At 69.8% G+C, this 57,671-nt stretch carries 47 protein-coding genes, 1 tRNA gene and 1 pseudogene (2 of these 49 only partly in view); 21 read left to right on the top strand and 28 right to left on the bottom strand.

Annotated elements, in window-relative coordinates; translation table 11 throughout:
• The 7 genes from nbrcactino_RS05370 to nbrcactino_RS05340 form a co-directional block, all read right to left on the bottom strand.
• Positions 1-317: the 5' portion of an ABC-F family ATP-binding cassette domain-containing protein gene (locus nbrcactino_RS05370; protein WP_161926423.1), read on the bottom strand. 1,534 nt of this gene lie to the left of the window's left edge; only the first 317 of its 1,851 coding nucleotides appear in the window; it begins with the start codon at positions 315-317; its stop codon lies beyond the left edge, outside the window.
• Positions 314-1,477: a lipase family protein gene (locus tag nbrcactino_RS05365; RefSeq protein WP_161926422.1), complete on the bottom strand. Its 1,164-nt coding sequence runs from the start codon at positions 1,475-1,477 to the stop codon at positions 314-316. The genes nbrcactino_RS05370 and nbrcactino_RS05365 overlap by 4 nt, the downstream gene beginning before the upstream one ends.
• A 48-nt stretch (positions 1,478-1,525) precedes the next feature.
• On the bottom strand, positions 1,526-2,443 hold the full coding sequence (locus tag nbrcactino_RS05360; RefSeq protein WP_161926421.1) for a 4-(cytidine 5'-diphospho)-2-C-methyl-D-erythritol kinase: 918 nt from the start codon (positions 2,441-2,443) through the stop codon (positions 1,526-1,528).
• A 6-nt stretch (positions 2,444-2,449) separates the two neighbouring features.
• Positions 2,450-3,349 (bottom strand): 16S rRNA (adenine(1518)-N(6)/adenine(1519)-N(6))-dimethyltransferase RsmA, encoded by a 900-nt coding sequence (rsmA, locus tag nbrcactino_RS05355; RefSeq protein ID WP_161926420.1) that lies wholly within the window; start codon positions 3,347-3,349, stop codon positions 2,450-2,452.
• The gene (locus nbrcactino_RS05350; protein WP_161926419.1) at positions 3,313-4,467 is read right to left on the bottom strand and encodes a resuscitation-promoting factor; all 1,155 of its coding nucleotides are present in this window, start codon (positions 4,465-4,467) and stop codon (positions 3,313-3,315) included. The genes rsmA and nbrcactino_RS05350 overlap by 37 nt, the downstream gene beginning before the upstream one ends.
• 182 nt (positions 4,468-4,649) lie before the next feature.
• On the bottom strand, positions 4,650-5,489 hold the full coding sequence (locus tag nbrcactino_RS05345; RefSeq protein ID WP_161926418.1) for a TatD family hydrolase: 840 nt from the start codon (positions 5,487-5,489) through the stop codon (positions 4,650-4,652).
• Between the two features lie 26 nt (positions 5,490-5,515).
• Positions 5,516-6,352: a PhzF family phenazine biosynthesis protein gene (locus tag nbrcactino_RS05340; RefSeq protein WP_161926417.1), complete on the bottom strand. Its 837-nt coding sequence runs from the start codon at positions 6,350-6,352 to the stop codon at positions 5,516-5,518.
• Between the two features lie 119 nt (positions 6,353-6,471).
• On the opposite strand from nbrcactino_RS05340, the gene nbrcactino_RS05335 reads away from it, so the two are divergent.
• Genes nbrcactino_RS05335 through nbrcactino_RS05320 form a run of 4 tightly spaced genes read left to right on the top strand, consistent with a single transcriptional unit; the run spans position 6,472 to position 12,340 of the window.
• Positions 6,472-7,227, top strand: coding sequence for an HAD family hydrolase (locus nbrcactino_RS05335; protein ID WP_186343307.1), 756 nt, complete (start codon positions 6,472-6,474; stop codon positions 7,225-7,227).
• Entirely contained in the window at positions 7,224-9,596 is a 2,373-nt protein-coding gene (locus nbrcactino_RS05330) for a glycoside hydrolase family 65 protein (RefSeq protein WP_161926415.1), read from the top strand. Before nbrcactino_RS05335 ends, nbrcactino_RS05330 begins: the two co-directional genes overlap by 4 nt.
• Positions 9,597-9,609: 13 nt before the next feature.
• On the top strand, positions 9,610-11,175 hold the full coding sequence (metG, locus tag nbrcactino_RS05325) for a methionine--tRNA ligase (RefSeq protein WP_161926414.1): 1,566 nt from the start codon (positions 9,610-9,612) through the stop codon (positions 11,173-11,175).
• A 4-nt stretch (positions 11,176-11,179) separates the two neighbouring features.
• Positions 11,180-12,340, top strand: coding sequence for an aminodeoxychorismate synthase component I (locus nbrcactino_RS05320; RefSeq protein WP_161926413.1), 1,161 nt, complete (start codon positions 11,180-11,182; stop codon positions 12,338-12,340).
• A 7-nt stretch (positions 12,341-12,347) separates the two neighbouring features.
• Here the strand turns inward: nbrcactino_RS05320 and rsmI are convergent, their stop codons facing one another.
• Positions 12,348-13,214 (bottom strand): 16S rRNA (cytidine(1402)-2'-O)-methyltransferase, encoded by an 867-nt coding sequence (gene rsmI / locus nbrcactino_RS05315; RefSeq protein WP_161926412.1) that lies wholly within the window; start codon positions 13,212-13,214, stop codon positions 12,348-12,350.
• A gap of 146 nt (positions 13,215-13,360) precedes the next feature.
• Between rsmI and nbrcactino_RS05310 the strand changes: the two genes are divergently transcribed.
• Positions 13,361-14,926: a dolichyl-phosphate-mannose--protein mannosyltransferase gene (locus tag nbrcactino_RS05310; RefSeq protein WP_228460818.1), complete on the top strand. Its 1,566-nt coding sequence runs from the start codon at positions 13,361-13,363 to the stop codon at positions 14,924-14,926.
• Here the strand turns inward: nbrcactino_RS05310 and nbrcactino_RS05305 are convergent.
• Together nbrcactino_RS05305 and nbrcactino_RS05300 are read right to left on the bottom strand one after the other, a co-directional pair.
• Entirely contained in the window at positions 14,877-16,502 is a 1,626-nt protein-coding gene (locus tag nbrcactino_RS05305) for a BCCT family transporter (RefSeq protein WP_228460690.1), read from the bottom strand. The two genes, nbrcactino_RS05310 and nbrcactino_RS05305, sit on opposite strands and share 50 nt — an antisense overlap.
• A gap of 36 nt (positions 16,503-16,538) precedes the next feature.
• Positions 16,539-17,402, bottom strand: a complete 864-nt coding sequence (locus tag nbrcactino_RS05300) for a universal stress protein (RefSeq protein WP_161926410.1) — start codon at positions 17,400-17,402, stop codon at positions 16,539-16,541.
• Between the two features lie 232 nt (positions 17,403-17,634).
• Here nbrcactino_RS05300 and nbrcactino_RS05295 point away from each other — a divergent pair, with 232 nt between their 5' ends.
• Positions 17,635-17,934, top strand: a complete 300-nt coding sequence (locus nbrcactino_RS05295; protein ID WP_161926409.1) for a hypothetical protein — start codon at positions 17,635-17,637, stop codon at positions 17,932-17,934.
• Positions 17,935-17,937: 3 nt separating this feature from the next.
• On the opposite strand, the pseudogene nbrcactino_RS05290 reads toward nbrcactino_RS05295, so the two are convergent.
• Positions 17,938-19,582: pseudogene (locus nbrcactino_RS05290) on the bottom strand (cation:proton antiporter).
• Positions 19,583-19,689: 107 nt separating this feature from the next.
• On the opposite strand from nbrcactino_RS05290, the gene ygiD reads away from it, so the two are divergent.
• The 4 genes from ygiD (at position 19,690) to nbrcactino_RS05270 (ending at position 24,559) form a co-directional block, all read left to right on the top strand.
• On the top strand, positions 19,690-20,529 hold the full coding sequence (gene ygiD / locus nbrcactino_RS05285) for a 4,5-DOPA-extradiol-dioxygenase (RefSeq protein ID WP_503826577.1): 840 nt from the start codon (positions 19,690-19,692) through the stop codon (positions 20,527-20,529).
• A gap of 104 nt (positions 20,530-20,633) precedes the next feature.
• A complete protein-coding gene (locus tag nbrcactino_RS05280; RefSeq protein WP_161926407.1) occupies positions 20,634-21,653 on the top strand; it encodes an AurF N-oxygenase family protein in 1,020 nt (339 codons plus the stop codon).
• 66 nt (positions 21,654-21,719) lie between these two features.
• Complete coding sequence (locus tag nbrcactino_RS05275) at positions 21,720-23,225, top strand: 4Fe-4S binding protein (protein ID WP_161926406.1); 1,506 nt, start codon at positions 21,720-21,722, stop codon at positions 23,223-23,225.
• A gap of 191 nt (positions 23,226-23,416) precedes the next feature.
• The gene (locus nbrcactino_RS05270; RefSeq protein ID WP_228460689.1) at positions 23,417-24,559 is read left to right on the top strand and encodes an IS30 family transposase; all 1,143 of its coding nucleotides are present in this window, start codon (positions 23,417-23,419) and stop codon (positions 24,557-24,559) included.
• Between the two features lie 52 nt (positions 24,560-24,611).
• On the opposite strand, the gene nbrcactino_RS05265 is transcribed toward nbrcactino_RS05270, so the two are convergent.
• Positions 24,612-26,033, bottom strand: a complete 1,422-nt coding sequence (locus nbrcactino_RS05265; RefSeq protein WP_161926405.1) for a carboxylesterase/lipase family protein — start codon at positions 26,031-26,033, stop codon at positions 24,612-24,614.
• A gap of 126 nt (positions 26,034-26,159) precedes the next feature.
• Here nbrcactino_RS05265 and nbrcactino_RS05260 point away from each other — a divergent pair, with 126 nt between their 5' ends.
• From nbrcactino_RS05260 to nbrcactino_RS05235, 6 genes are all read left to right on the top strand, one after another.
• On the top strand, positions 26,160-28,715 hold the full coding sequence (locus nbrcactino_RS05260) for an ABC transporter ATP-binding protein/permease (protein WP_161926404.1): 2,556 nt from the start codon (positions 26,160-26,162) through the stop codon (positions 28,713-28,715).
• Positions 28,715-30,454 carry an ABC transporter ATP-binding protein gene (locus tag nbrcactino_RS05255; protein ID WP_161926403.1) on the top strand — a complete coding sequence of 580 codons (1,740 nt, stop codon included), beginning with the start codon at positions 28,715-28,717 and terminating at the stop codon, positions 30,452-30,454. Before nbrcactino_RS05260 ends, nbrcactino_RS05255 begins: the two co-directional genes overlap by 1 nt.
• A gap of 101 nt (positions 30,455-30,555) precedes the next feature.
• Positions 30,556-31,260, top strand: a complete 705-nt coding sequence (locus tag nbrcactino_RS05250; protein WP_161927603.1) for a response regulator transcription factor — start codon at positions 30,556-30,558, stop codon at positions 31,258-31,260.
• 4 nt (positions 31,261-31,264) lie between these two features.
• Positions 31,265-32,746 carry a sensor histidine kinase gene (locus tag nbrcactino_RS05245; RefSeq protein WP_161926402.1) on the top strand — a complete coding sequence of 494 codons (1,482 nt, stop codon included), beginning with the start codon at positions 31,265-31,267 and terminating at the stop codon, positions 32,744-32,746.
• Positions 32,747-32,790: 44 nt separating this feature from the next.
• Complete coding sequence (locus nbrcactino_RS05240; protein ID WP_161926401.1) at positions 32,791-34,047, top strand: bifunctional glycosyltransferase family 2/GtrA family protein; 1,257 nt, start codon at positions 32,791-32,793, stop codon at positions 34,045-34,047.
• Positions 34,044-36,077, top strand: coding sequence for an ArnT family glycosyltransferase (locus nbrcactino_RS05235; protein WP_161926400.1), 2,034 nt, complete (start codon positions 34,044-34,046; stop codon positions 36,075-36,077). The genes nbrcactino_RS05240 and nbrcactino_RS05235 overlap by 4 nt, the downstream gene beginning before the upstream one ends.
• A 739-nt stretch (positions 36,078-36,816) precedes the next feature.
• Here nbrcactino_RS05235 and nbrcactino_RS05230 read toward each other — a convergent pair.
• Both nbrcactino_RS05230 and nbrcactino_RS05225 read right to left on the bottom strand, forming a co-directional pair.
• The gene (locus nbrcactino_RS05230) at positions 36,817-38,205 is read right to left on the bottom strand and encodes a DEAD/DEAH box helicase (RefSeq protein ID WP_161926399.1); all 1,389 of its coding nucleotides are present in this window, start codon (positions 38,203-38,205) and stop codon (positions 36,817-36,819) included.
• A gap of 500 nt (positions 38,206-38,705) precedes the next feature.
• Entirely contained in the window at positions 38,706-39,995 is a 1,290-nt protein-coding gene (locus nbrcactino_RS05225; protein ID WP_161926398.1) for an acetyl-CoA C-acetyltransferase, read from the bottom strand.
• A gap of 63 nt (positions 39,996-40,058) precedes the next feature.
• On the opposite strand from nbrcactino_RS05225, the gene nbrcactino_RS05220 reads away from it, so the two are divergent.
• Positions 40,059-40,532, top strand: coding sequence for an SRPBCC family protein (locus nbrcactino_RS05220; protein ID WP_228460688.1), 474 nt, complete (start codon positions 40,059-40,061; stop codon positions 40,530-40,532).
• Positions 40,533-40,684: 152 nt separating this feature from the next.
• Here the strand turns inward: nbrcactino_RS05220 and nbrcactino_RS05215 are convergent.
• Positions 40,685-40,760: transfer RNA gene (locus nbrcactino_RS05215), tRNA-Ala, on the bottom strand.
• 85 nt (positions 40,761-40,845) lie between these two features.
• On the opposite strand from nbrcactino_RS05215, the gene nbrcactino_RS05210 reads away from it, so the two are divergent.
• Positions 40,846-41,685 carry a hypothetical protein gene (locus nbrcactino_RS05210; RefSeq protein WP_228460687.1) on the top strand — a complete coding sequence of 280 codons (840 nt, stop codon included), beginning with the start codon at positions 40,846-40,848 and terminating at the stop codon, positions 41,683-41,685.
• Here the strand turns inward: nbrcactino_RS05210 and sepX are convergent.
• From sepX to nbrcactino_RS05190, 5 genes are all read right to left on the bottom strand, one after another.
• A complete protein-coding gene (gene sepX, locus nbrcactino_RS18005) occupies positions 41,682-43,214 on the bottom strand; it encodes a divisome protein SepX/GlpR (protein WP_186343306.1) in 1,533 nt (510 codons plus the stop codon). The genes nbrcactino_RS05210 and sepX overlap by 4 nt on opposite strands.
• A gap of 189 nt (positions 43,215-43,403) precedes the next feature.
• The gene (locus nbrcactino_RS05205) at positions 43,404-44,066 is read right to left on the bottom strand and encodes an SIMPL domain-containing protein (protein ID WP_161926397.1); all 663 of its coding nucleotides are present in this window, start codon (positions 44,064-44,066) and stop codon (positions 43,404-43,406) included.
• The gene (locus nbrcactino_RS05200; RefSeq protein WP_186343305.1) at positions 44,063-44,719 is read right to left on the bottom strand and encodes a GNAT family N-acetyltransferase; all 657 of its coding nucleotides are present in this window, start codon (positions 44,717-44,719) and stop codon (positions 44,063-44,065) included. Before nbrcactino_RS05200 ends, nbrcactino_RS05205 begins: the two co-directional genes overlap by 4 nt.
• A 41-nt stretch (positions 44,720-44,760) precedes the next feature.
• Positions 44,761-46,065 (bottom strand): molybdotransferase-like divisome protein Glp, encoded by a 1,305-nt coding sequence (glp, locus tag nbrcactino_RS05195; RefSeq protein ID WP_161926396.1) that lies wholly within the window; start codon positions 46,063-46,065, stop codon positions 44,761-44,763.
• 119 nt (positions 46,066-46,184) lie between these two features.
• The gene (locus nbrcactino_RS05190) at positions 46,185-47,108 is read right to left on the bottom strand and encodes a UTP--glucose-1-phosphate uridylyltransferase (RefSeq protein ID WP_161926395.1); all 924 of its coding nucleotides are present in this window, start codon (positions 47,106-47,108) and stop codon (positions 46,185-46,187) included.
• A 54-nt stretch (positions 47,109-47,162) separates the two neighbouring features.
• On the opposite strand from nbrcactino_RS05190, the gene nbrcactino_RS05185 reads away from it, so the two are divergent.
• Positions 47,163-47,756, top strand: coding sequence for a 5-formyltetrahydrofolate cyclo-ligase (locus nbrcactino_RS05185; RefSeq protein ID WP_161926394.1), 594 nt, complete (start codon positions 47,163-47,165; stop codon positions 47,754-47,756).
• On the opposite strand, the gene nbrcactino_RS05180 is transcribed toward nbrcactino_RS05185, so the two are convergent.
• Positions 47,753-48,058 (bottom strand): FmdB family zinc ribbon protein, encoded by a 306-nt coding sequence (locus nbrcactino_RS05180; protein WP_161926393.1) that lies wholly within the window; start codon positions 48,056-48,058, stop codon positions 47,753-47,755. The genes nbrcactino_RS05185 and nbrcactino_RS05180 overlap by 4 nt on opposite strands.
• 176 nt (positions 48,059-48,234) lie before the next feature.
• Between nbrcactino_RS05180 and nbrcactino_RS05175 the strand changes: the two genes are divergently transcribed.
• Both nbrcactino_RS05175 and mscL read left to right on the top strand, forming a co-directional pair.
• A complete protein-coding gene (locus nbrcactino_RS05175; protein ID WP_161926392.1) occupies positions 48,235-48,891 on the top strand; it encodes an SAF domain-containing protein in 657 nt (218 codons plus the stop codon).
• Between the two features lie 159 nt (positions 48,892-49,050).
• Positions 49,051-49,863, top strand: coding sequence for a large conductance mechanosensitive channel protein MscL (gene mscL / locus nbrcactino_RS05170; RefSeq protein ID WP_161926391.1), 813 nt, complete (start codon positions 49,051-49,053; stop codon positions 49,861-49,863).
• 58 nt (positions 49,864-49,921) lie between these two features.
• Here the strand turns inward: mscL and nbrcactino_RS05165 are convergent, their stop codons facing one another.
• From nbrcactino_RS05165 to nbrcactino_RS05135, 7 genes are all read right to left on the bottom strand, one after another.
• Positions 49,922-50,413 (bottom strand): hypothetical protein, encoded by a 492-nt coding sequence (locus nbrcactino_RS05165; RefSeq protein ID WP_161926390.1) that lies wholly within the window; start codon positions 50,411-50,413, stop codon positions 49,922-49,924.
• Positions 50,410-52,323, bottom strand: coding sequence for an ABC transporter ATP-binding protein (locus nbrcactino_RS05160; protein WP_161926389.1), 1,914 nt, complete (start codon positions 52,321-52,323; stop codon positions 50,410-50,412). The genes nbrcactino_RS05165 and nbrcactino_RS05160 overlap by 4 nt, the downstream gene beginning before the upstream one ends.
• A 480-nt stretch (positions 52,324-52,803) precedes the next feature.
• Positions 52,804-53,490, bottom strand: coding sequence for an MspA family porin (locus nbrcactino_RS05155; RefSeq protein WP_161926388.1), 687 nt, complete (start codon positions 53,488-53,490; stop codon positions 52,804-52,806).
• Positions 53,491-53,511: 21 nt separating this feature from the next.
• The gene (locus nbrcactino_RS05150; protein WP_161926387.1) at positions 53,512-54,174 is read right to left on the bottom strand and encodes an MspA family porin; all 663 of its coding nucleotides are present in this window, start codon (positions 54,172-54,174) and stop codon (positions 53,512-53,514) included.
• Positions 54,175-54,459: 285 nt separating this feature from the next.
• A complete protein-coding gene (locus nbrcactino_RS05145) occupies positions 54,460-55,023 on the bottom strand; it encodes a MogA/MoaB family molybdenum cofactor biosynthesis protein (protein WP_161926386.1) in 564 nt (187 codons plus the stop codon).
• 24 nt (positions 55,024-55,047) lie between these two features.
• Positions 55,048-56,445: a S1C family serine protease gene (locus nbrcactino_RS05140; RefSeq protein ID WP_228460686.1), complete on the bottom strand. Its 1,398-nt coding sequence runs from the start codon at positions 56,443-56,445 to the stop codon at positions 55,048-55,050.
• 73 nt (positions 56,446-56,518) lie between these two features.
• Positions 56,519-57,671 carry the 3' portion of a HAMP domain-containing sensor histidine kinase gene (locus tag nbrcactino_RS05135; protein ID WP_161927599.1) on the bottom strand. It continues 266 nt past the right edge of the window, so 1,153 of the gene's 1,419 nt are visible here — the last part of the coding sequence; its start codon lies off the right edge, out of view; the stop codon is at positions 56,519-56,521.

The raw sequence follows: 57,671 nt of genomic DNA, 5'->3' as shown, positions 1-57,671 counted from the left end.
CCGGCCCACTCGTGCTCGGCAACCCCCAGCGACCCGACGACGACCTCCGCGACCGTCGCCTCGGGCGGCAGCTCGCCGCGCTGGGTCACCGTCGCCGCGCGCGCCGACTTCGCCCGCGACACCCGCCCGTCGTCGGGCTCGGTGATACCGGCAAGGATCTCCAGCAGCGTCGTCTTCCCGCCGCCGTTGAGCCCGACGACACCGATGCGCTGCCCGGCGTGGACTCCGACGCTCACCTCGGCGAGCAAGGGTTTGATGCCGAAACTCTTGCTGATCTTCTCGGCGTTGATCAGGACCGGGTTGGCCGGGGCCGTCACCGGAAGTACCGCGCGACGGTAGCCATGGTGTCCGCGAGCGACTGCCGCGTCACCCCCATGTGGTCACCCGGATACACACCCATCGAGACCGCGGCACCGCCGCGTCGTAACTGGCCCTCCAGCACAGCCGTGGCGGCCGGCGTGACCACGTAGTCGGTCAGCCCTTGCTGCAGCCGAACCGGCCGGGTGAAGCCGGTCGCCGGAATATCGCCGTATCGGGCCAGTGCCGACATATACGACGGCGAACTGGTCGCCGCCCTGGCGTACAACGATCCGGGGGTGACCGACCGCATCCGGGCCCCGAGTCCATCGAGACACGTGGTGCGGGCCTGGGCCAACCAGTATCGGCCGGCCGGGGTGAGCAACCGCTGCGCGTGCACCTCCGGACGGGCGTGGTCGAGTCCGCTGAGCACGTAGAGCCCGAACACCGAGAGCTGGTTGAAAGCACCGAAATCGGGGACGTGGGGATCCTGCATGGCCGGCACGATCGTCGTGATCTGGCTGACCGGCGCCAACGCGACGGTCCCGAGTACCGGCAGTTCCGGTGCGTAGCGCGGCGCGACCCGGGCGGCCCACAACGCGGCGTGGCCGCCCTGGGAATGCCCGAGCGACACCCACCGACGGCCGATCGCCGGATCGATCCCGCGAGCGGCGCGCACCATGTCGATCACGTTGTAAGCGACCGAGCGGCCACCGAGATACTCGGCTGTGCCGCCGCCGCCGAGACCGATGTAGTCGCTGGCAGTCACCACGTATCCGCGGCGCAGCGCACCGGCAATCGTCGGCTGGTTCGCGTCGTGGAATTTCCCGGGCCGTCCGCTGGGCGCGCACGGGGCGGAGATGCCGCTCGTCCCGTGCGCCCAGGACACGACCTTCCAGCCGCCCGCGGGGGCGGTCCCGCGCGGGTAGTAGACGACGCCGGTGCTGCGCGCCGGCCGACCGTTCTCGTCGCGCGTCGCGTACAGCACTTTGACGCCCCGAACCGCTCCCGACGGCAGATCGGCGGCGGGTACCGCCGACTGCTCGAGGACTGTACCGGTGGCCGGAGCGGCCGCGGCAGTCGGCAACACCGTCGTCGGCAACACCGTCGTCGGCAACACCGTCGTCGGCAACGCCGTGGTCGCGAGGGCCGCGCCGAGGAGGACTGTGGCAATACGCATGGAGTCCAGCCTATCGACCGGGGCCACCGGCACTTGCGATGAGCCGGTTCAGATCACCCGGGCACCGGGAACCGGGCCGCGCGCGGTCCGCACGGCCTTGGCCACGCCACCGCCGGCCAGCTCGGCAGCCACCCGCACCGCCGACTCCTCGTCGCCACAGAGGAAGGCGCAAGTGGGGCCCGACCCCGAGACGACACCGGCCAACGCACCGGCGTCGGCCCCGGCGCGCAAGGTGCGGCGCAGCGTCGGCTGCAGCGACAGGGCCGCGGGCTGCAGGTCGTTGTGCAGGAGCGATGCGACCCGCTCGACATCGCCCGACGCCAGGGCGCGCAACAGTTCGTCCGGTGGCGGTGACGACTCGTCGTCGACGCCGTCCTTGGCGCGCAGCCGGTCGAGCTCGGCGAACACCGTCGGCGTCGACAGCCCGGTTTTCGCGATCGCCAAGACCCAGTGGTACTCGCCGCGCGACAGCACCGGGCTGAGGCGCTCGCCGCGCCCGGTCCCCAGCGCGGTACCGCCGTGGAGCGCGAACGGCACGTCCGACCCGAGATCGGCGGCCGCGGCCACCAACTCCTCACCGCCCCACCCGACGTCGAAAAGCCGGGAACAGGCGAGCAGTGCGGCCGCCGCATCCGCGCTGCCGCCGGCCATCCCGCCGGCGACGGGGATCGCCTTGTCGATCTCGATGGCGACGGGTGAATCGGGTGCGACGCGGACCGCGGCACGCGCCGCGAGGTTCTGTGCGGGATCGTCGGGTACCTGGTCGGCGCCCTCCCCGCGCGTCACCACCGACACGGCACCGGCGGGTCGCACGGTGACCTCGTCAAACAGGGACACGGCTTGAAAAACGGTGGTCAGCTCGTGGTAGCCGTCGGGCCGCGCCGCCCCCACACCCAGGTGGAGGTTGATCTTCGCCGCGGCGCGCACGGTCACCGAATCGGAGAGATCGCGGGGTTTGAAAGCCACGAGAGGTCAGGGTAGTGCAGTTTGCGCCAACGCGACGAAGTCGGCGATCCCGAGGCGCTCACCCCGCGCCGACGGGTCGATCCCGGCCGCGCGCAACCGTTCCTCGGCAGCGGCGGGCGAACCGGCCCAGCCGGCCAGCGCGGCGCGCAGCGTCTTGCGCCGTTGCGCGAACGCGGCGTCGATCACCCCGAAGACGCGGCGCCGAGCCTCGCGGTCGCGCGGGTAGTCGTCGGTGCGGTCGATCCGCACCAACCCGGACTCGACCTTGGGTTCGGGCCAGAACACGTTGCGGCCCACCGCCCCCGCGCGCGAGACCCGGCCGAAATAGCGGGCCTTGACGCTGGGCACGCCGTACACGCGCCCACCCGGTTCGGCGGCCAGCCGGTCGGCCACCTCGGCCTGCACCATCACGAGCGCGGTGCGCAGCGAGTCGACCTCCGACATCAGGTGCAGCAGCACCGGGACCGCGACGTTGTAGGGCAGGTTGGCCACCAGCGCGGTCGGTTCCCCTGACAGGTCCCCGGCGCTGATACGCAGCGCGTCGGCGGTGAGGACGGTGAAATCGCCCTGCTGAGCGGGCGCGTAGTCGGCGATGGTCTGCGGCAACCGGGCGGCCAGCACCGGGTCGATCTCGACGGCCTCGACCGAACCGGCGGCACCGAGCAGCGCCAGGGTCAGCGAACCCAGCCCGGGGCCGACCTCCAGCACGCGGTCGTCGGCGTCGACACCGGCGGTGGCCACGATTCGGCGCACCGTGTTGGCGTCATGGACGAAGTTCTGCCCGAGGGTTTTGGTGGGGCGGACCCCCAACTCGGCGGCGAGTTCGCGGATCTGGGCCGGGCCCAGCAGTCGCGGCAGAGGGTCGGTAGTCAGCGCAGGCCCAGCCGTGACGAGCAGGCCGGCCACGCACCCCAGCCCTGTGCGGCCAGGGTCTTCTTGGCGATCTCGATCTGCTCCTCGCGGGTGGCCAGGTCGGCACGCGGGGCGTACTTGCCGCCACCGTGGCGCAGCCAGGTGCCGTAGTCGAACTGGACACCGCCGTAGAACCCGTTGCCGGTGTTGATGGCCCAGTTGCCGGTCGCCTCACACTGCGCGAGGGCATCCCAGACCGACCCCGGCGGCACAAACGGCGCACCCGGCTTGGTGCCGACGCGCACGGTCGATGCGACGGGCTGGACGAGGGTTTGCGAATCCCGCTTGATGCGCTTGACTTCCTTGCCGTTGACCACGGTCACCGTGTAGGTGACCCGGGCCTGGCCCGGCTTGCCGGGCTTCTCGACGACCTTGCGGTCGCGGACCAGGTTGGCGTCCTTCTTGGCGATCTCCGGCGGCGCCACCGCCTCCACCCGCGTCGACTCGACGGTGCGGATGCGGGTGACCTTGACCTTCATGTCCTTGGTCACCGGGGTGTCGGCGGCCGGAACGACCTTGTCGGTCGAGACCAGCGGCTTGCCGGTCTTGGCCAGCAGTTCGCCGACGGTGCGCGCGCCGATCTCCGGGCGCCAGGTCACGGTTCCGTCGGTGAGGGTGACCGGTACCGGCTTGTCCACCTTGATGACGGCACCCTGCAGCGGCAGCGAGGTCAAATCGGTGGCCGCCGACCAGTTGGCCAGCTTCTGCTCGGCCAGCAGCTCGTCGACGGTGGTCGCGGTCGTCGTCACGGCGCGCTTCTGGCCGTCGACGTCGAGGGTGACCTGCTTGTGCCGCTTGAAGGTGACGGTCTGCCCGTCGCGCAGCTTGGTATCACCGGCCGGGATGACGACGTCGGCGTTGACCGGCGAGTAGCCCTGGCCGCGCAGCACCGAGTCCACCGACATCGCCATCGTCGAGACGGTCCGCGACTGGCCGTCGACGTCGAGGGTCACCGTCTTGTGCGAGGCGAGACCCACGACGCCACCGGCGGCAAGGGTGGCCAGCACCGCTCCGATGGCGATTCGCGGGGTCAACGAGGTCGACTTGTTGAGGGTGGTGAGGGCGGGCGGGGTCGCCGGCGCCGTCTGGTGACGGGTCACGTTATGCGTCATCGATGGGGTCCTGCTCAGTCGTTCGGTAAGGCTGTCGGGCGGTACTTCTGATGTCCTTCTGATGCCTGGGCGCCGCCTGTCGGGGCACCCCGGGGCAGCGGGCACATCACGAAATGGTATCGAACCGGCGACTTTACGGCCACCCGCTCATGAAGGTTTCGCAGGTGGGAGGGCAAATCCGGCTATCCGATGCGGTACACGCGACGGGCGTTTGCGCCCAGAACCGCGGCCATCTGGGCCTCGGGAGTCCCCCGCAGATCGGCCAGGAAACGCGCGGTATAGGGCAGGCAGTACGACTCGTTCCGCGCACCCCGGTACGGGTGCGGCGTGAGGAACGGCGCGTCGGTCTCGACGAGGAGCTGCTCGTCGGGGACGACGAGGGCGGCCCGCTGCAACTCGGCCGCATTGGTGAAGGTGACCGTGCCGGAAAAGCTCAACAGGTACCCGCGGTCGACGCATTCGCGCGCCACCGCCTCGTCGCCGGAGAAGCAGTGCATGATCACCGTCTCCGGCGAGCCCTCGGCGGCGAGGATGTCGAGCAGGGCGCGGTCGGCCTCCCGGTTGTGGATCATGAGCGGTTTGCCGACCCGCTTGGCCAGATCGATGTGCCAGGCGAAGGCACTCGCCTGCACCTGCGGCGCCGCGCAGTCCGCCGACCGCGACGGCCAGTAATAGTCCAGGCCGGTCTCGCCGACCGCGACGACCCGGTCGTGGCGCGCCATCTGCTCCAACTCGGCCTTGGCCTCGTCGTCCAGGTCACCCGCGTGCATCGGGTGCAGCGCGACCGCGGCATAGCACCGCTCATCCCACGTCGCGGCATCAACCGCCCAGCGCGCATCGACCATGTCGTCGGCAACAGTCACCACCCGGCCCACCCCGACCGCTTCGGCATGGTCGAGGATCGCCGCCACCGCCTCGGCGGACCGGCCGCCGCAGGCGGCGAGGTGGGTGTGCGCATCGACCAGCCCGGGCAGCGGGGCCGGGTCCGGCGGCGGTTCACGGCGCTGGTTCTTCTTGCTCACCGGTCCACCGTCTCACAGCGCTCGCGCTACAGGTCGACCGTGCCCTCGATGACGGTGACGGTGCCGCCCCCGATCCAGATGTCGGTGCCGTCGTCGACGACCCGCACCCGCCCGGCGCGGCCGATCGCCGTGCCCTGCGCGGCGGTGTACTCGGCCGGCAGTCGCCCCGACGCCCGCAGCCACCGGGCCAACCCGGCGTTGAGGCTGCCGGTCACCGGGTCCTCGGGCACCCCGACACCCGGGGCGAAGGCCCGGACCTCGATCGCCACCCCATCGCGATCCGCCTCGGCATAGGGCCCGACGAGGCCGACCATGTGCGATCCCAAGGCCGCGAAATCTGGTTCGACGTCGAGCACCCGTCGGCCCGAGTCGAGGAGCAACCCGATCCACGGCGGTCCGTTGTCCACCCACGCCGCCTCGACGATCTCGTCCGGCGCCAGCCCGAGCGCGGTGCCGATCTCGACGAGGGTCGGGAAGTCGACCGCGCCGGTGCGGCGCAACTCGGGCGCGGCGAAGGCGAGCCCCCGCGAATCCCGGCGAACGGTGACCGGGCCGATTCCGCATTCCACGACGACGGCCGCCCCGGCGGGGACCCCGCCGCCCTCGAGCCAGGCGTGCACCGACCCCAGCGTCGGGTGCCCGGCGAACGGCAATTCGCCGCCGGGGGTGAAGATCCGCAACCGGAAATCGGCCCCCGGGACGGACGGCGTCTGGAGAAAGGTGGTCTCCGACAGGTTGGTCCACCGCGCGAAGGCGGCCATCGACGCGTCGTCGAGACCGTCCCCGTCGCGCACGACGGCGACCGGATTGCCGGCGACGGGCCGGTCGGCGAACACGTCCACTTGGGCGAAAGCACGGCGCATGGGCCCATCGTGGCACGGAATGGGTCGGTCATGCGGGCGCGGGGTGGCGGTGCTAACACTGCGCCGAATCCCTGCGTCACGGCGCGCGCGGCACCTGGGTTTCGCGTAGCGTGACTCCAATGCTGGGGCTGCCCGAATCCATCACCGTCGCACTCTTCGACCTCGACGGCGTGCTGACCGACACGGCATCGGTACACCTGACCGCGTGGACCGAGGCCTTCAACGATTTCCTGGCCCACACCGTCGACGACGACGGCAATCAGCCCGCCCCGTTCACCACCGACGACTACCTCGCCCACGTCGACGGCCGACCCCGCGAGGACGGCATCAACGCCTTCCTCGCCGCCCGGCACGTCACCGTGGACCGCGACGCCGTCGCCGCTCTCGGCGAGGACAAGAACAACCGGTTCCTGGCCATCCTCGACCGCGACGGGGTGACCGCCTACCCCGATGCGGTCGCCTATCTGCACGCGGCCCGCGACGCGGGCCTGGGCATCGCCGTGGTGACGTCGTCGCGCAACGGCGCCCCCGTGCTCGACGCCGCCGGCCTGACCGAGTTCGTCCAGGTCCGCGTCGACGGCAACGTCATCGCCGACCGGGGACTCGCCGGCAAGCCCGCGCCGGACTCCTTCCTCCTCGGGGCCGAACTGATGGGCGTGGGACCCGGGGCCGCGGTGGTCTTCGAAGACGCGGTCTCCGGTGTCGCCGCCGGATCCGCCGGCGATTTCGCCGCCGTCGTCGGGATCGACCGGACCACCAGCGCCACCCAACCCAGTGCCCACGCCAAGGCGCTGGCCGGGGCCGGGGCGACCGCCGTCGTCACGAGCTTCGACCAACTGCGCGACGAGGATTCCTCGGAAGGAGACCCGCAATGACCCACCCGCACCCCGATCCCCACGGCCCGGTCCGCGAGATGGGCTTCGAGGTCCACCCGTGGCAGCTCACCTGGAACGGCTTGCGGGTCGACATGCTCTCGCGCACCGAGTCGCTGTTCGCCTTGTCCAACGGGCACATCGGGTTGCGCGGCACCTTCGAGGAGGGCGAGCCGACCGAACTGCCCGGCTCCTACCTCAACGGGTTTTACGAACTGCGCGAGCTGCCCTACGCCGAATCTGGGTACGGCTACCCCGAGTCCGGGCAGACCGTCGTGAACGTCACCGACGGCAAGGTGATCCGGCTCCTCGTCGAGGACGAGCCGATGGACCTGCGCTACGGCACCACCGAATCCCATTCGCGCACCTTGGATTTCCGTACCGGGACGCTGCGGCGGGAGACGGTGTGGACCTCGCCGACGGGGCGCACCGTGCGCATCCGTTCGCAGCGGCTGGTGAGCTTCACCAAGCGGGCCATCGCCGCCATCCACTACGAGGTGGAACCGCTGTCGGAGGACATGACCCTCGTCCTGCAGTCCGACCTGCTGGCCAACGAGCCGATTCCGCTGCCGGGCAACGACCCCCGGCTGGCGGCCGCCCTCGAGTCCCCGTTGGTGGCGGACCTGGCCGACTGCCGCGACTACTCGGCGGTGCTGGCCCACCACACCCGCAACTCGCAGCTGCACATGGCGGCCGGCATGGACCACGTCGTGGACTTGCCCTCGGATGCGCAGACCTCGATCCGCGCGGACGGCGACCTGGCGCGCCTGACGATCTCGGCCACCGTGCCGCGCGGGCAGAAACTCACGCTGACCAAGTACATCGGCTACGGCTGGTCGGCCCGGCGCTCGGTGCCGGCGCTGCGCGCCCAGGTCGAGGCGGCATTGGCGCTGGCCGTCGACACCGGGTGGGATGAACTGGTCGCCGACCAGACGGCCTACCTCGACGATTTCTGGCACGACGCCGATATCGAGCTCGACGGCGACCCCGAACTCCAACAGGCGGTCCGCTTCGCCCTGTTCCACGTGCTGCAGGCCGGCGCCCGCGGCGAATCCCGGGCGATCCCGGCGAAGGGGCTGACCGGCCCCGGCTACGACGGGCACGCCTTCTGGGACACCGAGAGCTTCGTCCTGCCGATGCTGACCTACACCCTGCCCGCCGCGGCCGGCGAGGAACTGCGGTGGCGCCACGCCACCATGGACAAGGCCAAGGCGCGGGCCGCCGAACTCGGGCAACAGGGCGCGATGTTCCCGTGGCGCTCGATCAACGGCGACGAGTGTTCGGGTTACTGGCCGGCCGGCACCGCCGGGGTGCACGTGAGCGCCGACATCGCCAACGCGGTGTCCCGCTACCTGCACGCCACCAACGACGAACAGTTCGACGTCGAATGCGGCGTGGAACTGCTCGTGGAGACCGCGCGGCTGTTCTCCGGTCTGGGCCACTTCGACATGAACGGGTTGTTCCGCATCGACGGGGTCACCGGTCCCGACGAGTACACCGCCGTGGTCAACAACAACGTGTTCACCAACCTGGCCGTGCAGCAGAACCTGCGCGACGCCGTCGAGGCCACCCGGCGCCAGCCGGATGTGGCCCGCTCCCTCGGGGTCACCGACGAGGAGACGGCCCGCTGGGAGGCCTGCGCCGAGGCGATGACGATCCCCTACGACCACCAGCTCAACATCCACCAGCAGTGCGAATCGTTCACGTTGCTGGGCCAGTGGGACTTCGAGGGGTCCAAGGACCGCTACCCGCTGCTGCTGAACTACCCGTACTACGACCTGTACCGCAAGCAGGTCGTCAAGCAGGCCGACCTGGTGTTCGCGATGTACACCCGCGGCGACGCCTTCGACGACGAGGTCAAGAAGCGCAACTTCGACTACTACTACCCGCTGACGGTGCGGGATTCCTCGTTGTCGGCGTGCTGCGAGGCCGTCGTGGCCGCTGAGGTCGGCTACCTGGACCTGGCCTACGACCTCATGTGCGAGTCGGTCTTCACCGACCTGCACGACCTGCACGCCAACGTCGGATCCGGCCTGCACATCGCCGCGTTGGCCGGGGCGTGGATGGATTGCGTGGCCGGCTTCGGCGGCATGCGCGACTTCGGCGGCAAGGTCACCTTCGCACCGCGCCTGCCGGAGCGGTTGAACTACCTCTCGTTCCGCATGATCGTCCGCGACTCGTCGATCGTCGTGGCCATCGACCGCGACAGTGCGACGTACCGACTGCTGACCGGGCCGCCGATCACGCTCGCCCATCACGGCGAGGAGTTCGTGCTGGAGAAGGCGCCGGTCACCATGGCGATCCCCGAGCACCCGGCACTGGCACCGCCGAAGGCACCGCCGGGCTGCGCACCGTACAAGCGTCCCGAGTAATCTGACGGGCATTATGGCCAGCCACCCCTCGCATGGCGACAACCGTCCGTTCTACCTGACGACGGCGATCGCCTATCCCAACGGCGCCCCCCACATCGGGCATGCCTACGAATACATCTCCGCCGACGCCCTGGCACGGTTCAAGCGCCTCGACGGCTTCGACGTCCGGTTCCTCACCGGCACCGACGTGCACGGGCAAAAGATGCAGCAGACCGCCCAGGCCCAGGGCATCCCGACCGCCGAATTGGCGACCCGCAACTCCGACGAGTTCGAAGCACTGCAGCGCCGTCTCGGCTCGAGCTTCGACCGGTTCATCCGCACCTCCGACGACGACCACAAGCGGGCGTCCACGGAGATCTGGAACCGTATGGCGGCCAACGGCGACATCTACCTCGACAAGTACTCCGGCTGGTACGACGTCCGCGACGAGACCTTCGTCGGCGAGGACGACACCCACGTCGACGAGAACGGTGAGCGGGTCGCGGTCGAGAACGGCCACCTCCTCACCTGGACCGAGGAGCAGACCTACTTCTTCCGCCTCTCGGCCTACACCGACCGCCTGCTGGCGCTCTACGACGAGCATCCGGAGTTCCTCGGCCCGGACACCCGGCGCAACGAGATTCTCAGCTTCTTGCGCGGCGGGTTGACCGACCTGTCCATTTCGCGGACCACCTTCGACTGGGGCGTCCAGGTCCCCGACGACCCCGGCCACGTCATGTACGTGTGGGTCGACGCCCTCACCAACTACCTCACCGGCGCCGGGTTCCCCGATGACGACGCGCTTTTCGACCGCTACTGGCCGGCCGATCTGCACGTCATCGGCAAGGACATCATCCGGTTCCACTGCGTCTACTGGCCGGCCTTCCTGATGAGCGCCGGAATCGAACTGCCCAAGCGGGTCTTCGCCCACGGCTTCCTGTTCAACAACGGCGAGAAGATGAGCAAGTCGGTCGGCAACGTCGTCGACCCGGGTGATCTGATCGACGCGTTCGGCCTCGACCCGGTGCGCTACTTCTTCTTGCGCGAGGTCTCCTACGGCCAGGACGGCTCCTACTCGGCGGAGTCGATGGTCGCACGCATCAACGCCGATCTGGCCAACGAGTTCGGCAACCTGGCGCAGCGCACCGCGTCGATGATCGGCAAGTACTTCGACGGCGTGCTGCCCGGCCCGGCCGGTTACACCGACGACGACGCGGAACTGTTGTCCACCGCGGCGAAGCTGCTCGGAACGGTCCGCACCCATTTCGACTCCCAGGCGATCCACCTGGGATTGGAAGCACTGTGGCAGGCCTTGGCCGCGGCCAACCGCTACATCTCGGCCGAGGAGCCGTGGAAGCTGGCGAAAACAGATCTGGAGCGGACCGGTACCGTCCTCTACGTCTGCGCCGAGGTCGTGCGGATCGTCGCCCTGCTGGCCCAGCCGGTGATGCCGCAGTCGTGCGGCACCATCCTCGACCAGTTCGCCGTCCCCGCCACCGACCGCGATTTCACCGCGGTCGAGAAGCGACTGGTCCCCGGGACGGCGTTGCCCGCGCCCACCCCCGTCTTCCCGCGCCTCGAGGCGCCCGCGCGGGACTGACCCGGTGAGCCCCAGCGCGCTCGACGTGCTGGCGACGCTGCACCGTCGCACGCGCGAGGCCGGGCTGGCACCGCCGGCGGCGCTCATCGGCTCCTGGCTCGACGCCGACGCCGTGATCGCCCCGTCGCTCGAACTCGTCGCCGGGCTCGCCCCGCCGGATCACCCCGACCGGTTCTGGATCGGATACCTCGGCTTCCCCGTGAACGCCGCGTCGGCCGCCCTGCCCGCCGCGGTCGGCGGGCTGACCGACGCGGTCCTCCTGCTGCGCGACGGGCAGTGGCACTACACCGACGTGACCGGCGCGCGCTGCCCGGACTGGGTGTCCGACGCGCTCACCGCCACCGCCCCGCACCGCGAGCCGGCCCGCGCCCACTGGGTCGAGCCGTCGGACCGGCGGCGGGCCGACCACGGGCGCGCCGTCGCCGACGCCCTGGCCGCCATCGGGGCCGGCGAGATCTACCAGGTCTGCGTCTGCACCCGGATCGACGGACACCTCGACGGTGCGCCGCTGACCTTCTTCAGCGACGTCGCCGCCGCCACCGCGCCCCGCAAATCCGCCTTCCTGCAAGGGGATTGGGGAACGGTGGCCAGCTTCTCCCCCGAATCCTTCCTGCGCCGCCGCGGCGGGGCGGTCACCTCGTCGCCGATCAAGGGCACCGCTCCGGCGACGGCCGACCCCGGGGGCTTGGCGACCTCGGTCAAAGACGTGGCCGAGAACGTGATGATCGTCGACCTGGTGCGCAACGACCTCGGCCGCGTCGCGACGGTCGGCTCGGTGACGGTGCCGGAACTGCTCACCGTGATCGGCGCGCCGGGGGTCTGGCACCTCGTCTCCACCGTGCGCGCCGAACTCGACGCCGCCGTCGGCAACGACGCCCTCCTCGACGCCTGCTTTCCACCCGCATCGGTGACCGGCACCCCGAAGATCGCGGCGGCCGGGTTGATCGGCGAGTGGGAGCAGTTGCCGCGCGGGGTCTACTGCGGCGCGGTGGGCATCGCCGGTCCCGACGACGAGCTGGACCTGTCGGTGGCCATCCGCACCGTCGAGATCGATCCCGACGGCGCCATGCGCCTGGGCGTCGGCGGTGGCATCACCACCGACTCCGACCCCGCCCGCGAATGGCAGGAGTGCCTGGACAAGGCCGCGGCCATCGTCGGCCGCTGACGGCCGGCTAGTCCGACGCCACCGCCGCGTCGTACAGCGCCTTCTTCGAAGTCCCGGTCTCCTCGGCGACCCGGGCACACGCCTCCTTGAGGCGCAGCCCGCCCTCGACCAGGTCGCGCACCCGGTCCACCAGGTCCTGCGCGTCGGGCGGCGCCTGCTCGCCGGGGGCCAGGACGACGGTGATCTCGCCGCGCACCCCGCCGGCGGCCCACTGCGCCACCTCCGCCAGGCCGCCGCGGCGAACCTCCTCGTAGGTCTTGGTCAGCTCGCGACACACCGCGACGCGGCGATCGGCCCCCAGCACCTCGGCGGCCTCGGCCAGGGTGTCGGCGAGCCGGTGCGGGGAGTCGAAGAACACCACGGTGCGCGGCTCGGTGGCCAACTGCGCCAACCACTTCCGCCGGGCGCCGGACTTGCGCGGCGCGAAACCGTCGAAGCAGAACCGCTCGCACGGCAGGCCCGATACCGCCAGGGCGGTCGTCACCGCCGACGGTCCGGGCAGGCAGGTGATCGGCAGGCCGGCATCGACACACGCGGCCACCAGGCGGAACCCCGGGTCGCTGACCGACGGCATGCCCGCGTCGGTGACCACCAGCACCGTCTGCCCGTTCGCCACCGCCTCGACCAGTCCGGGGGTGCGGGCGGCCTCGACCTGGTCGTAGTAGCTCACCACCGTGCCGGTGATGGCGACGCCGAGTCCGGCGGCCAGCGACCGCGTGCGGCGGGTGTCTTCGGCGGCGACGATGTCGGCGGAGGCCAGCGCCGCGCGCAACCGCGGCGACGCGTCGTCGTACTGCCCCATCGGCGTGGCCGCCAACACCAGCGTCCCGACGGACCCGTCCCCCTCGCCCCGCTGTGCTCGACCGGTACCCATGGTTGACCAGCCTAGGCGCACCCGGGGCGGCGCCCACTACCATCGACCGGGTGACGACCGCCGACGACAACGCCACGGGCAGCTGGCTCGTCGTGCCGTCGCCCCCGACCGGGTCGGCGGGCGGGTGGTCGCACACCGGCGCGGAGCTGGCCGAGGACCTGGGCCGCAGCCCCGGGCGAACCCTCCCGGAGCCGGTGTTCGGCGCCGACGACCGCCGCCGCGGCCTCGTCGTGGGACTCGTCATCACCGCACTCGCCGCGATCACCCGCTTGTGGGACCTGACCCATCCGACCGACAAGGGCACCCCCGTCTTCGACGAGAAGCACTACGTCCCGCAGGCGTGGCAGGTCCTCACCGGCGGCAACTGGATCGAGGACAACCCGGCCTACGGCCTGGTCGTGCACCCGCCGGTCGGCAAGTGGCTGCTCGCCCTGGGCCAGGCCGTCTTCGGATACGGGCCGATGGGGTGGCGGATCCTGCCGGCCCTGTGCGGCATTGGCATCGTCGTGATGGTCTACTGCATCGCACGCCGGATCGCCCGCTCGACGCTGGTCGGCGCGATGGCCGGGCTGCTGGCGATCTGCGACGGGGTCCTGTTCGTCCAGTCCCGGATGGGGATGCTCGACATCTTCGCGGCGTTCTTCATCGTCGCCGCGTTCGCCGCGCTGCTCGCCGACCGCGACCAGATGCGCCGCCGCCTCGACGACGCCCATCGGGCCGCGAAGGGCAACGGGGGCCGCTTCGCCGCCGATTGCTTCGACTCCGACTTCGGCCCCCGCTTCGGGTTCCGCTGGTACCGGTTCACCGCCGGGGTGATGCTCGGATTGGCCTGCGGCACGAAATGGTCGGGGATCTACTTCGTTTTGGCCTTCACCCTGATGTCGCTGGCCTTCGACGTCGCCGCCCGGCGCGCCTACGGCGTCCGCCGCCCGTGGCTGGGGGTCCTGCGCCGCGACCTGGTGCCGTCGGCGGCCAGCCTGTCGGTGATGCCCATCCTGATCTACCTCGCCTCCTTCGCCCCCTGGTTCGCCTCGGAGACCTCGGTCTACCGCTACCACGAGACCGGATCGGGCACCGGGGCGTTCGGCTGGGTCCCGGCCGCGTGGCGGTCGCTCTGGTACTACCAATCGGGGATCCTGCGGTTCCACGAGGGTCTGACCAGCTCGGCGGGCAACCACCATCCCTGGGAGTCCAAACCGTGGACGTGGCCGATGGGGCTGCGGCCGATGCTCTATGCGGTGGAGACCGGACCGGACCGGTGCGGCGACGGCGACTGCGCGCGCGTCCAGATGCTGATCGGCACCCCGGCCATCTGGTGGTTGGCCCTACCGGTCCTGGCCTGGTCGCTGTGGGCCTTCCTCGGCCGCCGCGACTGGCGCTACGGCGTCGCCCTCCTCGGCTACGGCGCGGCCTTCGCCCCCTGGTTCCTGACCATCGACCGCCAGATGTACTTCTTCTACGCGACGCTGATGACGCCGTTCCTGGTCGTCCTGATCGCCCTGTGTCTCGGCGATGCGCTGCGGTGGGCCGCCGCCCTGCCCCGGCGCGCCGACGGCGGGGCACCGGACCGCCAGATCCTCGTGCTGGCGGCGGTGGCGGTCTACCTGGCGCTGGTGGTCCTCAACTTCGCCTGGCTGTGGCCGGTACTGGCCGGGGTGCCGATCACGAAACTCCACTGGCATCAGGAGATCTGGCTGCCGAGCTGGTCGTGATCATCGGGTCGCGCCGGATGTCGCGGACGAACGACACGCACAGCCCGATCATGACGACGACGAAGGGCAAGGCCGCCAGAATCGCCATCTGTTTGACACCGGTGAGACCGTCGGTGCCGTCTTCGCCGCCGCCGACCACGAGCAGCAAGACCGCAACCCCACCGGTCAGCACACCCCAGAAGACCGTGACCCACCGACTCGGTTCGTGGGCGCCGCGCTGCGACAGGGTGCCCATGACCAGGGAGGCGGAGTCGGCCCCGGAGACGAAGAAGATCGCGACCAGCGCCATCACCAGCAGCGAGGCGATCGGAGTCCACGGCAGGTGCCGCAGGACCTCGAACAGCAGGTCCTCCTCGTCGCCGGAGGTCCCGACGCGGTAGCCGGCCCCCTCGTTCTGCTGGCGGATCGCCGTCCCGCCGAAAATGGCGAACCAGACCAGCGAGACCGAGGTCGGCACGACCATGACGCCGACGACGAATTCGCGGATCGTGCGGCCCCGGCTGATCTTGGCCAGAAACAGCCCGACGAACGGCGTCCACGACACCCACCACGCCCAGTAGAAGATGGTCTGGTCGGCGAGCCATTTCTCGCCGGCCGCGTCCACCGTCGCCGAGGAGCGCGCCGCCATCGCCATGATCTGGTCGAGATAGGCCCCCAGCGCGGTGGGCATGACGTTGAGCACGAACACCGTCGGGCCGACGACGAAGACGAAGACCGCGAGCACCAGGGCGAGGACCATGTTGGTGTTGGAGAGCCACTGGATCCCCTTGGCGACCCCCGACACGGCCGAGGCGACAAAGGCCGCGGTCAGCACCGCGATGATGGCGACCAGCAGCATCTTCGACGGACTCGACACCCACCTCACCGATTCCAGCCCGGAACCGATCTGCAATGCCCCCAGGCCCAGCGAGGCGACCGTGCCGAACAGCGTCGCGAAGATGGCCAGCCCGTCGATGACCTTGCCGACCGGGCCGTGCGCCCGCCGCGTGCCCAGCAGTGGTGCGAAAGCGGCCGACAACAGCTGTCCACGGCCCTTGCGGTAGGTCGAATAGCCCAGCACCATGCCGACCACGGCATACATCGCCCACGGGTGGAACCCCCAGTGGAACATGGTCGTGGCCATCGCCGTCGGGAGGTGGTTGGCCTGGGTGCCCGGCGGGGCCTTGAGCGCGGCCCCGGGCGGCTCCTGCAGATAGTGCAGGAGCGGCTCGTAGGCGCCGAAGAACATCAGGCCGATGCCCATCCCGGCGGCGAACATCATCGCGATCCAACTGATCGTCCGATACTCCGGCGCCTCGCCGTCGCGTCCCAGCGGGATGCGCCCGTACCGGGTGAACGCGATCACCAGGGCGAAGACGACGAATCCGCTCGCCGAGACCAGATAGAGCCAGCCCAGGTTGGCGGTGACCCACCGCATCGCGGTGCTCGTCGTCTCCCGCATCGAATGCGGTGCGGCGATCCCCCAGACGACAAAGGCGAGCACGATGGCCGCGGTGCCGCCGAAGACGGCGATGTCGAGTCGGGGTCGATCAGCTCGGGGTCGGTTGACTTCGTTCCGTATCGGGTCGGTTTCCACCGATCCACCATAGGCAGAGCCCCCGGCCCCGCGGGGTCACTCGCGGACGATCATCACCGGGGTCGCCGCGTGCTGCAGCACCTTCTGGCTGGTCGAACCCAGCAGCAGTCCCTTGAACCCGCCCCGGCCGCGGCTGCCTACGACGATGAGCGAGGCCTTGCGCGCATCGGCCGCGGCGATGATCGCCTTGCCCGGGTCGTCGGGCACGACGACGCGCTCGACGGTCACGTCCGGGTAGTCCTGGGCGTATCCGGCCAACCGCTCCGCGACCGCTTCGGTCGCCTCGGCACTCATCCGCTCCACCGCATCGGGCTCGATCCCGAATCCGTGCAGGGCGTCGGCGTCGAGTTGCGCCCACGTGTGGACCGCGACGAGCGGCACCTTCAGCGAATCGGCCTGCCGGTAGGCCTCCTGCACCGCCGGGTCGCTGATGGGGGTGTCACCGACGCCGACGACCACCGGACCGTTGGTGATCTCGTCGCCGACGACGACCACGCGGCCGTGGTAGTGGGCGGCGATCGTGATGCCCACCGAACCGAGCAGCAGGCCGCGGACGCTGCCGAGGCGCCGGGTGCCGATGACGATGGCGGTCGCGTCCTTGCCGACCTCGAGCAGGGTCCGGGCGGCGTCGCCCTCGCCGACGCTGGTGCGCACGCGGACGTCCGGCTCGGCCTCCAGGACCGCGGCCGCCGCGCTCTTGACCGCATCCTTGGCCTCGCTGGCGATCGCCTCCACGACCTCCTGGGGGATCACCAGGCCCGGCGCATAGTTGCTCGTGCTGGCGTCGTAGGCGCCGACGATGTGCAACTCCGACTCCTCGCGCGCCGCGAGCGACGCGGCCCAACGGGCGGCGTGCAAAGACGTTTCGGTGCTGTCGACTCCGACGACGATGGTTGGCATGTGGGCCTCTCCTCGAATGGGTGCGTTGCGGCGCCGCGTGAGCGGGTCGTCACTCCATCGTTGTCCCGGCCACACCGGCCGTCAAACGAAGTACCGTGACGTAGGGTGAATCGGGACGAATTGCCCGGTCCCCGACGGCTTGCGGAGGCCCGCTGTTCACCTCGCGGCCACCTGATCCGCGGCGCGTCGACCCATCCCAGCCCGCCCCACACAGCCTGAGGAGCCGTTCACCGTGACCACCGACCCGACGGTCCGCCGCGCATTCATCCACGGCTGCGTCACCGTCGCACTCGCCTCGGTCGCTATGGTCGCCGGGGTCGCGGTGACCGGGACGCCGCGGACCCTGCTTCTCGCCGCCTGCCCGCTGATCACGTTGATCGGCGCGGTGGCGGCGGGGGTGCGGACCTACCGGGCGTGGCAGGCCGACGACCGCTGGCCGGTGTGGCAGGGGCTGCTGTGGTTCCTCCTGATGACCACGCTGCTGCTGTTCATGAGCGTCGGCCCGACCGTCCTCGGACTGACCCAGGACTGATCCTCACCGGTAGAGGTCGACGCTGATCTGTTCGGCGTCGAGACGGGCGAGCGCCTCGGTGAGGACCTGGGAGCTGAACTGCCCTTCTTCGCGCAGGGACAGCAGTTCGCTGCGCTGCGCATCGATCATCACCTGGCGCAACATGGCGAACTCGGTGCGGCCGATCCGGCGGACCGTCCCGTCCTCGGAGTCTTCGGAGCGCACGACGGCGTCGCGCACCCGGCGGAAGTGTTCGGGGTCGGCGGCGAACCGATCGGCGAAGTCGTCTTCGATCACCCCGCGCAACCGGACCTGCAGCGCGTTCCGCTCGGCCTCGATCTCCTGGTCGTCGGGGGTCACGCCGAGCCATCGGACGAGCGGCCCGAGGGTCAGCCCCTGCACCAGCAATGAACCCAGGGCGACGAAGAACGCCACCAGGACCAGCAACGAGCGCGACGTCGTGCCGATCGGCAGGGTCTGCGCCGCCGCGACGGTGACCGCGCCGCGCATCCCGGCCCACACCACAACCGTCGACTCGCGCCACCCCAGCGGCGAGGAGACGAAGTAGTCGAGGTCGGCGAGCTTGCGGTTGATCCGCCGCTCCACCCGTGGCGAGACGTCGCCGGAGAGTTTGTCGCCGTATTCGCGCAGCCGGATGGCGAGCTGGTCGGCGCGCGAGGCGCGCCGGTGCAGCAGCCCCGCCATCGGCCCGACGAAACACGCCCGGACCACCAGGACCACCGCCAGCAGCAATGCGGCCAGGATCACCGCGTTGCGGAATTGCCCGCCGTCGCTGCGGACGTCGTCGATCAACGACGACATCTCCAGGCCCATCAGGAGGAACACGCCGCCCTCCAGGAGCAGCTCGATGGTCCGCCAGTTCTGCATCTCCGCCATCCGGTGGGCCGCGGTGAGATAGCGGGCCGAACCGATCCCGGTCACGATTCCCGCCGTCACCGACGCGACCAGGCCCGAGGCCTTGAAATGCTCGGCCGGCAGGTAGGCCAGGTAGGGAACGGTGAAGGAGACCGCCGTGGTCACCGTGGCATTGCTGATCTTCGACGCGATGAACAGGTTGGCCTTGCCGACGACGAAGCCGACGACCACCGCCGCGGCAATCGCCCAGGCGAAGTTGCCGATCGCGCCGCCGATCGACACGCTCATCGCGGTGGCGGCCAATGCGGTGCGCAGCAGGACGAACGCTCGCGTCGTTGAGCAGGCTCTCCCCCTCGAGGATCGCGACCACCCGGCTCGGCGCGCCGAGCTTCTTCACCATCTGGGTGGCCACCGCATCGGTCGGCGACACGATGGCGCCGATGGCGATCCCGGTCCACAACGACACCTCCGGGAGCAGTGCGTGCACCACCAGGCCGACCACCACGGCGCTGAGCACCACCAGGCTCACGGAGAGCCCGGCGATCGAGGTGAGGTTGCGCCGGAACTCCATCGTCGGCATCGACACCGCCGCCGAATACAGCAGCGGCGGAAGCACTCCGACGAGGATCCACTCCGGCTCGACCATCACGTCCACCTGGGGCAGCAGCGCGACGAGCAGTCCGCCGGTGACCAAGATCAGCGACGGTGCGATCGCCACCCGGGGTCCCAGCGCGTTCGCCGCGGCGATCGTCAGGACGGCGATCGTGGCAATGAGAATGGCTTCGGTTGGCATAGGCGTCATTCTGCCCTGGGCGGCCGCTGCTCGCGTACCGTCGCAAGGACGTCTCCCAGCCCTCGGAGGTTCCCATGACAACGCCGTCACCCACGGCCCCCACGCTCATGCCGGCCGCCTTCCTCGGCCACGGCAACCCGATGAACGCGTTGGAGCGCAACCGCTACACCGAGTCGTGGCGCGCCTTCGGGCGCTCGGTGCCCACCCCGAGGGCGATCGTCGTCGTCTCGGCGCACTGGTACACCAACGCCACCGCGGTCACCGCAATGCCGCTGCCGCGCACCATCCATGACTTCTACGGGTTCCCCCGCGAACTGTTCGAGGTCGAGTACCCGGCACCGGGCGCCCCGGATGTGGCCGAGATGGTCGCCGACATCGTCAAACCCATCTGGGTGGGCCTCGACGAGGACAGCTGGGGGTTGGACCACGGCACCTGGTCGGTATTGCGGCACGCCTTCCCCGACGCGTCGATCCCGGTCATCCAACTGTCGCTCAACGCGTTCAAGGACCTCGACCACCACCTGGACATCGGCCGACGGCTGGCCCCGTTGCGCGAACAGGGCGTCCTCATCGTCGGGAGCGGCAACATCGTGCACAACCTGCGCATGGTCGACTTCGCCCAGCCCGACGCCGGCTTCGATTGGGCGCACCGCTTCGACGACGCCGCCCAGGCGATGCTCACCGACACGCCGACGGAGGTCTTGACCCTCGACGCCCACCCGGATTTCCGCCGGGCGGTACCCACCCCGGACCACTTCCTGCCGATGCTCTACATCGCCGGATTGGCCGGCGACGAGGCGCTGTCCCCACTGGTCAAGGGTTATGCCGCGGGGTCGCTGTCGATGACGGCCTACACCCTGGGCCTGGAGGTCGACGTGACCGGCGACGACGCGGCCGGCGCGGCCGAGATCCCCAGCGGTTTCCCCGCCCTGGACTCGAATCTGTAACCGGTTCCCATTGACATCATCAACCGTTACAATGGATATTGAGACATAGCTGCTCTGGCCACCCGGCGGGAGCGAGACCGATTCCACGCCCTCGGAGGTCGACGATGACCAGCACCCTCAACCCGCAGGACCGCATCAAGGAGTACTCGCCGGTCGCCAAAGAGAAGCTCGACGAGGACTACAACCAGGTCCTCGACGACCTGTCCGACGCGTCGGTGCACCGCAACTTCGACCCGTACATCGACATCGACTGGGACGCGCCGCACATGGCCGTCGTCCCCGGCGACAAGCGGTGGATCATGTCGCCGCACGACCCGGTCGGGCGCCACCCGTGGTTCCGCGAGCAGCCGGTCGACAAGCAGATCGCCATGGGCATGTGGCGCCAGGCCAACGTCGCCAAGGTCGGCCTGCAGTTCGAGTCGATCCTGATCCGCGGCCTCATGCAGTACTCCGACCGGCTGCCCAACGGCGCCAAGGAGTTCCGCTACACGACGCACGAGGCCAAGGAGGAGTGCAACCACACCCTGATGTTCCAGGAGTTCGTGAACCGCACCGGCGTCGACGTCCCGGGCGGCCCCCGCTGGTTCCGGCGGATCTCCCCGATCATCCCGCTCTTCTCGACGATGGTCCCGACCATCTTCTACTTCGGGGTGCTGGCCGGCGAGGAGCCGATCGACCACATCCAGAAGGAGTTCCTGCGCAAGGACACCGAACTCCACCCGACGATGCAGGCGATCATGCAGCTGCACGTGGCCGAGGAGGCCCGACACATCTCCTTCGCCCACCACCTGCTGCGCGAGACGATCCCGGCCAAGGGCCCGCTGTCCCGGTTCGTGCTGTCGATCGCCATGCCGATCGTGATGCGCACGCTGTGCGACGTGATCGCCAAGCCGCCGCGCCAGTTCCGCCGCGAGTTCGACATCCCGCGCTCGGTCTGGAAGGACCTGTTCTGGCGGTCGCCGGAATCGCGGCAGTTCCAGTCCAACGTCTTCGGCGACGTGCGCATGCTCGCCGAGCAGTGCGGTCTGATGAACCCGGTGTCGCGACAGGTGTGGCGACTCCTGCGGATCTCCGGCCGGCCGTCGCGCTACCGCAGCGAGCCCACCTACTCCGCAGCCGCGTAGCGGCGATCGGCCGCGACGATCCCCCGCCGCGGCCGGCACCGATACTGAAGAAAGCAGCCCCGTTCCATGCCCCACGTCGTCACCCAGGCGTGCTGCGGTGACGCCTCGTGCGTCTACGCGTGTCCCGTCAACTGCATCCACCCGACCCCCGACGAACCCGACTTCGGCACCGCCGAGATGCTCTACATCGACCCGTCGACCTGTGTGGACTGCGGCGCCTGCGTCACCGCCTGCCCGGTCGGCGCGATCGCGCCCGGCCACCGCCTGCCCGAGGACCAGCGCCGCTTCACCGAGGTGAACGCCGCCCAGTACGGCGAGAACCTCTTTGTCGGCGACGTCCGGTTCCCGGTCAACATGGCCAAGCGGCTGCCGCTGGCCCCGGTGTCCACCCCGGCGCCTCTGCGCGCCGGCCCGCAGCACGTGGCGATCGTCGGGTCCGGCCCGTCGGCGATGTATGCCGCCGACGAGCTGCTGCGCCTGCCGAATGTCTCGGTGACCGTTTACGAGCGGTTGTCCCTGCCGTTCGGGTTGGCCCGCTTCGGCGTCGCCCCGGACCACACCGCCACCCGCACCGTGATGAAGCTCTTCGACGACATCGCGCGCCACGAGCGTCTGCGGATCCTGCTCAATGTGGAGATCGGCCGCGACCTCACGCTCGACGAACTGCGCGAGCGCCACGACGCGGTGTTCTGGGCCGGTGGCGCACCGACGGACCGGCCGCTGCGCATTCCGGGCACCGACGCGCACGGATTCGCCGCCGCGACCTCGCTGGTCGGGTGGTACAACGACCACCCCGACTTCGCCGATCGGCGCTTCGACCTGTCCGGTGAGCGTGTCGTGGTGATCGGCAACGGCAACGTCGCCCTCGACGTCGCCCGGATCCTGGCCGCCGACCCGGCCGCGCTGGCGGCCACCACGATCTCCCCCACCGCGCTGGAAGCCCTGCAGCACAAGAAGATCCGCGAGATCCTCGTCGTCGGCCGACGCGGACCGCGCGAAGCCGCGTTCACCCTGCCCGAGCTGATCGGGCTGGCCGAGAGCGGCATCTCGGTCCACGCGGATCCCGCCGATCTGGCCGGGGTGGACACCTCGGCCAGCGACATCACCGAGCGCGAGAAACTCGCCCTGCTGCGCGAATTGGCCGAGCGCCCGCCGGTCGGATCCGAGGACGGCGCGGTGCGCATCCGCTTCGCCTTCGGCCTCGCGCCGCACGAGATCCGCACCGACGACGGACGGGTCACCGGCGTGCGGTTCGAGCGCACCGCGGTCGCCGCCGACGGCACCGCGACCCCGACCGGCGAGATCGTCGACGTCGACGCCGGGCTGGTCCTGTCGGCCATCGGCTACCACGGCGTGGCGGTCCCGGGACTCCCGTTCGATCCGAAGCGCGGCGTCATCCCCAACGACGACGGCCGCGTCATGGACGGCGACATCCCGGTCGCCGGGGTCTATGTGACCGGCTGGATCAAGCGCGGCCCGACCGGGTTCATCGGCACCAACAAGACCGACTCCGCCCAGACGGTGGCGTCGTGGCGCCACGACGTGGAGGCCGGGCTGCTCACCGCCCCCTGACCGCCGACTGGGCCCTGTTTCCCGCCGACTGGGCCCCGCAGACTCAAGCGATCGCCGCAACGGCCGACGAGTTTGCGGAGGTCAGCATGGGTGATGGTGGTTCGAGACGACGGTTGGGGAAGTTGGGGGTCGCTGATCGACCGCCGTTAACCCAGCGGCGTGAGTTGTTTTGGCAGGGCCTGTCTACGGGGATGACGATCAAGGCTGCGGCGCGCGCTGCTGGTGTGTCGCGCAACTCCGGGGCCCTGTGGTTGGCCCAGGCTGGCGGAATGAAACCAACAGCAACGGCACTGGAAAGCCGGATCAGCGCCGGCACGGGCCGGTTGACCTTCGCTGATCGGTGCTGCATCGAGGAACTGGTGGGCAAAGGGTCGCAGCCGGCGCGGATCGCGCGTCTGTTGGGTCGTTCCCGCTCGACCATCAGCCGGGAACTGGTGCGGGGCCGGCCCGCCGGTGACGGTGAATACCGGTATCGGGCGATCGTGGCGCAGACGACGGTCGACCAGGGCCGGCGGCGACCCAAACCGCGCAAACTCCAACCTGGCACCGCGCTTTACGCTGAAGTCGTCGACATGCTGGGGAAACGGCTCAGTCCTGAGCAGATCGCCCACCGGTTACGGCACGACTATCCCGACGATCCGGAGATGCGGGTGTCCCACGAAACGATCTACCAGTCGATGTATGTTCAAGCCCGCGGTGGTTTGCGCGCCGAGGTTGCCAAAGCACTACGCACCGGGCGGATACGACGCAAACCCGCAGGCCGAGACACATCCGGTCGAGGCCGGATCAAAGACATGGTGATGATCAGCGATCGTCCCGCCGAAGTCGAGGACCGCTCGGTCCCCGGCCACTGGGAGGGTGACTTGATCATGGGAGCCGGTAACCGCTCGGCGATCGGCACCCTGGTCGAACGCACCACCGGCTTTCTGATGCTGGTGCACCTGCCCGGCGATCACACCGCCGCCACCGTTGCCGCGGCCATGACCCGCACCATCCCGACCATCCCCGAAATCCTGCGTCGATCGTTGACCTGGGATCAAGGAGTGGAAATGGCCCACCACACCGCCATCACCAACGCCACCGGCCTACCGATCTACTTCTGCGATCCCCACAGCCCCTGGCAGCGCGCCACCAACGAAAACACCAACGGCCTACTCCGCCAGTACTTCCCCAAAGGGGCCGACCTATCGTTCTTCGGCCCCGGCATGCTCGACCAAGTCGCCGCCGAACTCAACGACCGACCCCGAAAACGCCTCAACTGGATGACCCCCGCCGAAAAGCTCGAAGAACTCCTACAATCCAAACCGACAGATTCCGTTGCACCGACCACTTGAATCCGCCCCCTCAATCTCGCCGACTGGGCCCTGTTTCCCGCCGACTGGGCCCTCAGTCGAACCGCTGCACCACGTGATTCTGCGCATACGGATCCCATCCCGGGTCGCCGGTGGTCGCGAAGGCGACCCAGGCCCGGTGCATGGCGTCGGCGACGGCCTGCGGCGCATCCGGCCCGGTGAGCCGTTCGGCGTGCGCCAGCTGGTCGAACACATACGGCAACTCGACGGCGTGCCCGGCACCGATGCCGGCCACCGAACTGGGTACGCCGAACTCGTACAGCCTCGTCTGACCATCCGGGCGCAACTGTGCCAGCCGGACCGCCGGCTCGTGGAAGGCCACATCGGTGAGCACCATGCACAGGGCGTCACCGGGCGCGGTGCCGGCGGCGAGGTGCTCGTCCAGCGCCGCCGTCGCCCCGTCGTATCCGCGCACCATCGCGCGCGCCGCCTCCTCGGTCACCCCCGCCGCGACGCCGGTGGGGACGAGGAAGAACCGGAACTCATCGGCGTTCCACCCGGCGATCAGCGGAACCCCGCTGCCCGCCCCCGCCGCGATCGAGGCGATCGGCAGGTTCGGCAGCACCTCCCCGTCGACGACGGGCATCGTCGACATGATCCCCAGCCCCGCACCGACGACCGTCGCCCCGAAGACCGCCGGATCCGGGTTGAGCATCAACTCCAGGGACATGTCGGTCTGCGCCTTGAGGAGCAGCGAATCCGACACCGACCCCAGGCCGGCCGCATCGGCATCGACCCCGAGCAGCCCGGCCACGCGCGCGGTCACCTTGCGCGCATCCTCGACGGCCACCGCCGCAGAAGCGTTGCCGCTCTGCATGATTGCGCGGTGGAACAATCCCCGCGCCACCGGTGAGGACAGCAGCGATGCGACGCTCATCGCCCCGGCCGACTCCCCGACGACGGTGACGTTGCCCGGATCGCCGCCGAATGCCGCGATGTTGTCCTGCACCCATCGCAACGCGGCGATCTGGTCGAGCAGGCCGCGGTTCTCGGGTGCACCGGCCACCGAGGCGAATCCTGGCACCCCCAGCCGGTAGTTGATCCCGACGAAGACGACGCCGTCGCGGGCAAAGGCCGCCCCGGAGTAGATCGCCAGCCGGTTCGATCCGCGGGTGAAGGCGCCGCCGTGGATCCACACCATGACCGGCAGCCCCGACGACGACGGGTCCGGCGTCCACACGTTGAGGTTCAGGTAGTCATCGCCGCGCTCGATGACGTTGTCGAACAACGCCGCGATCGGCGCGGGATAGGGAGTCTGCGGCGCCGTCGGGCCGTAGTCGACCGCGTCGCGGATTCCGTCCCACGGTGCCACCGGCTGGGGCGCGGCGAAGGCCGCCGGCCCGCTCGGCGCGGCCGCGTACGGGATCCCGAGGAACTGTGCGGCGCCGTCACCGGCGGTGCCGCGCACCACCCCCGAAGCGGTCCGGACGGTCGGTGCGTGATCGATGTCGGCCATGGTCTCAACGTACCGACCCCACCGGCTCCGCACCGGGGTATCGCCCGGTGTGACCTCCTCCATTGGCAGCCCTCAGCCCAGCCAACTAAGGTCATGCTTACCAAAGCGTTTTCCGAGGGGGTCTCCATGTCACGCGGGTTCAACGGTGCGCTCATGCGCGCATTCGGCGCCAACGACCACACCGCGACCGTCACCGCGGTCCACGACCTGACGCCGCACTGCCGGCGGATCTCCTTCCACTCGTCCACCCTGTTCGACGAGGCCGAGGGCTTCCCCACCGCCTTCGTGCGCGGCTGGTTCCCCGACGGCAAGGGCAAAGAGTTCCAGCGCGCCTACACCTTCTCCTCGACCGACGCCGACGCCGGCGAGTTCACCATGGACTTCGTCCTCCACGAGCCGGCCGGACCGGCGTCGCAGTGGGCCTCGGCGGCCCAGCCCGGCGATGAGCTGGCGATCATGTGGATGAGTGCCGTCCCGTTCGAGGTCCCCGACGAGAACCGGCCGTCGGGCTACCTGCTGATCGGTGATTCCGCCTCGCTGCCGGCGCTCAACTCCGTCGTCGAGACCATCCCCGACGACATCCCCGTCGAGCTCTACCTCGAACAGCACGACGGTCTCGACCGCGACCTGCCGCTGGCGCGCCACCCGCGCATGCGCGTGCACTGGGTTCCGCGGGTGGACGTCGAATCGCTGGCGGCGGCCCTGGAGGACCGCGACTGGTCCAACTGGAAGGCCTGGGCCTGCCCCGAGACCGGGTCGCTGAAGGAACTGCGCAAACGCTTCAAGGAATTCGGCTTCCCCCGCGCCGAGCTGCACGTCCAGGCCTACTGGGCCCAGGGCAAGGCGATGGGCAAGGAGCGCGACCCCGCCGAACTCGAGGCGCTGGCCGCCGCTCAGGTCGAGACGATCGAACCGGAGATCGTCGCGGCCGCCTCCACCACACCGACCGCGGTGCAGGGACAGTGGCGCGCCGCCGGCGCCGGGCGGTTGCTCGCCCCGCTCAAGCGCACGCTCATCGTCGCCGGGGTGCTCCAGGCCGTGGTGACGCTGCTCCAGCTGGCGCCCTACGTCCTGCTCGTCGAACTGGGCCGCCGACTCCTCACCGACGCCCCCGAAGACCAGCTGTGGTCGATCGGGATCCTCGCACTGGTGCTGCTCGGCGTCAGCCTGGCCCTCGAGGCGGCGCTGATGCTGTGGTTGCACAGCGTCGACGCCCGCTTCTCCCGCGACCTGCGCCGACGTCTGATCGGCAAGCTCGCCCGCCTGCCGCTGGGCTGGTTCACCGCCCGCAACTCGGGTTCGATCAAGTCGCTGGTCACCGATAACACCTTGTCGCTGCACTATCTGGTCACCCACGCGATCGTCGACGCGGTCGCCGCCGTGGTCGCCCCGGTCGCGGTCCTCGTCTACCTCTTCGTCTGCGACTGGCGGATCGCCCTGTTCCTGTTCATCCCGGTGCTGACCTACATCGTCACGATGTGGCGGATGATGGCCCAGTCCGGGTCCAAGATCCCGCAGGCGCAGTCCTGGGTGGAGCGGATGAACGGCGAGGCGGCCGGGTACCTCGACGCGCAGCCGGTCATCCGGGTGTTCGGCGGCGAGATGGCGTCGAGTTTCCGACGCAACCTCGACGCCTACATCAGCTTCCTCGACGGCTGGCAGCGCCCGTTCATCAAGGCCAAGACCGTCATGGACCTCGTCACCCGGCCCACGACCTTCCTGTGGTTGATCGCCGCCGTCGGCACCTGGTTCGTCGTGTCCGGCCGCACCGACGTCGCCGGACTGCTCCCGTTCCTGTTCCTCGGGACCACCTTCGGCGCCCGCCTCCTCGGCATCGGGTACGGCCTGTCCGGCATCCGCGCCGGAACCGTCGCGGCGCGCGACATCCAGGACGTCCTGGAAGAACCCGAACTCGCCGAGCTCGACGACGACACCGCACCCGCGGGTGCCGAGGTCGTCTTCGACGGGGTGACCTTCGGTTACCGCCGCGACATCCCCGTCCTGCAGGATGTGTCGCTGACGCTGCGGCCGGGAACGGTCACCGCCCTCGTCGGGCCGTCCGGATCCGGGAAGACGACCCTGGCCGCCCTGTTGGCCCGGTTCCACGACGTCGACGCCGGCGCCATCCGCATCGGCGGGGCCGACATCCGGTCGATGCCCACCGACGACCTCTACCGGCACCTGGGTTATGTCCTGCAGCAGTCCCAACTCGTGGCCGGCACCGTCGCGGAGAACATCGCGCTCGCGGTACCCGACGCGACGCCCGAGCAGATCGAGAACGCCGCTCGGGCGGCCAACATCCACGAGCGGATCGAGCGACTCCCCCACGGCTACGACACCGTGCTCGGCGCCGACGCGGCCCTGTCCGGCGGAGAGCGCCAGCGCCTCACCATCGCCCGGGCCATCCTCGCCGACGCGCCGATCCTGGTGCTCGACGAGGCCACCGCCTTCGCCGACCCGGAGTCGGAATACCTCGTGCAGCAGTCGTTGAGCCGTCTGGCCGCCGATCGGACCGTGCTGGTCATCGCGCACCGCCTGCACACGATCACCGACGCCGACGCCATCGTCGTCCTCGACGGCGGGCGGGTCGTCGAGACCGGGACCCACGACGAGTTGCTCGCCGGCGGCGGAAGATATCGCGACCTCTGGGAATCAGCGGGTCACAAGGCAGGAGTCAAGTAATGCTCACGACGCTGTTGGCCCTACTCCCCCCGAACAGCCGGGGAAGTGTCCTCCGCTTCACCGCGACGTCGATTCTGTCGGTCATCGCGCGCGCGGCGGCGGTCGTGATCCTGGTCCCCCTGATCACCGCCCTCGTCGACGGCGAGCACGGCGCCGCCGTCCGCTGGCTGGGGGCGCTCACCGCCGCCACCGTGATCGGGTGGGTCGCCGACTGGTACACCGCCAAGATCGGGTTCACCCTCGGCTTCGGCACCCTGCACCACGCGCAGCGCGACGTCTCCAACCGGCTGTCGCGGATCCGCTTCACCTGGTTCGGCCCCGACACCACCACCGATGCGCGTCAGGCGGTCGCCGCCACCGGCCCCGACCTGGTCGGCGTCATCGTCTACCTGGTGGTCCCGGTCACCGGTGCCATCCTGCTGCCGGTCGCGATCGCCCTCGCCCTGTTCGGCGTCGCCTGGCAACTCGGCGTGGTCGCGCTGATCGGGGTGCCGCTGCTGCTGGGGGCCCTGTGGGGCACCGGCGCGATCTCCCAGCGGGCCGACCGCGCCGCCAACGAGGCCAACGCCAACCTGAGTGAGCGCGTCGTCGAGTTCGCCCGCACCCAGAGTGCACTGCGCGTGGCACGCCGGGTCGAGCCCGAGCGCAGCCTGGCCGGCGACGCGATCGACCGCCAGCACTCGGCCATCATGAAGCTGCTGCTCATGCAAATCCCGGGCCAGGTCCTGTTCAGCCTGGCCAGCCAGATCGCCCTATTCACCCTGGCCGGCACCGCCGCCTGGTTGATGGTCAACGACACGATCTCCCCGGCGCAGGCCGTCGCGCTGCTCGTCGTGGTGGTGCGCTACCTGGAGCCGTTCACCATCCTCGGCGAGCTGGCCGGCGGCCTGGAGGCCACCCGCCTCACGCTGCGGCGGATCGGCCGGGTCCTCGGTGCGCCGACGGTCGGCGCCGGCGAGGTCGCCACGGTGCCGCAGCAGGCGCCCCGGATCGAGTTCCGCGGCGTCAGTTTCGACTACGACGACCCCGAGCACCCCGTCCTCGACGGGCTCGACCTCACCCTGGAGCCGGGTACCGCGACGGCGATCATCGGGCCGTCGGGGTCGGGCAAGTCGACCATCCTGTCGCTGATCGCCGGGTTGCACGAGCCGACCGCCGGGCAGATCCTCATCGACGGGGTCGACGCGGCCGCCTTCGACCTGCCGACGCGCCGCGCGCTGACCAGCGTCGTCTTCCAAGAGCCCTACCTGATGGGCGGGACGATCGAGCAGAACATCGCCGCCGGCGATCCCACCGCACCACCGGCCCGGCTCACGCGCGCGGCCGCCCTGGCCCGCGTCGACGAGATCACCGACCGCCTGCCCGACGGTGCGGCCGCGCAGGTCGGCGAGGGCGGATCGGTCCTGTCCGGCGGCGAGCGCCAGCGGATCAGCATCGCCCGCGCCCTGGTCAAACCGGCGCCGATCCTGCTGATCGACGAGGCGACCAGCGCATTGGACAACGAGAACGAACGGGCGATCGTCGACGCCTTGTCCGCGGATGACCGGCCGCGCACCCGCGTCATCGTCGCGCACCGCCGGGCCGGCATCCGACGCGCCGACCGCGTCGTCGTCGTCGACCGGGGTCGCGTCGTGGAAACCGGGACCCCCGACGAGTTGCTCGAGCGCGACGGCGTCTTCGCCCAGTTCTGGGCCCACCAGGACGCCGGCGCGGGGTGGAAACTCACCGAGGTCGTCTGAGCGTCGACTCGCGGCTCACAGCCGGCGCATAGGAAAGGCCTAGGCTCCACCCATCGGCAGCGGCGATACTGGGTGCCGTGAGTGCACCGAACCGAGTCGTGATGCAGCGCGCCGACGGGACGCCGATCAACGCGCTGGTGGTCGACGACGAGCCCGTCCTGGCCGAGATGGTGTCGATGGCACTGCGCTACGAGGGGTGGACGGTGTCCACCGCCGGCGACGGTGCCGCGGCCCTGGCCGCCGCCCGCGACAACCGGCCCGACGTCGTCGTCCTCGACGTCATGCTGCCCGACATGAGCGGGCTCGACGTGCTGCTGCGGTTGCGCGAACTCAATCCCAGTCTGCCGGTCCTGTTGCTGACCGCCAAGGACTCGGTGGAGGACCGCATCGCCGGGCTCACCGCCGGCGGCGACGACTACGTGACCAAACCGTTCAGCATCGAGGAGGTGGTCCTGCGGTTGCGCGCCCTGTTGCGCCGCGCGGGGATCACGACCGGGGAAGCCGATTCCCAACTCGTCGTCGGCGACCTGGTGCTCGATGAGGACAGCCACGAGGTGACCCGCGCCGGCGAGCCGATCACCCTGACCTCGACCGAATACGACCTGCTCCGGTTCCTCATGCGCAACCCCAAGCGTGTGCTGTCCAAGGCCCAGATCCTCGACCGCGTGTGGGACTACGACTTCGGCGGCCGCTCCAACATCGTCGAGCTCTACATCTCCTACCTGCGCAAGAAGATCGACAACGGCCGCGATCCGATGATCCACACGCTGCGCGGCGCCGGCTACGTCCTCAAGCCCGCCGGCTGATCCGATGCGCCTCCTGTCCCCGAACACCTGGTCGCTGCGCACCCGCCTGATGGTGGGGCAGGTGATCATGCTGATGCTCGTCTGCGTCGGCGTCGGGATCACCACCGAGATCGCCCTGCGCCACTACCTGGTCGGCCAACTCGACACCACCGTCCGCGAGGCCGTGCACCGTTCGATGGTCATGTCCGACCACCCGCCGCCCGACCGGCCCAACCGGCCCCGTCGACAGCGCCCCGGCCCGGGGCCGGAGTTCCTCGACGCCCCCGGCCAGCCCAGCGGTCTGGTCACGATGGTGGTCCGCGCCGACGGCAGCGTCACCGCGGGTGCGCTGGCCACCGACGGATCCCGCGTCGCGGTCACCGACCGTGCGCGCGACCAACTGAAAGAGGCGGTCCCCGGCGCGGCGCCGCTCAGCACCGACCTCGACGGCAAGGGCTCCTACCGCATCGCCGCGGAGGTGAACCGACAGGGCGAGACCATCATCGCCGGCCTGCCGCTGTCCGGGGTGAACTCCACCATGTGGCGGGTGCTGGTGACCATGGTCGTCGTGACGCTCGCCGCCCTGGTCGCGGCGACCACCCTCGGCATCGCCATCACCCGCCGCGCCCTGGCCCCGCTGACGCGCGTCGCCGCGACGGCCCGCGAGGTCGCCAACCTGCCGCTGGACCGCGGCGAGGTGGCCCTTCCGGTCCGCGTGCCGGAGTCCAACGCCGACCCCAACACCGAGGTCGGCCAAATGGGGTCGGCGCTCAACCGGATGCTCGACCACATCGGTACCGCCCTGTCCACCCGCCAGGCCAGCGAGACCCGGGTGCGCCAGTTCGTCGCCGACGCCAGTCATGAACTGCGGACCCCGCTGGCGGCCATTCGCGGCTACACCGAGCTGGCCCACCGCCACCGCGACGAGGTGCCCGAGCAGGTCGCCCATGCGATGGGCCGGGTGGAGTCCGAAGCGGGGCGCATGACCCACCTCGTCGAGGACCTGCTGCTGCTGGCCCGACTGGACTCGGGCCGCCCCCTGGACCAAGAGCAGATCGACCTGTCGCAAATCGCCGTCGACGCGGTCAGCGACGCCCACGTGGCCGGCCCCGACCACGACTGGCAAATCGACCTGCCCGACGACCCGGTGCTCGTCACCGGGGACGGCGCCCGCCTGCACCAGGTGTTGGTCAACCTCCTCGCCAATGCCCGGGTCCACACCCCGCCGGGCACCGTCGTCAGCGTCGCCGTCACGGTCGACGGCCCCCAGGCAGTCCTGACCGTCACCGACGACGGGCCCGGAATCGATCGCGCACTGATCCCCGAGGTGTTCACCCGGTTTGCGCGCGGCGACAGCTCGCGGTCACGCAACGGCGGCGGGACCGGACTGGGCCTGTCCATCGTCGACGCGGTGGTTCGGGCCCACCACGGGACCATCACGTTGCGCAGCGAGCCGGGGGCCACCGAGTTCGTCGTGCGGCTCCCCCGATCCACAGCCAACGCATAGCGGCGACCAACGCCGGACCCATGGGCCGGCCCGACGATGGGGTTATGACACTCCTCATCGACCCCGCGGGCCGGGCCGCCCCGCTTCCCAACGCGGCCCGTCTCGCTGCCGAGCGAGGCGTCCCCGTCCTCGACGTCGTCGTGCCGGTTTACAACGAGCAGGCCACCCTGGCGCACTCTGTCCGCCACCTGCACCGGTTCCTGCTGGAGCAGTTCCCGTTTACGTTCCGGATCACCATCGCCGACAACGCCAGCACCGACGCGACACCGGCCATCGGGGCGGAGTTGGCCCGGGAGCTGACCGAGGTCGGCTACCACCGACTCGAGATGAAGGGCCGTGGCCGGGCACTGCACACGGTGTGGTCGGAATCGGACGCGCCGGTGCTCGCCTACATGGACGTGGACTTGTCGACCGACCTGTCCGCACTGCTCCCCCTCGTCGCACCGCTGGTATCGGGACACTCCGACATCGCCATCGGATCGCGGCTCACGCGCGGGGCGAGGGTCGTGCGCGGTCCGAAGCGCGAGATCATCTCGCGCTGCTACAACGTCATTCTCCGGTCGACGCTGGCCGCCCGCTTCTCCGACGCCCAGTGCGGCTTCAAGGCGATCCGGGCCGAGGCCGCCGACGCCTTGCTGCCCCACGTCGAGGACACCGGTTGGTTCTTCGACACCGAGTTGCTGGTGCTGGCGCAGCGGTGCGGACTGCGGATCCACGAGGTCCCCGTCGACTGGGTCGACGACCCGGACAGCCGCGTCGACATCGTCGCGACCGCGGTCGCCGACCTCAAGGGCGTGGCGCGCCTGGCGAAGGGGTTTGCGACCGGGGACATCCCGATTCGCGCCCTGACCGACCAGTTCGGCGCCCGATCGGGCCCGCCGTCGCTGTTGCGGCAGACGGTCTCCTTCGCCGCGGTCGGGATCGCCAGCACCCTGGCCTACCTGGTGCTGTTCCTCGCGCTGCGCTCCCCTCTCGGCCCGCAGGCCGCCAACCTCGCCGCCCTGTTGCTGACCGCGATCGGAAACACCGCCGCGAACCGGCGCTTCACCTTCGGGGTCCGCGGCCGGGCCGGCGTCGCACGCCACCAGGCTCAGGGAATCGTCGTCTTCGGGATCGGGCTGGCCCTGACCAGCGGGGCCTTGGCACTGCTGCACCTGCTCGGCGAGCCGCCCCGACCGGTGGAGCTCGGCGTGCTCGTCCTCGCCAACCTGGCGGCCACCGTCGTCCGTTTCGTCCTGCTGCGCGGCTGGGTGTTCCACTCGCGCCGCGCCGCGACCCCCTGTGAAGGAGAATCCGCATGACCGTCGTGACCGATCGGCCCACCGCAGGCCCCTCGACCAGCGGGGCCGCCGCGTCGTCCCCCAAGCGCCGCACGGTGTCGGCCTGGCTCACCGGTGGTCACAGCCGGTGGGAGCGCCCCATCCTCGCGGGCATCCTCGCGTTCGCCGCGGTGTGCTACCTGTGGGCACTCGATTCGCTCGGCTGGGCCAACGACTACTACGCCGCCGCCGTCCAGGCCGGGACGCAGAGCTGGAAGGCCCTGTTGTTCGGCTCTCTCGACGCCGGCAACGCGATCACCGTCGACAAACCGCCGGTCTCCCTGTGGGCGATGAGCCTGTCGGGCCGGATCCTCGGCTTCAACTCCTGGAGCATGTTGGCGCCCCAGGCCCTGATGGGCGTCGCCACCATCGCCCTGCTCTATGCGACCGTGCGCCGCACGAGCGGGGTCGGCGCCGGGTTGATCGCCGCCGCTGCGCTCGCCCTGACCCCGGTCGCGGCGCTGATGTTCCGCTACAACAACCCCGACGCCATGCTGGTCCTGCTGCTGGTCGCCGCCGCCTACTGCATCGTGCGGGCCCTGGCGGACCATCCCCTGCGCTGGACCGCGCTGGCGGGGACGGCGGTCGGCTTCGCCTTCCTCACCAAGCTCATGCAGGCGCTCCTGGTGGTACCGGCGATCGGACTCGTCCTGCTCGTCGCGTTGCCCGGTTCGTTCTGGCACCGGCTGCGCGTGGGATTGGTCGGTCTCGCCGCAATGGTCGTATCCGGCGGCTGGTTCGTGGCCCTGGTCAGCCTGTGGCCGGCCGGCTCGCGCCCCTACATCGGCGGGTCGACCACCAACAGCCTGCTGGAACTGACCCTGGGGTACAACGGCCTGGGACGCGTGTTCGGCGGCGACGGCAACCCGACGGCCGGAGCCGGCGGTCCGGGTGGGCCGGGTGGTCCTGGTGGTATGCCGGGCCCCGGCGGTGGCGGCGGGTTCCGCCACGGGTTCGGCGGCGCCCCGGGGTGGACCCGGATGTTCGGCGACTCCATGGGTACCGAGATCTCGTGGCTGCTGCCGGCGGCGCTCATCGCACTCGTCGTCGGACTCTGGTTGACGCGCAAGGCCGTCCGCACCGATCTCATGCGCGCGGCGCTCCTGCTGTGGGGCGGCTGGCTGCTGGTGACGGCGGCCGTGTTCAGCACGATGAAGGGCATCATGCACCCCTATTACACGGTGGCGCTGGCCCCGGAGATCGCCGCGCTCGTCGGCATCGGCGCAGCCCTGCTGTGGGATCGACGGGATCGCGCGGGGGCGCGTATCGCCCTGGCCGTGATGGTCGCCGTCACCGGGGTGTGGAACTTCGTACTGCTGGACCGCACGCCGGAGTGGCTGCCGTGGCTGCGCTGGGTCCTGTTGGCGGGTGCCGGCCTCGCGGCCGTCGCCCTGATCGTCGGGGCCCGGCGGGAGCGCTGGGCGGCCGCGGTGGCGGCCTTCGCCCTCGTCGTCGGCCTCGGCGGCACCGGCGCCTACATGCTGGAGACCGTCGCCCATCAGCAGCACGGCGGACCGATGCTGTCCTCCGGCCCGGCGCAGGCCGGCGACCACCGGGGTCCCGGCAACCAGGGGCCCGGGGGTCGGCGTGACGGTCGCGGTCCCGGCCGGACCACCGAGGTGTCCGAGCAACTGCGCGACATGTTGTCGTCCACCGAAAGCCGTTGGGCTGCAGCAACTATCGGCTCACACTCGTCGGGATCGCTGCAGCTGAGCAGCCGGCGTCCGATCATGGCGATCGGCGGGTTCAACGGGGGCGACGCCGCCCCGACCCTCGAGCAGTTCCAGCGCTATGTCCGCGACGGCCAGATCGCCTACTTCATCGTCGACGACCGCGGCCCGGGTGGACGGGGTGGGCCCGGATCGGGTCCCGGCGCCCGGCAAGACGGGCGGGGCGGTCCCGGTGGCCCGGGCGGTCGGTCGGGCACCGCAACGGAAATCACCGAATGGGTGAAAGCCAACTTCACGGCGCAGAACATCGACGGCACGACCGTCTACGACCTGCGACACTGACCCGGAGGCACCTGTCCTGTCCTCCACAGAGAAAAACGCTCGGCTGGGAACTCCCAGCCGAGCGTTTTCTTTACTGCGTCCTACCAGAGCGAACCCCAGAACGGCGGGCGGCGACGCGGGCCGTGCGGACCGCGAGGACCACCGGGACCGGGGCCGTGCGGACCCCGAGGACCGCCGGGACCACCGGGACCGGGGCCGTGCGGACCGCGAGGGCCACCGGGACCGGGGCCGTGCGGACCGCGAGGGCCACCGGGGCCGGGACGAGGACCAGGACGTGGCATCGTTGCCTCCTTGTGTTGGCGAGATCGGACCGACTCGGTCCGACTGATCCGAGGCTAGGAACGCTCGATGTGTGCCACCCATCTGCAAGCTATGCGCCAGTTAAGAATGGCAGTTCAGAGGTTCAAAACCCGGAGGGCGAAAACCGCCGGACACGACAAAACACCCCCGACCTCAAGGTCGGGGGTGTGGCGCGGTCGGCGATTCAGCGCCGGCCGTGGCGGGGCTGCGGGCGCGGAGCCGGACGACGGCGGCGCGGCTGCGGCTGCGGGAGACGGCGGCGGGGCTGCGGGTGGGGGTGGCGAGGCATATCGTGCTCCTTCTTGATTCGTGTGACCGGATCGGTTGATCCGATGACTCCAATCTATGAAGCCCCGCTATGCGCTCGACCGGTCCCAGCTATGTGTTTCCTAAGCGTCAAAACCGGTACCGCCCAAGGGCGTTGCGCCGCGCGCGGCGGTTAGACCGCGGCCCGGGGACGGCCACCGCCGCGGCGCGAACCGCCGGATCGGCTGCTGCGCGACTGGCCGCCCGCCGGTCGACCACCCTGGCCGCGCGGTTGGCCGCCACGTCCCGCCGACGAGCCGCGCCCACCGGACTTCCGACCGCCGCCGGTGCGTCGCTGGCCACCGCCTCGGCCGCCATTGGCGTCGGCCGCCGGGGCCGGGGCCGGCTCGACGTGGTCGGCGCGCGGGCCGACGAGGCGGTCCACCACCTCCGACGACGCGGTCACGGCTTGCGGCTTGACGTCGATTTTGGCGCTGCGCAACAGCTTGCGCAGGTCACCGCGCTGTTCGGGCATGCACACGGTGACCACGTCGCCGGCCTCCCCGGCGCGCGCCGTGCGTCCCGAACGGTGCAGGTAAGCCTTGTGTTCGGCCGGCGGATCAACGTGGACGACCAGTTCGACACCGTCGACGTGGACCCCGCGGGCCGCCACATCGGTGGCGACGAGGACCCGCACGCCCCCCTCGCCGAAGGCCGCCAGATTCCGGTCGCGCTGGTTCTGGCTGAGGTTGCCGTGGAGGTCGACCGCGGGGATCCCCTCGGCGGTGAGCTTGCGCGCCAGCTTCTTGGCCTGGTGCTTGGTCCGGGTGAACAGGATGCGTCGACCGGTGCCGGACGCCAGTTCGCGGACGAGGGCGTGCTTCTCGGTCGCCGTCGGCGCCTCGAAGACGTGGTGGGTCATCTTGGCGACCGGCGAGTTGGCCTCGTCGACCGAGTGGGTGACCGGCTCGTGCAAGAACTTGCGCACCAGCTTGTCGACACCGTTGTCCAGCGTCGCGGAGAACAGCATGCGCTGCCCGTCGTCGGGGGTGGCGGAGAGGATCCGGGTCACGACCGGCAGGAAGCCCAGGTCGGCCATGTGGTCGGCCTCGTCGAGCACGGTGATCTCGATGTCGTCGAGCTTGACGATCCCCTGCTTCATCAGGTCGTCGAGGCGCCCCGGGCAGGCGACGACGATGTCGACGCCGCGGCGGAACGCCTGCTCCTGACGGCCCTGCTTCACACCGCCGAAGACGGTGGTGACCGACAGACGCATGGCCTGGGCCAGCGGGGTGATGGTGTCGGCGATCTGGGTGGCCAGTTCGCGAGTCGGTGCGAGCACCAACCCGGTCGGGCGACCGGGCCGGGTGGTCACGCCGATCTCGCGCAGGCCGGCGACCAGCGGGATGGCGAAGGCGAGGGTCTTCCCCGAGCCGGTCTTGCCGCGGCCGAGGACGTCGTCGCCCTCCAGCGTGTTGCCCAGGGTCGCCGCCTGGATCGGGAACGGTTCGGTCTTGCCCTGTGCGGACAGAACCTTGACGAGTTCTTCGGGCACGCCGAGGGAAGCGAATGTGGTGGTCATGCGGATGCCTTTCCGGCAATGTCAATCCGCCCGGGGATCTCGACTACCCGGCAACGGCCACGGCAGAACCCGATCAAAGGGCGGATCGCAGATGGCGAAGACGCCCGGTCGGGCGCATTCGTTCGCCGTTGTGAAGCCAACTGGCCGGGAATCCGGCGGAGAAGAAGCGTTCTAACGACGCATGACAGAGCGGAGAACGCCCGTCAGTTGACTCCAGGCTACCCGACGCCGACCAGATTACCGGCGCCGTCGGGCAGCGACCTTGGTCACAGCACCCGCCACGGGCCTCGGGACGGGGGTGACGACGTCGGGCGTTACGACGTCCACCAGGGCCGGGCGTACCACGGGCGCGCGTAGTACGGGATGTACCCGCCGTCGTTGGGTGGGCGGGGACGGAACATGAGCGGCCTCCCATTGCGTCGGACACCATTCGGGTCGCCATCCGGCCCGATTGCACTGACGCTACGACCAGATCCCGGCGCGACGGCCGGTTTTCCCGGTTACGCCGCTTCCAGGATCATCGTGACCGACATTCCGCTCCCCGCACAGATCGAGATCAATCCGCGGCCGGCCCCGTTGCGCGCCAGGAGTTTTGCCAGTGTCGCCGTGATGCGGCCGCCGGTGGCGCCGAACGGATGACCGGTGGCCAGCGACCCGCCGGCGACGTTGAGGCGCTCGCGGTCGATAGACCCGAGCGGCTCGTCGCGGCCCAATTCGTCGCGGCAGAAACCGGGGTCCGCCCAGGCGGCCAACGTGGACAGCACCTGCGAGGCGAAGGCCTCGTGGATCTCGTAATAGTCGAAGTCCTGCAGCGCCAGCCCGTTGCGACGCAGCAGCGCGCTGACCGCGTAGGCCGGGGCCATCAGGACGCCCTGGGTCTTGGGATCACCGTCGACATAGTCGACCGCCCAGCTCTGGGCATCGACGATGCGCGCCAACGGTGTCAGGCCGCGTTGCGACGCCCATTCCGCCGTGCCCATCAGCACCGACGAGGCACCGTCGGTGAGCGTCGTCGAATTCGCCGCCGTCATCGTGCCGTCCGGCCCGCCGAAGCAGGGCTTGAGGCGGGCGAGCCGCTCCGCATCGATGTCCCGGCGCAGGTTGTCATCCTGGTCGAGTCCGCAGAACGGGGTGACCAGGTCGTCGAAGAACCCGCGGTCGTACGCGGCGGCAAGATTGCGGTGCGACGCGAGGGCGATCTCGTCCTGCTCGGCACGCCCGATCCCCCACCTCTCGCCCGTGACGGCCTGGGCCGCCCCGGGCGTGAGCTTGGTGCGGCGCTCGTGCGGGCTCGGGATGTCGAAATCGAGGGAGAACGGGAGCTGCACGGCAAGTTTGAGCCGGTCGCCGGTGGACCGGGCGGCGTTGATGCGCACCAGGCGATCGCGCAGACGCGGACCGAATCCGATCGGTGGGTCCGAGGTTGTGTCGGCACCGCAGGCCACCCCCGACTCGATCTGGCCGCAGGCGATCTTGTTGGCGATGTGCACGACGGCCTGTCCGCCGGTCGCGCACTGTTGCTGGACGTCGACGGTCGGGGTGGCCCGCGACAGGGCGGTGTCCAGGAGCGCCTCGCGGGTGAGGCTGTGGTCGCGGGCCAGTTTCACCACCGCGCCGCCGGCCACCTCCCCCAGATGCGCACCGGCCAGGTCGTAGCGGGCGACGAGGCCGTCGAGCGCCGCGGTGAGCATCGACTGGTTGGTCTCCGACAGGTATGCGCCGTTCGACCGGGCGAAGGGGATCCGATTGCCGCCGAGGACGTAGACCGGCGCGAGCTCACGAGTTGCCATGGCGGCCAACCCTAATGCACCTCGGGCAGATTGTGCCATCAGGTAATGGCATGATTGGTGGGGATGAGTTCCACCCACACCACGAGCAAGGGGAAAGACATGGTTGCCGTCACCGTCGAGAAAGTGATCAACGCACCGCGCGCGGTGGTCTACGGGGTCTTCGCCGACCGGGAGAGCTACGGCGCCAACCTGCCGATCAACACCCGGCTCGTCACCCCGGGGACCGACGCGCGCCAGGGCGTCGGCGCGGTGCACTTCCTCGGACTCGGTCCGGCGGGCATCAAGGAGCAGATCACCGAACTGGTCCCCGATGAGCGCCTCGTCTACCGCGTCGTCGGTGGGGTGCCGGTTCGCAGCCACGTCGGGACGGTCGAGTTCGCCGATGCCCCCGGCGGCGGCACCCGTGTCACCTACACGATGGATTCCGATCCGAAGGTGCCCGTTCCCGCCGGTGTCCTCAAGGCCGGCCTGAAGGCGTTGACGAACCAGCTGATCACCGCCTGCGACAAGGCTGCTCGCGCCAAGGCCGCGGGCTAACCGCCGACTGGGCCCTCGATCCCGCCGACTGGGCCCTCCTTTTCGCCGACTGGGCCCTCGATCTCGTCGACTGGGCCCTCGATCTCGTCGACTGGGCCCTCCATTCCCCCATACGCCAAAGAGCCCAGCCGAATGGCTGGGCTCTTTGAAGGTGGTGGAGCTAGGGAGAATCGAACTCCCGACCTACTCGATGCGAACGAGTCGCGCTACCAACTGCGCCATAGCCCCGGGTGACCGTCGCCGGTCGACCGTCCGCAACTTTATCACTTCGTCCGGATGCGCCGCGAAACGGGCGAGCACTAGGCTTTGGGGCGTGGCCGAACTCACCGACGACCAGATCATCGACGCACTGAACGGCATGATCGCGGCGATCAACCCCATCATCGACGTCCTCTCCCAAACGGATGTCACCGGACTGCGTGCCAAGTCCTTTCAGGCCGGTCCGGTCGACGACAGCATCTTCCGACGGGTGGAACACCTCGCCGCCAAGGCCGTCGACCTCACCGCTTTGCCGGGCACGAAGAGTTGGAGCGAACTCTCGATGGCCGAGCGCGCCCAATGGTGGGTCAACCGCATCGGCAGCCTCAACACCATCGGTGTGGCCTTCCCCAACATCTTCGGCATTTGGGCGCGCCGACTGCCCATCACGACGGTGCTCGGCTTCGTCAACCAGGCCATGGTCCTCGTCGCCATTGCGCGTGAATACCGGGTCACCGATCGGGCCCGCCAGATCGAGTTGATCGCCAGCGTGCTCGGCGCGCGGGAGCTGACGCTCACCAAGCTGACCGCGATCCCCGACGCCGAGCCCGTAGAGGCCAAACGCAAGTCGCTGATCCGCGCCACGTGGGACATCGCCAGGACACTGCAAGGCGGACTGTCCGAGATGGGCAAGCGACCCCAGCCTGCCAAGCCGTTGCGCTGGCTGTCCAACATCCCGGTCGTCGGCGCTCCGTTCAACTACGTCGGCGAACGGCTTGCCCTGAGTCGCGCGGTGAAGGCCGGACGCGCATGGATCGTTGCCCACCCCGACTCCATCGACCATTCGCCGGCGGGTTCCCCCACGCCGGTCGACCTCGGCAGCGCCGTAGAGGCCAAGGCCAAGGGCAAGACGCGCGTCGAAAAGCCCGACTCCCCCGACCGCGACGAGGTCTAGCCGACCGCGGCCCGACGGTAGTCGTCGTCGGCGCGCATCATGCGCGGCTGCTGATAGACCGGCAGGTGGTCGAAAGCAGGATCCTCGTCGTCAATCGCGACGACCTGCATGCCGCTGGGTCGCCGTACCCGCGGCCGCGGCGGTGGCGCGACGTCGCCCTCGGACAGTTCGACGATGTCTCGTCGACGACGGGCGACCTCCTCGCGCCGGTTGCGCTCGAGTCGTTCCAACCGCCGATTCCGGACCTGGGCCTCGGTCGTCACCGCGCGGCGCAGGAAGACCAGGTAGGCGACCAAGGAGAACCCGGCGACCCCGGCGGCGATCCAACCGGGCGTCGAGAAGAGCACACCGGCCCCGACCGCCAGCAAGGTGAGCACCACCAGCGTCACGAGGACGCGCTGGCGCTCCTTGTACTTGAGTTCCAGCCGCTGCCGGTCGACCTCGGGGTCGTATCCACCGCGGCCGGGGCGGGTCATCATCACCTGCGTGAGCTCGTTGGGGTCGACGTCATCCCACTGCGCGGACGGCCCGTCACCCTCGTCGCCGTCATCATCGTCAACCTCGTTGAGGTCGTCGACGAGGTCGTCGTCTGCCTCATCATCGAGATCCTTGTCGTCGGCCACGGCCGCGGCCTCGACGTCGACTTCGGCTGCTGTGTCGGTCTCGGCTGCTGTGTCGATCTCAGATTCTGCGACCGGTTCTTCGCCGGATTCGTCGGCAGTTTCGTCGACGACCGCCGAGACAGTCTCGTCGGCATCATCGGTACTGTCGGCGGCCGATTCCACGACCGGTTCGTCGACCTCGTCGGCGGCCTCCGCAACCGCCGTCGTCGTCGCACTGTCTTCGTCCAAGTCGAAAAGGGTTGGCACCGTGGGCTCGTCGACGACCTTGTCAATCTTCTGAGTCGGCGAATCGTCGCCGACCAGATCGATCCGCTCGGTGGTCTCGACGTCGATGACCTCGACGGTCTCCACCTCGACGATACGCACCTCGTCGTCCACGATCTCGGCTTCGATAATCGCATCGTCGTCGACCAACGAGCCGGCGGTGGCCCGCGCAGGTGCCGACTCATCCGCACCGACGGCGGGAATGACCTCGGTGATCTCATCGACCTCGGGGCGACTCGTCGTCACGCTCACCACGCGCCGCATGCGCGCTGCCACGGTGCGCCGGGTGCGCTTGCGGTTGGGAACCTTGCCGGGGACCCGCGACGGGTCGACCGCTTCGGACTCCACCTTCTCTGCTTCCACGTCCGCGGTTTCGTCGGCCTTATCCGAGTCGGCTTCACCAAGTCGCGCGGCCGAGGCCGTCCGCTTGGGGCGTCCCTTCGGCTGGTAGTCGGGATCATGGGGATGCGAGCCGGCGCCGACGCGGCGTCGGCGGACGGCGTCCTCGCCGCGCTTGATCACGCGCGTCGCCGCGGCCACCGGGGTGGACTTGCGGATCTCCGGGCGCCCCTGAATCACCATGGGGACCAGCACGAAGAGCCAGATCGCCACCAAGCACACCCACAACACTGAGTTCGGCATCCGACTCTCCCGTCTTTCACTCTGGTCACATGTACCCGAGTTCAATCTAGGTCCGTCAGCGCCGTATACCTTGCCGACGCGCCGACGGCGGACGAGTTGATTTCATCTCGAGGGCCCAGTCGGCGGGATCGAGGGCCCAGTCGGCAGGAATGAGGGCCCAGTCGGCAGGAAAGAGGGCCCAGTCGGCGGTTAGTCGCCCGCGGTGAACCGCGCATCGACGGCGACGGCGATCACCACGTCGTCGGGCCGCAGTTCCAGGGAAGGCCCGCCGCCGGCGTCGGCACTCATCGCGCGGGCCATCATCGGCGCGGGCGAGGGCTCCGGTCCGGCACGCAGCATGTCGGGGTCGGCCAGCGCCACGGCGGTCACCGTGCCGCGACCGACCGCATCGGCGTAGGCCTGCGCCTTGGCCACGGCATCGCGCACGGCGTCGCGACGCACGGTCGCCTCATACCTCGGCCTGTTCTCGGCGAGCACGTCCCACATGATCCGGCCGACCTCCAGCCCGTCGCGCCCGGCCCACTCGACGAGGAAGGCGGCCAGCGCCTCGAAGTCGAGGAACTCCGCCGTCATCGCAATCCGGGTCGTGTATACGATTTGTGCCGCCTGCTTCCCGTCGATCCACGGCCGGTGGCCGAAGACATGGATGTCGTTGGCGTGCCACGTGTTCAGCGCATCGGTCTCGTCGAGCCGCGTCAATTCCGCGACGACGTCGCTCTGCAACTCCAGCGCCTTGGCATGCGCCGCCTCGCTGGTCGACTCGGTGAACGCCGCCGTCAACACGGCGGTCCCCTGTTCCGGTCGGTACTGGCGCTCGGCGCGGCCGCGCACGGTGATCTCGAGTGGACTCATCGGAACTGTGCCCTTCCGGCTCGCACCAGCGCTTCGGCCGCGCTGTTCACGACTTCCTCGGTGGTCAACGCGAACAGGTCGTGGTCGCGCCACCGACCATCGACGTCCATATAGCGCTTGAGCAGTCCCTCGTGACGGAACCCGACCTTGGTGAGCACCGAGCGGGACGCGGCGTTGGTCGGCTGGACCGTCGCCTCGAGCCGGTGCAGGCCGAGGGCGCCGAATGCGTGGTCCACCCCCAGCGCGACCGCCGCGGTGGCCACCCCTCGACCGGTCTGGTCCCGGTCCACCCAATAGCCGATCCAGGCACTGCGCACCGCCCCGCGCTGCACGTTGCCGATGGTCAGCTGGCCGGCATACTCGCCGTCGACCTCGATGACGAAGGGGACGACCGCACCGCGCCTGGCCTCGGATTTGAGGACCGAGTAGAGCGACGGCCAGTTGCTGCGATGATGCCGGGCCGCCCAATTGCCGTCCGTCGTGGGTTCCCACGGGACCAACAGGTCTTGGTTGCGTACCCGCAGCCGACTCCAGGCGGCACCGTCGCGCAGTTTGATCGGGCGCAGCACGACACCCCCGGCAGCCACCTCGAGCGGACCCAGCCGCGCCGGCCATCCCGGGTGCATCCGCGAACCCGAACCCCACGTGAACACATCGTCAACTCTAGTAGCCCGAATCGGGCACTCGGCGATAATCAGCCGCGCTGGGCGAGGAACATCACCTCGACCTCGTCACCGGGGTCGAGTTTCGCCGCCTCCGACGGCACGACGACGAGGCAGTTGGCCTCGGCGAGTTCGGCGAGCAAGTGCGACGTGCCGGTGGCCGAGCCGCCGATCACCTGCACCATGTAGTCGCCGGTGCGCTCCTCGCGCATGAGTTGTCCGCGCAGGTAGCCGGTCCGGCCCTCGACCGAGGCGATCGGCCCGATCGTCCGCGCGGTGATCACCCGCCGCAGCGGCTCGCGCTTGCCCAGGGCGATACGGATCAACGGGCGGACCATCACCTCGAAGGTGACCAGCGCCGACACCGGGTTGGCCGGCAACAGGAAGGTCGGCACCTCTTCGCCGCCGAGCTGGCCGAATCCCTGCACCGATCCCGGATGCATAGCGACACGCGCGATCTCCAACTCGCCCAGGTCGGTCAACGCCTCGGCGATGGCCTTCGACGACGAGCCGCCCACGGCACCGCAGATGACCACGATCTCCGACCGGATCAACTGGGCCTCCACGACCTCGCGCAGCCGAGTCGCGTCGCGCTCGGCGATCCCGACGCGGTTGACGTCGGCGCCGGCGTCGCGCGCGGCGGCGGCCAGGGCGTAGCTGTTCACGTCGTAGACCTGGCCCTGGCCCGGCACCCGGTCGATGTCGACGAGTTCGGAACCGACGGCGATCACCGACACCCGGGGCCGCGGGTGCACCAGCACCCGGGCACGGCCGACGGCGGCCAACAGACCCACCTGCGCCGGTCCGATGATTTCGCCGGCCCGGACCGCGACGTCGCCGGGCTGCACGTCGTCGCCGACGCGCCGCACGTAGGAGCCGCTGTCCACGCCGTGGGCGACGCGCACCTTCTGGCTCGCGCCGTCGGTCCACCGGAGCGGGACCACCGAATCGGCGAGGGTCGGCATCGGCGCACCGGTCTCGACCCGGACGGCTTGGCGTGGCTGCAGGCGGATCGGGGTCCGCGACCCCGGCTCCACATCGCCGACGACGGGCAGGAAGACGGCGATCGGGTCGCCGGGGACCAGCGTGTCGAGTTCGGCCTCGCCGCCGTCGAAGTCCTCGTCCTCGTCTGGGGCCACCACCCCGGCGAGCGCGACATCGACCGCGCGGACCGCGTAGCCGTCGACCGCGGCTTGATCGAAACCGGGGAGCGGCCGCTCGGTGAGGACCTCTTCGGCGCACATGAGGCCCTGGGCCTCGGAAATGGCAATCTGCACCGGTCGCGGGACGACGGCAGCGGCGGTGATCCGCGCCAAGTGTTCATCGACCGACCGCATTCCGCCTCCTTTAAACGTCACCAATGCCCGTCTTGGTCAATAGACCGACCTTAGCGCCGCCCCCGTACCGCGCGACGGTGCCACGCCGACGCATAAGCCGACGCATAGCGAGTCGCCGACTACCCCTGGGCGAGACGTTCGACGAGCCAGGCGCGCAGTTCGGGGCCGTAGTCGTCGCGATCGAGTGCGAAGTCGACGGCGGCCTTGAGGTAACCGCCCGGATTACCCAGGTCGTGGCGGGTACCGCGGTGGACCACCACGTGGACCGGCTCCCCGTCGGCGATCAACTGCGCGATGGCGTCGGTGATCTGCAATTCCCCGCCGGCGCCGGGCTTGGTCCGGCGCAGGGCGTCGAAGATCTTCCGGTCGAGGATGTAGCGCCCAGCGGCGGCATAATTCGACGGCGCCTCATCCGGGTTCGGCTTTTCGACCATTCCGCGGACCCGCAGCACATCCGGGTTCTCGGCGTCGGGCAATGCCTCGACGTCGAAGATCCCGTACGCGCTGCGTTGGTCGTCGGGCACCTCGATCGCGCACAGCACCGAACCGCCGCGGCGCGCGCGGACGCGGGCCATGGTCTCCAGCACTCCGCCGGGCAGCACGAGGTCGTCGGGCAACAGCACTGCGACGGCATCCTCGTCGTCGGCGAGGTACTCCTCCACGCAACCGATGGCGTGACCGAGGCCCAGCGGCTTGTCCTGGACCACCGAGGCCACCTCGAGCAGGTTGGGCGCCTTGCGGACCTTGGCCAGCATCGCCGCCTTGCCGCGTTTGGCCAGGGTGTTCTCCAGGACCAGGTCCTCGACGAAGTGGGCGACCACGCCGTCCTTGCCGGGCGAGGTGACGATGAACAGGCGCTGGGCGCCCGCGGACTTCGCCTCTTCGGCGACCAATTCAATGCCCGGCGTGTCGACGACGGGCAACAATTCCTTGGGAACGGTCTTGGTGGCCGGGAGGAAGCGGGTGCCCAATCCGGCGGCGGGCACCACGGCCGTGCGCGGAATCGGCGGTGCGGCCGTGACGTCCGATTGCGGGGTGCTCATGGTCCTACACTGTATTCGGCGCGGCACCGCGCACGACAACCGCGGGAGACCTCGATGACCAAGGCCCAGGTACGAGCCCGCCTTCGCGACGCGCGCGAGGCCAGGTCCGTCTTCGACGTCGAATCGGCGGCGGCCAACCTGGCCGACTGGATGTACCGGCTCCCGATGGCGGTCGAGGAGGGCTCGACCATCGCGTGCTATCTCCCGGTGGGGAGTGAACCGGGGTCCGACGCCATGCTCGAGGCTCTCGACGACCAGGGCTTCCGAATCATCGTTCCGGTGGTACCCGACGGGGAGCCACAACCGTTGCGCTGGGCGGTCTTCGACCGCGGCACGCAGTTGCAGACGCGGCGGTGGGGCCTGGCCGAGCCGGCGACCCCGTCGTTGCCGCCAGAGTCGTTGGCCGACGCGAGCGTCGTCTTCGTCCCCGCCCTCGCGGTGGCCCGCGACGGGACCCGTTTGGGCCGCGGTGCCGGATATTACGACCGAAGCCTGTCCGTATCGCGTGCGGTCCGCGTCGCGGTGGTTTTCGACGACGAGCTGGTCGACCGGTTGCCGGCCGAATCGACCGATGTGCCGATGGAGTGGGCGCTGACCCCGGAGGCGGGCTTCACCCGGTTGGACCCGACCGGGCCCGCAGCCGGTTAGGAGGCCGCGGCGGTGGTCGAGGTGCTGGGCGAATCCGAGGACGACGAGGCGCTGGTGCTGCTCGAATCCGACGACGAGGAGCTGGTGCTGCTCGACGACGAAGAGGCACCCGCGGGCACCGATCCCGACCGGGAGTCGGTGCGGTAGAAGCCACTGCCCTTGAACACGATCCCGACGCTGTTGAACAGCTTGCGCAGCCGGCCGTGGCACTGCGGGCACTCGGTCAGGGCGTCGTCGGAGAAGGACTGCACGATGTCGAACTTGTTGTCGCACTCCGTGCAGGCATAGGAGTAAGTGGGCACGGTCAACCTCCACACGGATCAGCGGTAATCTCGTCAATCTTAACCGACGCTGGCACTCATTCATTCCGAGTGCCAACCAAGCGGGGCATATCCACAGGTCGGCGCCGTCCACAGGGATCCCGCCGATACCGCTTCGCGCCGCCCAGACGACGGCCCGGGCGGCATACCCTTCGCCCATGTTCCGCCGTGTTTCCACCCCTGACCTGGCGCCCCGCCTGCGCGATCGGGCCCGCCGGTGGCTGCGGCCCGGTTGGGCGCGGTCGATGCTCGTCCGCCGCAGCCTGGCCGGGCTGCTGCTCCTCGGCGCCGCGGTATCCGTGCTGGTCGACCACCGGCAGGCCCCCGGGACGGCGGTGATCGTCGCCGCCCGCGACCTGCGGCCCGGCACCCGTCTCACCCCCGCCGATGTCACCGTCCGACGGATCCCCGACGACGCCGTGCCCGACGGCGCGCTGATCCTCTCGTCCGACGCGCGCGGCCGCACCGTCACCGGCGCCGTGCGCCGCAACGAGATCCTCACCGATTCCCGACTGCTCGGTTCCCGCCTACCGCAGCGTTTGACCGACGACGCCGGCGCCCGCCTCGTCCCGATCCACCTCGCCGACACCGGCACCGCCCGACTCCTCGAGCCCGGCGACCTCGTCGACGTCCTGACCAAGCCGGGCGACGGTCCGCCCGTCATTCTGGCCACCGGGGCGATTGTCGCCCTGGGAACGGGCCAATCCGCGCGCGCCGGGGCCGATGCCCCGGTCCTGCTGGCCCTGGGCGCCGCGGCGGCGCACCGGGTGGCGGCCGCCGGGCTGACCAGCGCGCTCACCGTTGTCATTCATTGACAATGTTGCATCGGAAATGTCTCAGAATGCATACAACTCCCTTTCGGTGAGGTGACGCGACCGCTTATGCCGTGGTTTTGCCAATCGCTGCACTACTATTCCCCTCGACTGCCCCATCACTATCCAATCCTGCTGCGTCAACACCGAGGAGGGCTCGCAGTGCTCAAGGGATTCAAAGAATTCATTCTTCGCGGCAATGTCGTCGAATTGGCCACCGCGGTCATCATCGGTGCCGCATTCACCAAGATCGTCGAAGCATTCACCGACAAGATCCTGCAACCGCTGATCAATTCGATCCCCGGCGGCGATCCGTCCAAGGCTGCCGAAGGACTCGGATTCTGTGTGGGTGATTGCCGCTACGCCAATCCGAACAATGCCAATCCGGTCGAGGCCCTCAACTACATCGACCTCACCGCGGTGATCACCGCGGCGATCAACTTCTTGATCGTCGCCGCCGTTGTCTACTTCCTCATCGTGCTGCCCTACAACAAGTTGTCCGATCTGTTCACGGCCGACAAGGAGGACGAGGACACCGAAGTTTCGCTGCTGACCGAGATCCGCAACCTGATGGATCCCGAGGCTGCGGAACGGGCCAAAGAGGCCAAGGCCGAGCCGGTCGTCGCACCGTACGAGCAGGAGCTGCCCCCACCGCCCGCCCCGGCACCCCTTGCCGGCGGTGAACCGCTGATCCGGCCGAGCGCCAGCAACCCGCCGTCGGGTGCGATCCCCCGCTGGGAGCAGACCACCTACCAGACCGGTGCCCAGCGGCCCGTCTCGGGCGGTGGCTACCCGACCGGGTCGCAGCCGCCGGTCTCCGGCGGGGGCTACCCGCCCGCCGGCTCGGGCTACCAGGGCTCGACGGCCACCCCACCGCCGGGATATACCCCGGGCGAGGACTACCAGCCGCCGCCGTTCCCCGGCCAGGGTGGCACCGATTACCCGGGCGACTACCCCGGACGCCACTCTCGCTGAGAGACAACATGAATCGGGCCCGCCATCGTTTGTCGACGGCGGGCCCGATTCGTTGTGGTCAGCTCCAGTTCTTGGGAATCCGGAACGGCCCGAAGTAGTAGTAGAAGCGGTAGTCACGAGGCGCGGGGCCGTGCCCGTGACCACGATCGGGCCGGTGCTGGTGACGATCCTGGCGCGGACGGTCGTGCCGGTGGCGGTCCCGCCGGTCGCGATCCTGGCGCAGACCATCCCTCCGGTCGCGATCCTGGCGGGGCCGATCGTGGCCGTTCCGGTCGCGCGATCCCCGTTCGGAGCGCTGATCGCCCGACTGCCCCGACCGGTTCCGGTCACCGCCCTGCTGTCGGTCACCGCCCTGCTGTCGGTCACCGCCCTGCTGCCCCGCGCCGCCGCGGTCACCCGATCCCCGATCCCCGCCCTGCTGGCCGCCACCGCCCTGCTGGCTGTTACCGCCGCCGTTGTCGGGTACGGCCTGGGCTGCGCCGGCCCCGGCCAACACGCCGGCCGCCAAGATCGGAGCGGCCACCGCCGCGATCAACTTGTGCTTCTTCATCGGACTCCTCCAGTCGTCGGTACCATTTCCACGACGCGGGACGCCTGCGCGGCGAGCTCGGCGTCGTGGGTGATCAGGATCGTGGTGCGTGATCGCGCCAGACGTAGCATGGGCTCGAGCACGCGTTCGGTGGTCGCGGCATCCAACCCGGTTGTCGGCTCGTCGAGGATCAACACCGGCGTATCGCGCAGGAAAGCCCGCGCCAAGGCTATCCGCTGGCGCTGCCCACCAGAGAGATTCGCCCCGGCGTCGCGTAATTGCGTGTCATACCCGTCGGGCAGGCTGACGATGAAGTCGTGTGCGTCGGCGGCCTTGGCCGCGGCGATGATTTCCTCGCGGCTGGCCTCCGGGCAGGAGAACGTGATGTTGTCGGCGATCGTGCCCCGGTACATCGCGATCCGCTGCGGCAGCAGCGTGATGTGGCTGCGCACATCCTGCAGTCGTTGGGTGGACAGGTCGGTGCCATCGATACGCACCTGTCCCGAATCCGGGTCGTAGAAACGCAACAGCAGGTGCGTCACCGTGGTCTTCCCGGTCCCGCTGGGACCCATCAACGAGACGAACTCGCCGGCCCCGATATCGAGGGAGAAGTCGTCGAACACCCGGGTACCCGAGTCCGGATAGGTGAAGTCGACCTGGTCGAAGACCACCGGAACCCCACCGGTGGTGTGAACCGGCAGCGGCTCGGGCACCGGCAACGGCGAGGTCGGATCGGTGTCGATGTCGTCGTCGGCGATAGCGATGGGTTCGTCGAGGACCTGGGCCACGCGCTCACCGCTGGCGGTGGCCGTCGTGATCGACACCGCCAACCCGCCCAGGGCCTGGATCTGCGGGTAGAGCTGGCCGAGGTAGCCGGTCAGCGCAATCAACCCGCCCAACGTGGTCCGATCGGTGGAAATCATCCATGCACCGATCACCAGGACTCCGAGCATGACCAAGAGCTCCACCAGGCCCACGGCCTGGCTGTACAGCTCGCCGGCCTTGATCTCGGTGATGCGGGCCCGCATCCACTCCAGCGACTGGGCCCGGACCCGGCGCCGGTCGGCCGGGCCCTGGTTGTCGGCCTGGATGGCCAGCGAGTTGTCGACACCCTCGGCGACCATCGCGCTGATCTTGCCGTTGGCGATCCGTTCGCGGCGCGACACCCGTTTGAGCACGATGCCGAACCAGCGGGACACCAGGGCCAAGACGGGGGCCAACGCGAAGGCGATCAATGCCAGCTCCCACTGCGCCAAGAGCGCCGCGGTCGCGTAGACGATCACCGAGATGATCGCGAGACTGGCGTCGACGACGGCCGAGGACACCAGGTGCTCGGTGGACTCGACGTCGCCACTGTGGCGGGCGATGAGATCACCCGACGGGTACTTGCGGCGCACGTGCGGGGCGAGTTGTTGGGTGCGCTCGTAGAGGTCGTCGCGGACCCGGGTGACCATGCGCTCGGCGACCACGCCGGTGATCACGTCGCCGAAATAGGAGGACAGCGCACCGAGCGCGGTGACTCCGACCCAGGCCAGCATCGGCTTGACGAGGGCGTGGAGATCGCCGGTGACCAGGACATTGTCGACGATATACGCGAACAACGCGATGGTGACGACATTGGCCAGCAGGTCGACCAGCTGCAGGATGATGCCGAGGACCAGTCGGCCGTACAGCCCGTGCATGTAGGGCCGGAACCGCTTGATCGCCGCCAACACGTGCAGCGGCGAGGCGGGCGGCACCAACATCGCATCGGGCAGCGGCTCGCCGTCGCGCTGCTGCCACCGCTCGACATCCCAATCGCCCTCCCCGGCATCCGCCTCGTCGAGGTCGAGACCGTCGAACTCGGTGCCGTCGGACCAGTCGTACTCCTCGTCGGTCCTGCGCGCGGAGTTAGCGCGCCCGAGCGAGAAGAACATGCGATTGCGAGCCATCTGATCCTCTGGTCAATGGATGGGAAGGGAGCCTCCCCCGACTATCCAAGCGTAGATAAGAACCGACCACCGGAGAAGCAGGGAGTCTTCTCCGGTGGTCGGGGACAAGCTCTGACGTCTACAGAGCCGTGTGCGGCTGGGGAGACCCGGTGTCAGGAGCCCCAGAAGCCGTAGGGGCGACGCGGGCCGTAGTGGCGGCGCGGGCCGTAGTAGCCGCGCGGGCCGCCGTAGTAGCGGCGGGGCGGCGGGCCGTAGTGGCCGCGCGGGCCTCCGCGGTGAGGGCCCCGGCCGTAACGATCGACGTTGAACTTCAACGATCGACGTTGAACTTCAAGGTGATCCCTTTCGAATTGCCCCGACTGATCGATTCAGCAGCGCTGAACACCTCTTCAACCTAGCGAGGGGATTCTTCGAAACGCCAGGGGTTACAGACCCCTGTAGGGCAACCCACAGCGGCCTCCCAGGAAGGCCGATCCGGGACTATCCGAGGCTGAAGGGCTTGCCCCAGACCACGACCTGCGAGCGCACCGTCTCGGTCTCCACCTCGATGGTGAAACGCGCACGCGCCGAGGCGTAACCGCCGCACCCGTTGAGCCGGAAGGCCTCCTGGCTGAACGCGACTCCGCCGCGGTTGCCGCGGAAGGTGAACCGGTTGACGTTGTAGTCGCGGTAGTTGGTGTACACACCCGACGTGGTCTGGATGATGGGCACCCAGCCCGCCTGGCCGGGGCCGAGGTGCAGGGTCGTACCGGTGTTGGCAACACCGGCCGGAGCAGTCTGGTTGTAGGCCATACCGGTGGAATCCAGGCCGCTCGAGTTGCCGCTGCTCATGCCGGCGATGTTGACCTGGCAGCCCACGACATAACCGCCATAGATGGTGCCCCCCTGAGCCCCGCCGCCGACGTTCGCGACGATCTTGCCCGAGACCCAAACCTCGCGACTGGTCTGGATGTTGGCGACGTTGCCGGGGTGGTAGCGCACCGCCTCGTCGTAGAGGGTGGCTTTCACGGTGGTGCCGTCGACGAGTTTGCGGGCGACCTTGCCGCCCGGTAGCCGCTTGGCGTCGGCGCTGGGCGCGGTGGCCGCCGCACCGGTGATCGCCACCGCCGCCGCGGCGACGAGCACTGCGACGCGGCGAACCGCGGAGGTCTGGGTGGGCACGGTCATCTCAGGTGTCCTTTGTGCGGGTCAGCCGAGGCTGAACGGCTTGCCGTAGAGGGTGGTCTGGATCGCGCCGCTGTCGCCGCCGACCGTGCCGCGGTCGGTGCTGTAGTTATCCGCGGCGAGGACCTTGATGAAGGAGCGGGCCTGGGCGAACCCGGCGCAGCCCTGCACGGCGATCTCGACGCCGGAGAGTTGGATGCTCACGACCTTCTTGTAGAAGTTCTTGTCCAGCGCCTGCACCACCTGGATCTGGCCGGGAGCCAGCGGGAAGGACAGGTTGCCGCCGAGCAGGGGTAGCGGCACCGGCAGACCGCCAGAACCCGGCGACCCGTACAGCCCACCGGAGATACCCATGTCCAGCCCGCCGACGTTGACCTGGCAGCCGACGAGGTAACCGACCTGCACGTTGCCGCCGCCGCGGTTGATTCGGGCGGTGTAGATGCCCGACACACGAGCGGAACGCACCATGCCGTTGTTGGCCGGGCTCGGTTGGGTGTGGGCATATTCCGAGGTGCGCTTGAGGGTGACGACCTGCCCGTCGATCCCGGTCGACTTCTTGCCGCCGTCCGGCAACCGAAGGGCATGCGCCCCGCCCGCACCCAAGCCGGACAGCCCGACCGCGGCAACGGTGGCGACGACAGCGGCACCGACTGCCTGTCGGCGCAACGACGTAAAGGTCGTCCTCATCTGTTTCCCTTCGTGCACAAACACAAAACTCGTCGAAACGGTACCACTGTGCGGCTTCTCACAAAGCACCGATGCAGTTCAGTGCAGGTTCAACCGTGATGGGGCGGCCGATTCTGCTCGTACCACTCACGGGAATGCCCACCGCCCGTTCCAGCCGACCCGCGCTCATCGGAGGTCGTCGCAGGCAGGTCGTCGCCGAAGACCTCGTCGAGGCGGCGCCGCCGTCGCCACCGCGGCTCGGCGGAGTCGGCCTCGGACTCGGACTCTCCGGCAGCGTCCTCGGGGTCAGAATTCACTGATGTCGGCGATCACGTGATGGGCGAGCATCGTGATGGTCGCCATCCCGTCGCGCACCGCGGCACGGGAATCGGCCAGATTGACCACCAACGTCTGGCCGGAGATCCCGGCCAGGCCGCGCGACAACCCGGCGTCGGTGGCCCCGGCGGCCAACCCCGACGAGCGGACCGCCTCTTCAATACCCGGCAGCCGTCGGTCCAGCAGCGGCTCGGTGGCCTCGGGGGCGACGTCGCGGGCCCGCACCCCGACACCGCCGACGGAGATGACCACGTCGACACCACCGATCACCGCGGTGTTGAGTGCGTTGCGGATCTCCACCTCGTCGCCGGACACGACGACGGTGGCATCGACGTGAAAGTCGGCTTCGGCCAACAGTTCTCCGACCAGCGCACCCAAACCGCCGGAGTCCGAGTGATCATCGGCGACCACGACCACGAGTGCGCGGGCCAGCAACTCGGCCCGGTCCTCGCCGTCCGTCGCCGACAGCTCTCGGGCGGCCGCGTCGGCCACCGAGTCGTCGCGGGTGGTTTCATCGAACGCCGAGGTGGCCATCGGTCTCCTTGTCAGGGTCGAAGATCAGTTCGTCAGGGTCTTGAGTTTCACGGTCGTCGTCACCGGGCGGCCGTTCTTCGTGTACTGCACCTCGACGGTATCCCCCGGCGCGAATGACCGCACTGCCGCCACCAAGTCGTCGGCGCCGGTGATCACGCGGCCGCCGAACTTGTGGATCACCGCCCCGTCGGGAATGTTGGCCGCGGCGGCCGCACCACCGGGCACGACCTTGGTGACCCGCGCACCGGACTGGGTGGGATCGGTCGCCGACGCCGGGCCGACCGAGACGCCCAGACTCGGATGCTCCGCCTTACCGCTCTTGCGCAGCTGGTTGGCGATGCGCATCGCCTGGTCGATCGGGATGGCGAAACCGAGACCGATGCTGCCCGATGCGCGCGCGTTGCCGTTGGCGTCGCGCCCGCCGACCGTCGCGATCGCGGTGTTGATGCCGATCAATGCGCCGCGCGCGTTCACCAGCGGACCGCCCGAGTTGCCCGGGTTGATCGCGGCGTCGGTCTGGATGGCATCGATCACGGCGGTGTTGTCCCCGATGCGCGACGTCGACACCGGGCGGTTGAGCGCCGAGATGATCCCCGTCGTCACCGTTCCGGCCAAGCCGAGCGGCGAACCGATGGCGATGACGTCCTGGCCGACCGCCAGGTTCTTCGACGAGCCCACGGTGATCGGCTTGAGGCCGCTCTGGTTGCGGACCTGGATGACGGCGATGTCGGAAATCGGGTCCGCCCCGCGCAACTCCGCAGGGGCCCGGGTTCCGTCGTGGAAGATCACGGTGATGGTGGGCCGGGCGTTGGCCGTCTTGGAGCTGGCGGCGGTGACCACGTGGTTGTTGGTCATGATCGTGCCGTCGGCGTCGAGGACCACACCCGATCCTTCGCCTTCCTGGTTGCCCAGGCGGACCGCGATCGACACCACCGACGGCAGGACCCGTGCCGCGACGTCCTGGACGCTGCCCGCGGGAGCCGGGACCGAGTCTTTGGGCTGACCGTCGCCGTGGCGGTCGCCACCGACCGACGGCGGTTGGGCATCGCCGTTGTCGAGGTTCGCGCCGACGACTCCGCCGATGCCGCCGGATGCCAGCGCCAAGGCGATCGCCCCGGTCACCACGGCCGTCTTCTTCCCCACGCCCCGGTTGGGCTTGGCGGTCGGGGTGATGTTGTGTTCCCCGCCGGGCCCGCCCACCGGGCCGGGCGCGGCCGGCGCGTCGGCATAGGGGGTCGTCGGGACCGCGCCGTACGTCGCGTACGGGGACGTCGACGGTTGTGTCGTTGCGGCCGTGGGTTGGTCACCGGGCACGGCGAAGGGCGACGTCGGCGGGCGGCCGGGGACCTGGCCGCTCACCGACTCGTCGTCGGGAGTGCGCGGCATCTGCCACGGCGAGTTGTCGTTGGGGGGTTGCGTCACTGCGCTTCCTCACTGTCCTGTCCGGCCACCGCCGGGCCCACACACCATGCACCCCGAGCGGGGTGCTTCCACATTACTGACGAACGACCACCGGCGTGGGTTCCACCGGTATTGGATGACCCGGAAGGGTCATGATGATCAACGCGCCGCCCATGTCCGACTGGCCCGCGGTCACCGTGCCGCCGATCCGCTCGACGACCTGGCGCACGATCGCCAACCCCAACCCGGAGCCGGGCATCGACCGCGCCGTCGGCGCCCGGTAGAACCGCTCGAAGACCAGTTCCCGGTCCTCGGCGGGAATACCCGGCCCCGCGTCGGCGACGGTCAGCACTGCAACGCTCACCCCGGTCTGGCGCAGGCGGACGGTGACGCGGTGCCCTCCCGGCGACCATTTCGCCGCGTTGTCCAGGACGTTGAGCACCGCACGCGAGAGGCCGGCCGATTCGCCGAACACGTACCAACTGTCGCCCTCCACGTCGAATTCGACGTCGTTACGGCGCCGCCGGACGCGTTCGAGGCTGCGGTCGATGATGTCGAGCATGTCGATCTCTTCGTGCACGACCAGCGGCGCCTCTTCCCGCGACAGGTCGACCAGGTCGCCCACCAGCGTCGACAACTCTTCGATCTGCGCGACGATGTCGCTGCGGAGCTCGATCATGTCGGCCAGCGGCACCGCCGGGGCACCGGGCTCGGCCGAGGCGATGAGGAGTTCGACGTTGGTGCGCAACGACGTCAACGGGGTCTTGAGTTCGTGTCCCGCGTCGGCGACGAGTCGCGCCTGCTTCTCTCTCGAACTCGCCAGCGCCGCAAGCATCGTGTTGAACGATTCGGTCAGCCGGGCGAGCTCGTCGTTGCCGGTGACCGGGATCGGGTCGAGGACCTCCGTTCGGGCCACGCGTTCGGCCGCCCTGGTCAGTCGTGCCACCGGGCGCAGCCCCGTGCGCGCCACCGTCGTCCCGGCCAGGGCCGCCAGCGCCACGCCGCCACCGCCGACGACGAGGAGCACCCAGGCGAGTCGTTTGAGGACACGCTCGGTGTGCAGCAGGCTCTGCGACATGATGATGCTGTATCCGCGGTCGAGTTTGCGGGCCAGGACCCGCTGGTCACCGATCGTCCGCAGGCTCTGGGGGTGCTGGCCCGGACCGGCGGTACCGCGCACGATCTGCCGTTCGGGTGCCTCGAACGGCACCGACCCGACGAGGAAGGTCTGGCCGTCGGGCCGGATC

This window comes from Gordonia crocea (assembly GCF_009932435.1).
GTDB lineage: Bacteria > Actinomycetota > Actinomycetes > Mycobacteriales > Mycobacteriaceae > Gordonia > Gordonia crocea.
This window is presented reverse-complemented; position numbering and strand designations above follow the sequence as displayed.

Excerpts from the sequence above, each read along its gene's own strand:
- nbrcactino_RS05280 (WP_161926407.1), top strand. The coding sequence starts at position 20,634 with ATGACCAGCACCCTCAACCCGCAGGACCGCATCAAGGAGTACTCGCCG.
- nbrcactino_RS05300 (WP_161926410.1), bottom strand. The coding sequence starts at position 17,402 with ATGCCAACCATCGTCGTCGGAGTCGACAGCACCGAAACGTCTTTGCAC.
- nbrcactino_RS05145 (WP_161926386.1), bottom strand. The coding sequence starts at position 55,023 with ATGGCCACCTCGGCGTTCGATGAAACCACCCGCGACGACTCGGTGGCC.
- nbrcactino_RS05155 (WP_161926388.1), bottom strand. The coding sequence starts at position 53,490 with ATGACCGTGCCCACCCAGACCTCCGCGGTTCGCCGCGTCGCAGTGCTC.
- nbrcactino_RS05245 (WP_161926402.1), top strand. The coding sequence starts at position 31,265 with ATGCGCCTCCTGTCCCCGAACACCTGGTCGCTGCGCACCCGCCTGATG.
- nbrcactino_RS05220 (WP_228460688.1), top strand. The coding sequence starts at position 40,059 with ATGAGTTCCACCCACACCACGAGCAAGGGGAAAGACATGGTTGCCGTC.
- nbrcactino_RS05235 (WP_161926400.1), top strand. The coding sequence starts at position 34,044 with ATGACCGTCGTGACCGATCGGCCCACCGCAGGCCCCTCGACCAGCGGG.
- nbrcactino_RS05190 (WP_161926395.1), bottom strand. The coding sequence starts at position 47,108 with ATGAGCACCCCGCAATCGGACGTCACGGCCGCACCGCCGATTCCGCGC.
- nbrcactino_RS05270 (WP_228460689.1), top strand. The coding sequence starts at position 23,417 with ATGACGATCAAGGCTGCGGCGCGCGCTGCTGGTGTGTCGCGCAACTCC.
- nbrcactino_RS05230 (WP_161926399.1), bottom strand. The coding sequence starts at position 38,205 with ATGACCACCACATTCGCTTCCCTCGGCGTGCCCGAAGAACTCGTCAAG.
- nbrcactino_RS05365 (WP_161926422.1), bottom strand. The coding sequence starts at position 1,477 with ATGCGTATTGCCACAGTCCTCCTCGGCGCGGCCCTCGCGACCACGGCG.
- nbrcactino_RS05350 (WP_161926419.1), bottom strand. The coding sequence starts at position 4,467 with ATGACGCATAACGTGACCCGTCACCAGACGGCGCCGGCGACCCCGCCC.
- rsmI (WP_161926412.1), bottom strand. The coding sequence starts at position 13,214 with ATGGGTACCGGTCGAGCACAGCGGGGCGAGGGGGACGGGTCCGTCGGG.
- nbrcactino_RS05330 (WP_161926415.1), top strand. The coding sequence starts at position 7,224 with ATGACCCACCCGCACCCCGATCCCCACGGCCCGGTCCGCGAGATGGGC.
- glp (WP_161926396.1), bottom strand. The coding sequence starts at position 46,065 with ATGCGGTCGGTCGATGAACACTTGGCGCGGATCACCGCCGCTGCCGTC.
- nbrcactino_RS05340 (WP_161926417.1), bottom strand. The coding sequence starts at position 6,352 with ATGCGCCGTGCTTTCGCCCAAGTGGACGTGTTCGCCGACCGGCCCGTC.
- nbrcactino_RS05185 (WP_161926394.1), top strand. The coding sequence starts at position 47,163 with ATGACCAAGGCCCAGGTACGAGCCCGCCTTCGCGACGCGCGCGAGGCC.
- nbrcactino_RS05335 (WP_186343307.1), top strand. The coding sequence starts at position 6,472 with ATGCTGGGGCTGCCCGAATCCATCACCGTCGCACTCTTCGACCTCGAC.
- nbrcactino_RS05250 (WP_161927603.1), top strand. The coding sequence starts at position 30,556 with ATGCAGCGCGCCGACGGGACGCCGATCAACGCGCTGGTGGTCGACGAC.
- sepX (WP_186343306.1), bottom strand. The coding sequence starts at position 43,214 with ATGCCGAACTCAGTGTTGTGGGTGTGCTTGGTGGCGATCTGGCTCTTC.
- nbrcactino_RS05265 (WP_161926405.1), bottom strand. The coding sequence starts at position 26,033 with ATGGCCGACATCGATCACGCACCGACCGTCCGGACCGCTTCGGGGGTG.
- nbrcactino_RS05175 (WP_161926392.1), top strand. The coding sequence starts at position 48,235 with ATGTTCCGCCGTGTTTCCACCCCTGACCTGGCGCCCCGCCTGCGCGAT.
- nbrcactino_RS05165 (WP_161926390.1), bottom strand. The coding sequence starts at position 50,413 with ATGAAGAAGCACAAGTTGATCGCGGCGGTGGCCGCTCCGATCTTGGCG.
- ygiD (WP_503826577.1), top strand. The coding sequence starts at position 19,690 with ATGCCGGCCGCCTTCCTCGGCCACGGCAACCCGATGAACGCGTTGGAG.
- nbrcactino_RS05240 (WP_161926401.1), top strand. The coding sequence starts at position 32,791 with ATGACACTCCTCATCGACCCCGCGGGCCGGGCCGCCCCGCTTCCCAAC.
- nbrcactino_RS05160 (WP_161926389.1), bottom strand. The coding sequence starts at position 52,323 with ATGGCTCGCAATCGCATGTTCTTCTCGCTCGGGCGCGCTAACTCCGCG.
- nbrcactino_RS05260 (WP_161926404.1), top strand. The coding sequence starts at position 26,160 with ATGTCACGCGGGTTCAACGGTGCGCTCATGCGCGCATTCGGCGCCAAC.
- nbrcactino_RS05205 (WP_161926397.1), bottom strand. The coding sequence starts at position 44,066 with ATGAGTCCACTCGAGATCACCGTGCGCGGCCGCGCCGAGCGCCAGTAC.
- nbrcactino_RS05275 (WP_161926406.1), top strand. The coding sequence starts at position 21,720 with ATGCCCCACGTCGTCACCCAGGCGTGCTGCGGTGACGCCTCGTGCGTC.
- nbrcactino_RS05150 (WP_161926387.1), bottom strand. The coding sequence starts at position 54,174 with ATGAGGACGACCTTTACGTCGTTGCGCCGACAGGCAGTCGGTGCCGCT.
- nbrcactino_RS05255 (WP_161926403.1), top strand. The coding sequence starts at position 28,715 with ATGCTCACGACGCTGTTGGCCCTACTCCCCCCGAACAGCCGGGGAAGT.
- nbrcactino_RS05225 (WP_161926398.1), bottom strand. The coding sequence starts at position 39,995 with ATGGCAACTCGTGAGCTCGCGCCGGTCTACGTCCTCGGCGGCAATCGG.
- metG (WP_161926414.1), top strand. The coding sequence starts at position 9,610 with ATGGCCAGCCACCCCTCGCATGGCGACAACCGTCCGTTCTACCTGACG.